Origin of the sequence: Variovorax sp. N23 (genome assembly GCF_025486315.1) — a bacterium.
Classification (GTDB): Bacteria; Pseudomonadota; Gammaproteobacteria; order Burkholderiales; family Burkholderiaceae_C; genus Variovorax.
Genome location: NZ_JAOOPY010000015.1, coordinates 55,902 through 113,572 on the forward strand (window position 1 = coordinate 55,902; position 57,671 = coordinate 113,572).

Consider the following 57,671-nt stretch of genomic DNA (forward strand, 5'->3'; position numbering starts at 1 on the left):
CAGCGTCACGGCGTAGGTCTCGAACAGGTCGGCCGCCATGCCGGCGCAGTCCCCGACGTTGTCGCCCACGTTGTCTGCGATCACCGCCGGGTTGCGCGGGTCATCCTCGGGGATGCCGGCTTCCACCTTGCCCACCAGGTCGGCGCCCACGTCGGCGCCCTTGGTGAAGATGCCGCCGCCCAGCCGCGCGAAGATCGAGATCAGCGACGAACCAAAGGCGAAGCCGATCAGCGGGTTGAGCAGCGACGACAGGCTCTTGTCCGGCGTGAGATTGCCGTTGCCGACTAGGAACCAGTAGAAGCCCGTCACACCCAGCAGCCCGAGGCCCACCACCAGCATGCCGGTGATGGCCCCGCCGCGGAAGGCGACGTCGAGTGCCGGGCCGATGCCTTGCGTTGCGGCCTGCGCGGTGCGCACGTTGGCCCGTACCGACACGTTCATCCCGATGAAGCCGCAGGCGCCGGACAGCACGGCGCCGAGCACGAAGCCGACGGCAGTCGTCACGTCGAGAAAGATGCCGATCAGGATCGCCAGCACCAGGCCGACGGCTGCGATGGTGACGTACTGCTTGGCGAGGTAGGCCGCGGCGCCTTGCTGGATCGCCGCGGCGATCTCCTGCATGCGCGCGTTACCGGGGTCTTTCGCGAGGATCCAACTGCGGGCCCAGACGCCATAGGCCACGGCCACGAGGCCGCAGACGATGGCGAGGACCAGAGGGGTGTTGCCGATCATGCTTGCATCTCCATTCGTTCGTTGTGACTTGTGGAGACGAAAGCCCAACCCGGTGCGCAACGCGTACGGGTCGAGGCTTCCGTCGCGTTGCTTCCTCGAAGCCTGCGCCGTGGGCGGACACAGGCCGATTGGCCAACGGGCGCAATTTACAGGCAAATGTCACAACCTGTGCCATTCATTGCAGGTGCGGAAAGTAAACTTCGGGTTTCTCCGCATCCCGCCCCAACTTTCAAACGACAGCGACAACACCATGGCCTTCGACAAAGTCTCCCCCGGCAAGAACCTCCCCGATGCCTTCAACGTGGTCATCGAGATCCCGATGAACTCGGACCCGATCAAGTACGAAGTGGACAAGGAGTCGGGCGCGCTCTTCGTCGACCGCTTCATGACGACGGCGATGTACTACCCCGCCAACTACGGCTACGTGCCGCAGACCCTGAGCGGCGACGGCGACCCGGTCGACGTGCTGGTGATCGCCCCGTACCCGCTGCTGCCCGGCGTGGTCGTGCCCTGCCGTCCGCTGGGTATCCTGATGATGGAAGACGAGGCCGGTGTCGACGGCAAGGTGCTGGCCGTGCCCACCACCAAGGTGCTGCCGATCTACAGCCACTGGAAGTCGATCGACGACGTGAACCCGATGCGCCTGAAGGCCATCAGCCACTTCTTCGAGCACTACAAGGACCTGGAAGAGGGAAAGTGGGTCAAGATCCTCGGCTGGGAAGGCCTCGACTCCGCCAAGAAGGAGATCAGCGACGGTCTCGCGAACTACGGCAAGAAGTAAGTCGGCGATCCGCCGATGTCGGCCGAAAGGCGCCACCGTCTTCGCGGACGTGGCGCCTTTTTCACGCGGGGCTACATACCGAGGTAGCGGCCGGGTCGGTGGTTGATGGCCAGCACGATGTTGAGCGCGACCGCACCGAGGATCGAGTAGAACACGCGCAGCGGTTCGATCGAGACCAGCGCCAGCAGCACGATGGCGCAGTCGACGCCCATCTGCACCTTGCCGGCGCGCCAGCCGAAGCGGTCCTGCAGCCACAGCGCGAGCACGCCGATGCCGCCCAGGCTGCACTTGTGGCGGAACAGGATGAGAAAGCCCGTGCCGGTGATGAGCCCGCCCACGAGCGCCGCGTACACCGGCTGGAGCGAGGCGAACGCCAGCAGCTGCGGCTGCAGCGTCGTCAGGGCCGACAGCAGCGCGACCGCGATGAAGGTCTTGACCGTGAACGCCACGCCCATCTTCCGCCAGGCGAGCCAGTAGAAGGGCAGGTTGAGCACGAAGAAGAGCGGGCCGAAGCCGATGCCCGTCGCGTAGTGCAGCAGGAAGGCCAGGCCCGCCGTGCCGCCGGTCAGCAGGCCGGCCGTGGTGAAGAAGGCGATGCCGACGGAGATCAGCAGGGTGCCGCTCGCCACGGCGAGCGCATCTTCGGCGCGGGTGTGTTTCTGGGGAAGGGACTCGTCGGTGTCGGTGGCGGCGCTCATGGGAGAAGTGTCGCTCGTGCGGCGCGCTGGCGCGCTGCGCCAACGCAAGGTCGCGCGTCAGCCCTGCGACTTGAAGGGGCTGCGTTCGTCCAGGTGCTGCATGTAGTTCTCGATGCCTTCGCCCTCGCGCTCGAGGAAGCGCTCGACGGCATCGGCGAAGGCCGGGTGCGCCAGCCAGTGGGCGCTGGTGGTCTTCACGGGCATCAAGGCGCGCGCCATCTTGTGCTCGCCCTGCGCGCCGCCCTCGAAGCGCCGCACGCCGTGCTCGATGCACCAGGCCAGCGGCTGGTAGTAGCAGGCGTCGAAGTGCAGGCAATCGACACGCTCGAGTGCGCCCCAGTAGCGGCCGTAGGCCGCGACCGGCGCGGCGCTGTCGGCGCCGTCGACCGACAGGGCGATCAGGCTGGCGGCGATGGGCTTGCCGTTGCGCTCGGCGACGAAGAGCAGCCAGGCTTTCGGCAGTGTGTCGGCCATGCGCTGGAAGAAGTCGCGGCTCAGGTAGGGCGCGTTGCCATGCTCGCGGTAGGTGCGTGCGTAGCAGCGGTAGAAGAAGTCCCAGTCGGCGGCCGAGATGTCGCTGCCGCGGGCCCAGCGGAAGGTCACGCCGGCATCGGCGACCTTGCGGCGCTCCTGGCGGATCTTCTTGCGCTTGTCGTGCGAGAGGCTGGCGAGGAAGGCCTCGAAATCGGCGTAGCCCGCGGTGCCGTCGTCGGGCGGGTTCGACCAGTGGAACTGCACCGTGTTGCGCAGCATCAGGCCGTGGTCGGCGCAGGCGGCGATGTCCTCGTCGGCACCGAAGAGCAGGTGCAGCGACGAGAGCTCGGCCTCCTTGCAGAACTGCAAGAGCCCCTGCACCAGCAGCGCGCGGCTGTCGGCGTCGCGCGCCAGCAGGCGCGTGCCGGGCACCGGCGTGAAGGGTACGGCGACGAGGGCCTTCGGGTAGTAGGCGAGCCCGTGCTGTTCGTAGGCGTTGGCCCAGGCCCAGTCGAACACGTACTCGCCGTAGGAGTGGTCCTTGATGTACAGGGGGCAGGCCGCGAGCAGCGTCTTGCCGCGCCACAGCGTGGCGAACTGCGGCGTCCAGCCGTGTTCCGGCGTAGCGCTGCCGCTGCGGTGCAGCGCGTCGAGGTACTCGTGGCGCATGAAGGGGCTGGGCGCGGCCTGCATCGCGAGCAGGGCGTTCCAGGCCTCGGCATCGATCTCGCCGGGGGCCGCGTGGAGTCGGAGGACGGGCTGGGCCATGGGATGCTTCTCAGTGCTTCCGCGCGCCGAGGTATTCGGCGATGTAGATGCCACCCAGCACGAGCGCCAGCGCCACGGCGTGGTACGCCGACAGTGGCTCGCCCAGCACCATCACGGCGAGCAGCGGGCCGAAGATCGGCACCAGGTTCATGAACATCCCGGCGCGGGCCGGGCCGATCAGCGCCACGCCCTGCATGAAGGTCAGCTGCGAGATGAAGGATGGCAGCAGCCCGATGAAGAGCACCAGCCCCCAGCCCTTGGCGCTCGGCAGGTAGGACTGCCCCATCGCGATCTCCACGGCGACGAAGGGAAGCGAAACGACGGCGGCGACGGCGGCCAGCGCCGCGAAGAACACGATGGCCGGCACCGCGGGGCGCTGCCGCAGGCCGAGCGCGAAGCCGGCGTACAGCACGCAGGCGATGACGATCCATACGTCGCCGATGTTGAACTTCAGCGCCGCCAGCCGAGCCAGTTCGCCCTGCGAGGCGACGACCGCGATGCCGCCCATGGTCAGCACCGCGCCGACCACCTGCAGCCCCGTGATGCGGGTGCGGTAGAGGAGCAGGCTGCCGATCAGGACGAGCACCGGAATGGTGCCCTGGATGATCGCGATGTTGATGGCGGTGGTGTGGTGCGCGGCGGCGTAGAACAGCGCGTTGAAGCCGGTGAAGCCGAGCGCGCCCATCAGCGTGATGGAGCGCCAGCGGGGCAGCAGGCTGCGCCAGTGCGTCGCGATCTGCGTGCGCGACGTCAACGCCAGCGCGACGCAGCAGACGCTCCAGCGCAGGCAGGTCAGCAGCATCGGCGGGACCTCGCCGACCGCCAGCCGTGCCGCCACGGCGTTCGCGCCCCAGGTCAGCATGGTGAAGACGAGCAGGACGTAGGCCTGGCTGTTGAACCAGTGGAGGCAGGAACCGAGGACGGAAGAGGGACTGGAAAAGCTGGCGCGCATCGCAGGGCGAGCGTACCAGCGCGCCCGGGTGCGCGCTCCGCCTGCGCGGCATCGCACAAAGGCGGTGCGCAGCCCCGGGTGCGCGCTGGGGTATTCGCATCGAGGGACGTGGTGGGCGCGGGTATTGGCGTTACGCTATCGACCAACCGATTCAACGAAACCGCAGGACGACAAGCCCATGAAACTCATCACCGTCATCGTCAAACCTTTCAAGCTCGACGACGTGCGCGAGGCCCTGGCGGAAGTCGGGGTGTCTGGCCTCACGGTGACCGAGGTCAAGGGCTTCGGCCGGCAGAAGGGCCACACCGAGCTCTACCGCGGCGCGGAGTACGTGGTCGACTTCCTGCCGAAGATGAAGATCGAGGTCGTGGTCAACGAAGGCGAGGTCGAGCGCTGCGTCGAGGCGATCGTGAGCGCCGCCCGCACCGGCAAGATCGGCGACGGCAAGATCTTCGTCACCGAGGTCGAGCGCGTGGTGCGCATCCGCACCGGCGAAGAGGGCGAATCGGCCGTCTGAGCCCTGGGCTCAGAGCACTTCGGCCAGGCGGTCGCCGCCCGCGTGTCGGCCGGCTTCGTCGATCAGCGCTTCGAGCAGCGGGGCGGTCTCGGTGCCGCTGCGGATCAGCCCCATCTGCCAGTCGCCCATGAGCCCCTCGCGCACGCAGTTCGCGAGAAAGGCGAGCAGGCCGTCGTAGTAGCCGGCGCTGTTGAGGATGCCGACCGGCTTGTCGTGGTAGCCGAGCTGGCGCCAGGTCCAGACCTCGAACAGTTCCTCGAAGGTGCCGATGCCGCCCGCCATGGCGAGGAAGGCGTCCGCCCGCTCGCCCATCATGGCCTTGCGTTCGTGCATCGTGTCGACGATGTGCAGCTCGTCGCAGAGCGTGTTGGCGACTTCCTTGTCCACCAGGGCCTTGGGGATGATGCCGACCACGCGGCCACCGGCCTGGCGCGTGGCCTCCGCCACCGTGCCCATCAGGCCGGTGCGGCCGCCGCCGTAGACCAGCTGGCCGCGGCGTTCGCCGATCCAGCGGCCGACGGCCTCGGCCACGTGGGTGAATTCGGGGCGCTCGCCGGGTCGGGAGCCGCAATAGACGCAAATCGAGAAAGCAGGAGTCATGGTCCGATCATGCCGTGGCTGCGTGACGCATGCCGTTCAAAGGGGGGTGACCGCAAAGCGTTGCCAGAGCGCGGCCAGCCAGACAGCGCTGCACAGCAGGATCGACAGCAGCACTGCCGCGCTGCCCAGGTCCTTGGCCGTCTTGGAAAAACTGTGCCATTCGGGGCCGATGCGGTCGATCGCCGCTTCGATGCCGCTGTTGAGCAGTTCGACGATGAGCACCAACACGACCAGCGCCGCCAGCAGGGCCGTTTCGACCCAGCTGCGCCCGACCCAGAAGGCCGCCGGCAGCATGACGACGGCGCAGGCCACCTCCTGGCGGAAGGCGGCTTCCTTCCAGCCGGCGCGGAAGCCGTCCAGCGAAATCAGCGCAGCGTGCCAGACGCGGGCGAGGCCGCGCCGTGCCTTTTGCGGGTTGGCGGGGGCCGGGGCGCTCATCGGCGGCTCATGGGGCGGGAGGTGATGAGCTGCGTGCCGGCCCAGGCGTCGTGCCAGAACTGCTGGCGGGGATGGAAACGCGCCAGCAGCGCCCACACCACCACCCAGCCGCCGATGAGCAGGGCGGACTCGGGGCCCGACAACCTGAACGGTGCGATGGCCGCGAGCGGCGGCAGGAACCAGACCCAGCTCAACAGGTAGCGCGCCAGGGCCCGGCCCTGCGTGACGGGGCGGCCGGCACGGTCGACGATGCGGATGTTCCAGGTCTTCATCGCCAGCGTCTGGCCCTTGGCCCAGAACCAGACGAAGTACACGCCGAACACCACGAACAGAAAGGCCTGGAGCAGATGCCGGCGCGAATCCATGGCGTCGCGCATCTGACCGAGCGTGCTGAACAGCCAGCCCGCCATGAAGACGACGGCAAAGAGAAGCATGCCTTCGTAGAGCCAGCAGGCCATGCGGCGCCACAGCCCGGGTGTCGACATCGGCGGCGCGCTGGCCGGCCCGCCGGAGAGCGCGGCGGCAGGGGAACTCGGATTCATCGACGCAAGAGTGTCAGGGCGCTGACGACGGCGGCTCGGTCATGCCGCTGCGCGGCGGTGCCCCAGGCGCTGGTGCAACGGGTATCGGTGGCAGCATGACAGGCGCCGGGGCCAGCGCTTCGGCGGGAATGGAAGGTGTCGCGATCATAGGCGCTGGCGCCATGGCTTCGGCCGGCGGCGCCAGCTGGATGCGCGCGCTGTGCTGCCCCTTGGCGGCATCGGCGGGGAGGGGGGCCAGTTTCCGGGCCGGGACCGGCCGGATCGTGCCGGCCGCACCCGGGGGGCGCGGCGCGGCGCTTTCGGCCAGGCGCCGCTTTTCTTCAGGCGTCAGGGCCTGGTAGGCCTCCCACTTGGCCTTGCGTTCGTCCGCCGGCACCTGCTTGACTTCGGCGAAGTTGAAGCGCGCCTGGTCGCGCTGCTGTCGGCTCAGGGCGGCCCATTCCGTCATGCGGCTGTGCAGCGTCGCCTTGTCCGCGGGCGACAGCTTGGCGTGGTCGCGCGACAGGGCCAGCCATTTGCGCTTGTGGCCTTCGCTCAGTGCATCCCAGTGGGCGGCCAATGGCTGCAATGCCTGTTGCTGCTTGGCACTCAGGTCCCGCCAGAGTGGCTTGGCCAAGGGCTTGGACGGGGCGGCGACCGGTGCCGGTGCGAGCGACGGGGCCTGTGCGCGGGCGTGCGCGACCCAACCCGTGGCGCCGACCAGCACCAGCGCACCGATCAGCCATGCGGTCGCGCGCGGCGATCGCGATGGGCGGGCGGCATCGGGGGCACGGTCGAACGTCATCGAGAGGGCGTGGCGCAGGGGGCTGACAGGAAAAATGGAAGAGAAGCGATCAGCGGCTCGGGTTGCGCTCGGTCTTCAGAAATTGCGCGAATCCCGGGTCGGTGTAGGCGGCGGGGGGCAGGTCGTCGGTGAGGAGCGCGGCGTCGACCTCCGCCAGTTCCTTGAAGCGTTGATCCTCCTGCCAAACGCTGATGCTGACGAGCCCGACCACCAGGGCCACCAGCGGAAGAATGGCGCCGAAGCGGTTCCACCAGACGCTGCCAAGAACCGCTGCGCCACCCTGGCCGACCACCACGGCCGCTGGACGGTCGTTCTGCTTGCGATGGGCCACCGCCTGCGCGCGTGCCACGCGCAGGCGCTCGCCGATGTCGTGCGGCATCGCATCGGTGCCGGCGGACAGATGTGCGGCCACACGGCGGCCGAACTGCGCCTCTGCGGCATCGTTGGCGGAGGAAATCGAGCGGTTCATAGTGAAATTCCCTTGGCTTTGAGCGCTTTGCTCAGCGCATGGACCGCGCGCGAGCAATGGGTCTTGACGCTGCCTTCCGAGCAGCCCATGGCGGCCGCGGTCTCGGCGACGTCCATTTCCTCCCAGTAACGCATCAGGAAAGCCTCGCGTTGACGGCCCGGCAAAGCCGCGATCTGCTCTTCGATTTCGTGGAAGACCTGGGCGCGTCGCGTGGTGTCTTCGGCGCTCTCCGTTTCCAGTGAGTTCGTGGGCGATACGAAGTTCTCGAGCAGGTCGAAATCGCCGCTGTCGTCGGCGGGCTCGAAGTCGCTCAGGTTGGAGAACAGCGCGCGGCGCGTCTTCTGACGACGGAACCAGTCGAGCGTGCAGTTCGAGAGGATGCGCTGGAACAGCATCGGCAGCTCGTTGGTCGGCTTGTCGCCGTAGTGCTCGGCCAGCTTCATCATGCTGTCCTGCACGATGTCGAGCGCCGCTTCCTCGTCCCGCACGTGGTAGACCGAGCGCTTGAAGGCGCGTCGCTCCACACTTTTCAGGAAATCGGACAGTTCTTTTTCGGTGGCCAAGGACAGGGGCGCATCAGGCGCCTGAGGGAGTGCTTTCCCCCGCGGGGAGGGGGTCGTTCTTGTCGCCTCGAATTATCGCATCGGCCCCTTCCGTGGTATGGCCGCCACGACCGACGAGGCGAGAGTGCCATAATCCGCGCTGCAATTCACACAGGCAAACGGGTCACGGTCCGGCGGAACATCAGTCCGCCCATGGCTTTGGCCTCAAGTTCCGACGCGGTCTCACAAGGGCTGGCAAGGGGCACCCAAGGTTTTTCGTTCCCGAAAACTCGAAAGGTTCATCATGGAAATCTCCAAGGCGGAGATCGCCTCCGCGGCTGCGGCTGCCGGCGGACAATCGCAAGAACTCATGGGCGCGGAGGTGCTGATCAAGGCACTCCAGGCCGAAGGCGTCGAGTACGTCTGGGGCTACCCCGGCGGCGCGGTGCTCTACATCTACGACGCGCTCTACAAGCAGAACACCATCCAGCATGTGCTGGTCCGCCACGAACAGGCGGCCGTGCATGCTGCGGACGGCTTTGCGCGCGCCACGGGCGAAGTCGGCGTGGCACTGGTCACGTCCGGTCCCGGCCTGACCAATGCGGTCACCGGCATCGCAACGGCCTACATGGACTCGATCCCGATGGTGATCATCTCGGGTCAGGTGCCGACGGCGGCCATCGGACTCGATGCATTCCAGGAATGCGACACGGTCGGCATCACGCGACCGATCGTCAAGCACAACTTCCTCGTCAAGGATCCCAAGGATCTGGCGATGACCATGAAGAAGGCCTTCCACATCGCGCGCACCGGCCGGCCCGGTCCGGTGGTGGTCGACGTGCCGAAGGACGTGTCGTTCAAGAAAATCACGTACACCGGCTATCCCGACAAGGTCGAGATGCGCTCGTACAACCCGGTGCGCAAGGGCCATGGCGGGCAGATCCGCAAGGCGCTGCAGCTGCTGCTCAACGCCAAGCGGCCGTACATCTACACCGGCGGCGGCGTGTTGCTGGGCAACGCGACGAACGAGCTGCGCGCGCTGGTCGACATGCTCGGCTACCCGGTCACGAACACGCTGATGGGCCTGGGCGCCTATCCGGCGAGCGACCGCAAGTTCCTGGGCATGCTGGGCATGCACGGCACGATCGAGGCCAACAACGCCATGCAGAACTGCGACGTGCTGTTGGCCGTGGGCGCGCGCTTCGACGACCGCGTGATCGGCAACCCCAAGCACTTCGCGCAGAACGAACGCAAGATCATCCATATCGACATCGACCCGTCGAGCATTTCCAAGCGGGTGAAGGTCGACATCCCGATCGTCGGCGACGTCAAGGACGTGCTGACCGAGCTGATCTCGATGGTCCGCGAAGCCTCGCAGAAGCCCGATGCCGGTGCGCTGGCCGACTGGTGGAAGACGATCGAAACCTGGCGCAGCAAGGACTGCCTGGCCTACGACCGCGGCAACCAGGACGTGATCAAGCCGCAGTACGTGGTCGAGACGCTCTGGAACATGACCAAGGACGCGGACGCATACATCACGTCGGACGTCGGCCAGCATCAGATGTGGGCCGCCCAGTACTACCGCTTCGACGAACCGCGCCGCTGGATCAACTCGGGTGGTCTGGGCACCATGGGCGTGGGCATCCCCTATGCCATGGGCATCAAGCTGGCCAAGCCGCAATCCGAGGTGTTCACCATCACCGGCGAAGGCTCGGTGCAGATGTGCATCCAGGAGCTGTCCACCTGCCTGCAGTACAACACGCCGATCAAGATCTGCGCGCTTAACAACCGCTACCTGGGCATGGTGCGCCAGTGGCAGGAGATCGAGTACTCCGGCCGCTACAGCCACAGCTACATGGACGCGCTGCCCAACTTCGTGAAGCTGGCCGAGGCCTATGGCCACGTCGGCATGCTGATCGAGCGGCCGCAGGACGTGGAGCCCGCGCTGCGCGAGGCGCGCAAGCTCAAGGACCGCACCGTCTTCATGGACTTCCGCACCGACCCGACCGAGAACGTGTTCCCGATGGTCAAGGCCGGCATGGGCATCACCGAGATGCTGCTGGGTTCCGAAGACCTCTAGCGCGAGCGACAGCGAAGCCACAAGTCCCCGTGTCCGAAGGACCGGGTTTCAACTTTTAATTGACGAATCTATTGTCCGCCGAGCCCGCGCATTACCGTGCGCGGGGGAGGGCGGCGAAAAGAGGAGTTCGCACACATGAAACACATCATCGCTGTCCTGCTGGAAAACGAGCCCGGCGCGCTGTCGCGCGTGGTGGGCCTGTTCTCGGCCCGTGGCTACAACATCGAATCCCTGACCGTGGCGCCGACCGAGGACCCGAGCCTCTCGCGCATGACCATCGTGACGGCCGGGTCCGACGACGTGATCGAGCAGATCACCAAGCACCTGAACCGGCTGATCGAAGTGGTCAAGGTCGTGGACCTGACCGAGGGTTCCTACACCGAGCGCGAGCTCATGATGGTGAAGGTGCGTGCGGTCGGCAAGGAGCGCGAAGAGATGATGCGCATGGCGGAGATTTTCCGCGGGCGCATCATCGACGTGACCGACAAGAGCTACACCATCGAGCTCACCGGCGACCACGGCAAGAACGACGCCTTCCTCGAGGCGATCGATCGCAGCGCCATTCTCGAAACCGTGCGTACCGGTGCCAGCGGCATCGGGCGCGGCGAGCGCATCCTGCGCGTCTAGTTTTTCAGTTCAACACCCACCAACGAGTCAACGAAGGAGCAATCATGAAGGTTTATTACGACAAGGACGCGGATCTGAGCCTGATCAAGGGCAAGACCGTCGCGATCATCGGCTACGGCTCGCAAGGCCACGCCCATGCACAGAACCTGAACGACAGCGGCGTGAAGGTCGTGGTCGGCCTGCGCAAGGGCGGCGCGTCCTGGCCGAAGGTCGAGAAGGCCGGCCTGAAGGTCGCCGAAGTCGCGGACGCCGTGAAGTCGGCCGACGTCGTCATGATCCTGCTGCCCGACGAGCAGATCGCCAACGTCTACAAGAACGACGTGGCGCCCAACATCAAGGAAGGCGCCTCGCTCGTCTTCGCACACGGGTTCAACGTGCACTACGGTTTCGTGCAGCCGCGCGCCGACCTCGACGTGTGGATGGTCGCCCCCAAGGCCCCGGGCCACACCGTGCGCAGCACCTACACGCAAGGCGGTGGCGTGCCCCACCTCGTGGCCGTGCACCAGGACAAGACCGGCAAGGCCCGTGACCTCGCCCTGAGCTACGCCACCGCCAACGGCGGCGGCAAGGCCGGCATCATCGAGACCAACTTCCGCGAAGAAACCGAGACCGACCTGTTCGGCGAACAGGCGGTGCTGTGCGGCGGCACGGTCGAGCTGATCAAGGCCGGTTTCGAAACGCTGGTGGAAGCCGGCTACGCGCCCGAGATGGCGTACTTCGAATGCCTGCACGAGCTCAAGTTGATCGTCGACCTGATCTATGAAGGCGGCATCGCCAACATGAACTACTCGATCTCGAACAACGCCGAGTACGGCGAGTACGTCACGGGCCCGCGCATCGTCACCGAAGAGACCAAGAAGGTCATGAAGCAGGTGCTCAAGGACATCCAGACCGGCGAATACGCCAAGAGCTTCGTGCTGGAAGCCGCTGCGGGCCAGCCGGCGCTGATCAGCCGTCGTCGCATCAATGCCGAGCACCAGATCGAAGTGGTCGGGGCGCAGCTGCGCAAGATGATGCCGTGGATCATGAAGAACAAGCTGGTCGACCAGACCAAGAACTGATCGCGCGCCATGCTGCCGAGGCCACCGTTCGCGGTGGCCTTTTTCTTTGCGGGCGCGCCAGAGGCCTGAACTAAACTGCCGACAAATGCACGACGACACCCTTCCCGACGAGATCCAGCCACGCAAGCGCCGCAAGGGCATCTACGTCCTCCCCAATCTCTTCACGCTGGCCGCCCTGTTCGGCGGCTTCTATTCGATCGTGATGGCGATGAACGCGCGCTTCGACCTCGCCGCGCTGGGCGTCTTCGCCGCCATGGTGCTCGACAGCCTGGACGGCCGGGTCGCCCGCATGACCAACACGCAGAGCGCGTTCGGCGAGCAGATGGATTCGCTGTCGGACATGGTGTCCTTCGGTGCGGCGCCCGCACTCATCGCCTACGAATGGTCGCTCAAGGGCCTCGGGCGCTGGGGCTGGATCGCCGCCTTCGTCTACTGCGCCTGCGCGGCCTTGCGTCTGGCGCGCTTCAACGTGAACACCGGCGTGGTCGACAAGCGCTGGTTCCAGGGCCTGCCATCGCCGGCGGCCGCAGCACTGGTGGCCGGTTTCATCTGGCTCATGACCGAATGGGGCAAGCGCGGCGGCGAGGTGCTGTACCTCTCGTGGTCCCAGATCACCTGGATCACCTTCGCCTTCACGCTGTACGCGGGGCTGTCGATGGTGACCAACGCGCCGTTCTACAGCTTCAAGGACATCCAGATGAAGAAGAGCGTCCCGTTCGCGGCGATCGTGCTCATCGCCCTGGGCATCGCCGTCATCAACATCCATCCGCCGACGGTGCTCTTCGGGCTGTTCGTGGCCTACGGCCTGAGCGGCTACGTGGTGTACGGCTGGCGCAAGGCCAAGGGGCAGCCGGCGAGCGTGATCAGTATTTCCACGGACGAGCCGGACGAGCGCGGCTTGCACAAGTGACCGCGGCCTGTGCTACATTCATTGCCCTCATGAACAAGATTTCGCTGGCCCTACTACTCATCCCCCACGGGCGGAGACGGTAGCGCACGCGCATCCCTCACCACGGCCCGTTCGCACCAGCAACGGGCCGTTTTGTTTGGGGTTGCTGGTGGTCCACCTACCACCGAAAGAATCGTCATGTTGAAGCAACCGCAAGCCAAGTACCGCGCATTCGCACCGATCGGCCTCAAGGACCGCACCTGGCCCGACGCCGTGCTGACGAAGGCCCCGACCTGGCTGTCGACGGACCTGCGTGACGGCAACCAGGCGCTCATCGAGCCGATGGACCTCGACCGCAAGCTGCGCATGTTCGACCTGCTCGTGCGCATCGGCTTCAAGGAAATCGAGGTCGGCTTCCCGGCCGCATCGCAGGTGGAATTCGACTTCCTGCGCAAGCTCATCGACGAAGACCGCATCCCCGACGACGTGACCATCCAGGTGATGACGCCGGCGCGCGAGGAACTCATCGCGCGCACCATCGAATCGCTGCGCGGCGCGCGCAAGGCGATCGTCCATGTCTACAACGCGGTGGCACCGGTCTGGCGCGAAGTGGTGTTCGGCATGACCGTGCCGGAGGTGATGGCGCTCATCGACCGCAGCGTCGGCCAGGTCAAGCGCCTGACTGATGCGCAACCCAAAACCGAGTGGGTGCTCCAGTATTCGCCCGAGGTGTTCTGCATGGCCGAACTCGAGGTGTCGTTGCAGGCCTGCGAGACGGCGATCACGGCCTGGGGCGCCGGGCGGCCCATCATCCTCAACCTGCCCACCACGGTGGAGATCAGCACGCCCAACGGGTTCGCCGACCAGATCGAGTGGATGTGCCGCCGCTTCGCCGACCGCCCCAACGTCGTCGTGTCGGTGCATCCGCACAACGACCGCGGCACCGGCACCGCCTCGGCCGAGTTCGCATTGATGGCCGGCGCCCATCGCGTCGAAGGCTGCCTCTTCGGCAACGGCGAGCGCACCGGCAACCTCGACATCGTGAACGTCGCGCTCAATCTCTACGTGCAGGGCGTCTCGCCGAACCTCGACTTCTCGGACATCGACGCGATCCGTGCCGAGGTGGAGCACTGCAACCAGTTGCCGGTGCATCCGCGCCATCCGTATGCGGGCGACCTGGTCTACACGTCGTTCTCGGGCTCGCACCAGGATGCGATCAAGAAGGCCTTCGCGATCCGCAAGGACGGCGATGTCTGGGCCATCCCGTATCTCCCGATCGACCCGAAGGACCTCGGCCGCAGCTACGAGGCCGTGATCCGCGTGAACAGCCAGTCGGGCAAGGGCGGCATGGCCTACCTGCTCGAGAGCGAATACGGCATCGAGATGCCGCGCCGCCTCCAGATCGAATTCATGCAAACGGTGCAGCGCGTGATGGACGTCGCCGGCAAGGAGTTGAGCGCGGCCGACCTCTACGCCCTGTTCGAGCGCGAGTACGGCCTGAAGACCGTGCAGGCCCTGCAGCACCGCGTGATCGAGGAGCAGGGCGAGGGCGCGGGCGCCTCGGTGGCTCTGCGCGGCGACCTGCCCTGGGGTGGCGAAATCCGCCGCATCGAAGGGCGCGGCAACGGCCCCATCGATGCCTTCATCCAGGCGCTGGCGGACAGTACCGGCCACGCGATCCGCGTGATCGACTACCACCAGCACGCCATCGGCGCGGGCGCCGACGCGCAGGCCGTGGCCTACCTCGAGATGCGGGTCGACGATCGGCACACGCTGTTCGGCGTGGGCATCGACCCCAACATCGTGTCGGCCTCGCTCAAGGCGATCGTCTCGGGGCTGGCGCGTGCCCGGTCGCGCAACGCATCCAGCGCACAATCCGACACCGTCGCGGCCTGAGCCGCTGCACCAGGAAGACAAGGACCTCCGATGACCGACAAGCTGATCATTTTCGACACCACCCTGCGTGACGGCGAGCAGTCGCCCGGCGCTTCCATGACCAAGGACGAGAAGCTGCGCATTGCCAGGCAGCTGGAGCGTCTGCGGGTGGATGTGATCGAGGCCGGTTTTCCGGCGAGCTCGAACGGCGATTTCGAGGCCGTGCAGTTGATCGCGAACACCATCAAGGAGTCGACCATCTGCGGTCTCTCGCGTGCCAACGACCGCGACATCTCGCGCGCCGCCGAGGCGCTCAAGGGGGCCGCCCGCGCTCGCATCCACACCTTCATTGCGACATCGCCGCTGCACATGGAGAAGAAGCTGCGCATGTCGCCCGACGAGGTCTTCGAGCAGGCGAAGCTGGCGGTGCGCTTCGCGCGCAATCAGGTGGCCGACGTCGAGTTCAGTCCGGAAGACGGCTACCGCAGCGACATGGACTTCCTGTGCCGCGTGCTCGAGGCGGTCATCGCCGAAGGCGCGACCACGATCAATGTGCCCGACACGGTGGGCTATGCGATTCCCGAGCTCTACGGCAATTTCATCAAGACGCTGCGCGAGCGCATCCCGAACAGCGACAAGGCGATCTGGTCGGTGCATTGCCACAACGACCTGGGCATGGCCGTGGCCAACTCGCTGGCCGGCGTGAAGATCGGTGGGGCGCGGCAGGTCGAGTGCACGATCAACGGCCTGGGTGAGCGGGCCGGCAACTGTTCGCTCGAAGAGGTCGTGATGGCCGTGAAGACCCGCAAGGACTACTTCGGGCTCGACCTGAGCATCGACACGCAGCACATCCTGGCCGCCAGCCGCATGGTCAGCCAGACCACCGGCTTCGTGGTGCAGCCGAACAAGGCGGTGGTGGGCGCCAACGCCTTCGCGCATGCCTCCGGCATCCATCAGGACGGCGTGCTCAAGGCGCGAGACACCTACGAAATCATGCGGGCCGAGGACGTGGGCTGGGCCAACAACAAGATCGTGCTGGGCAAGCTGAGCGGCCGAAACGCCTTCAAGCAGCGCTTGCAGGACCTGGGGGTGAGCATGCAGAGCGAGGCGGACATCAACACCGCCTTCGCCCGCTTCAAGGAACTCGCCGACAGAAAAAGCGAGATTTTCGATGAGGACATCCTGGCGCTTGTCAGCGACGAGCAGGCTGCGAGCGTTGGTGACTTGTTTGGATTTGTATCCTTGGCGCAGCACAGCGAAACCGGCGAGCGGCCCCAGGCCCGCGTCGTGTTCACCGTTCAGGGCAAAGAGGTCACCGGCGAGTCGGACGGCAACGGTCCGGTGGACGCATCTTTGAAGGCGATCGAGTCTCACGTGCGAAGTGGGGCCGAAATGGTGCTCTATTCGGTCAATGCAATCAGCGGATCGACCGAAAGTCAGGGCGAAGTCACGGTACGCTTGCAGAAGGCCGGTCGCGTCGTGAATGGCGTCGGCGCCGACCCCGATATCGTGGTGGCATCTGCCAAGGCTTATTTGAGTGCGCTCAACAAGTTACAGAGCCAAGCTGAGAGAGTGGCCGCACAAGGCTAGTTTCGGGCGATCCTTTTTGCTTCGAGTGAAGAAAGGGCCGCAAGTAACTGTTATTGCGCGCTTTTTTTGATTTCGATACACTGCGGACACCTTTTTCGCCGCTGGAGAGTTCTGAATGCCTGAGGCCCGTCCTTACCGAGTTTCTTCCCAGCGGTTCCGCCACGCCTTCCGTCTGATCGCTGTCGCGCTCTGCGCCGTGGCTTTCATCGCCCCGGCCGCCAATGCCGCCAGCGCCAAGCGGCCCGTGGCGGCGAAGAAGAGCCAGCCTGCCGCGGAGGCCAAGCGCAAGACCGCGCCGGTCGCGCAGCGCACGTCCAAGGCAAACCAGACCACTAAGAGCGTGCGCGGTGGCAGGAACGTGGTCGCCACCATTCGCAAGAGCGGCGGCAAGACTGTCGTTGCGGTACAACGCCGTTCGGTGGTCCGCGTGGAGCAACCGGCTCGCCTGTCCTACGGGCAAATGGCGGGTCTGCACAGCACCGATGACGCGCTCGACCTGAAGTCGAGTGCCGCGCTGGTCATCGACCAGGACACGCGCGAAGTGCTGTTCAGCAAGAACGACCACGCCGTGCTGCCCATTGCCTCGCTCACGAAGCTGATGACCGGCCTGCTGATCAGTGAAGCCCAGTTGCCGATGGACGAACTGCTGACCATCACCCAGGACGACGTCGACACCGAGAAGGGCAGCAGTTCGCGTCTGCGCATCGGTGCCACGCTGTCGCGCGGCGAACTGTTGCACCTGGCCCTTATGTCGAGCGAGAACCGCGCCGCACATGCCCTGGGCCGTACCTTTCCCGGCGGTCTGGCGACCTTCGTCAGCATGATGAACGCCAAGGCCAAGCTGCTCGGCATGAAGGACACGCGCTACGTCGAGCCGACCGGCCTGTCGAGCCACAACCAGTCGAGCGCGCAGGACCTGGCGCTGCTGGTGAATGCTGCCTCGGGCAATGCCACGGTGCGTGAGCTCTCGACATCGCCGGCCTACCAGGTCGAGGTCGGCAACCGGGTGCTGCAATACAACACCACCAACCGCCTCGTGAAGAGTCCGGATTGGCAGATCGGCCTGCAGAAGACCGGCTACATCTCCGAAGCCGGGCAGTGCCTGGTGATGCAGGCCCGCATCGCAGGCCGCAAGGTGATCATGGTGTTCCTGGACTCCGCCGGGAAATTCAGCCGAATCGCCGATGCGGAGCGCGTGCGCCGCTGGGTCGAGGCCTCGCACCTGATGTCGCCGACGCTGCAGGCCGCCTCGCAGCACGTCGCCGGAGACTGACCCTCGGCGGGCCGCGCGCTTCAGCCGGCGGCTGGGGCGCCTTGGTTGTACCCCAACGCGCTGGAGATCTCGCTGGCGGTGGCCTGCAGCTTGGGAAGCCAGCCCTCGTCCAGGCGATCGGCTGGCGCCGAGATCGACAGACCGGCCACCAGCTTGCTCTGGTCGTCGTAGATGCCGGCGGCCATGCAGCGCACGCCCAGTTCCAACTCTTCGTTGTCGCGCGCGATGCCGTACTGGCGTGCCTTGGAGAGTTCGCGCTCCAGTGCCGGCAGCTGCGTGATGCTGTTGCGCGTGTGGCCGGCGAGGCCGGTACGGGTCGCATAGCTGCGCACGCGCTGCGGGTCGTCCGCTGCGAGGAAAAGCTTGCCCGTCGAGGTGAGGTGCAAGGGGGCCCGCCCACCGATGGCGCGCACCACCTGCATGCCCGAGCGCTCGCTGTAGGCCCGTTCGATGTACACGATCTCGTCGCCCTGGCGCATGCTGAGGTTGACCGGTTGCTGCGTCAGCTTGTGCAGCTCACGCATGGGCGTCAGCGCGGCATCGCGTACGTTCAGGCGACCCTTGACGAGGTTGCCCAGTTCCAGCAGCCGCATGCCCAGCCGGTAGCTGCCGGCCTCGGGTCGGTCGACGAAGCGACCGACCGTCAGATCGTTCAGGATCCGATGCGTGGTGGAGGGGTGCAGCCCGGTCTTCTCGCTGATCTCCTTGAGGGAAATCGCTTCCTCGCGCGAGGCCAGCACGTCGATCAGCGCGAACATGCGCTCGATGACCTGGATGACCGGCGTGGCAGGGACGTCTGATTGTGGTTTTCTCATGAGCGCAACGCGGTGATGTCCGGGCTGCGATTTTACTTGGTGAAATCGGCGGTCCGCCAGCGCCCGTCGACCAGCACCTCGTGCGGCGTGTAGCGGGCCTTGTAGCTCATCTTGGGGCTGGCCTCGATCCAGTAGCCGAGGTAGACGTAGGGCAGGCCGAGCTCGCGTGCCTGAGCGATCTGCCACAGCACGCCGTGGTTGCCGTAGGCGGTGCCTTCCTCCGGCTCGTAGAAGGTGTAGACCGCCGAGATGCCGTCGTCGAGCACGTCGAGGATCGACACCATCTTGAGCGCACCCGCATTGCCGTCGGGCAGCGTTTCCCGGAACTCGACCAGGCGTGAATTCACCCGGCTCTGCAGCAGGAACTGGGTGTACTGGTCGATGCTGTCGTGGTCCATGCCGCCGCCGGCATGGCGGCCGTTCTGGTAGCGCAGGTACAACTGGTAGTGCTCGGGCATGAAGCACAGTTTGAGCACGCGCACCTGCAGGTTGGCGTGCTGTTTCATGGCGCGGCGCTGGCTGCGGTTGGGCTGGAAGTCGTTGACCCGCACGCGCAGCGGCACGCAGGCACTGCAGCCGTCGCAATAGGGGCGGTAGGTGAACATCCCGCTGCGTCGGAAGCCGTTGCGCACCAGGTCGGAGTAGGCGTCGTTGTGGATCAGGTGGCTCGGCGTCGCGACCTGCGACCGCGCCTGCCGGTCCGGCAGGTAGCTGCAGGGATAGGGCGCCGTTGCATAGAACTGCAACGTGTGGAGCGGGAGTTCCTTGAGGTGCGTCACGTCGTCGAAGGTCGCGCAGGCAGGAGTTCGGACCAGTATACGGGCTCGAAATGCCACGGGGGCGCGGGCTCTTCGCGCGCCCGTGCGACGTGCGCGACGAAACGTTCGCGCGGCATCTCGCTGGCGCCCAGGCTCGCGAGGTGCGCGGTGTTCTGCTGGCAGTCGATCAGTTGCACACCGTGGCGACGGCACAGGCACACGAGCGCAGCCAGCGCGATCTTCGACGCGTCGGTGCGGCGCGCGAACATCGATTCGCCGAAGACGGCCTGACCGATCGACACGCAATACAACCCGCCGACCAGTTCGCCGCCGATCCAGGTCTCGACGCTGTGCGCGTGGCCGGCGCGGTGCAGCGCGCCGTAGGCCTCGACCATGGGCGGCACGATCCAGGTGCCGGATTGCCCCTCGCGCGGGGCGGCCGAACAGGCGCGGATCACGGTGTCGAAGCCGTGGTCGATGCGGATCTCGCAGCGTGGGTCGGTGCGGAAGGCTTGCAGCACCTTGCGCAGCGAGCGGTGCAGCCGGAACGATGCCGGCGCCAGCGTCATGCGCGGGTCAGGGCTCCACCACAGGATCGGCTGATCGTCGCTGAACCACGGAAAGATCGCGTGGCCGTAGGCATCGAGCAGGGTCGGCACGTCGAGCGCGCCGCCAGCGGCCAGCAGGCCCGGCACCGGGTCGAGGTCGCCCCAAGCCTTGGCCGGGGCCGGCAGGGGATCGCCGGGCGCGAGCCAGGGCAGGTTCATGGCGAAGACTTTGGCGAGCGCTGGCCGACGGGGTGTCCGAGCGGCCGAAAACGAAGGTTGGAGGAATGTCCTGTGTTAACAGTCTGTCGATGATGTGGCAAGCGTTCTGACGTTTGAGGGTCCCGCCTTCTGGAGGACTTCTTCACGGAATGATCCGTTGCGGCAGATCCGATGCCGTCCAGGTGCCCGGCGGCGCCCGCATCACCGGCATGCCGCGCAAGAATAGCGGCACAAGAACGACTCAAGGTGGAAAAAGTGACCATGCGAAATGGAACCGTGTCGGCAGACCTGGTCAGACGGCGCGCCGCGACGCCTTGCAGGCGTCGGGCGTAAAGAGCCGGCCATGCTGCAGCGATTGCTCGCCGCGTCGTTGATCACGCCGCCTGCCATCTGGGGCAAGTTGCCTGCCCATGCCGATTTCATCGGCAGCGGCCTGAGCATGCGACATCGCGACGCGTGGTGCGCATGGTTCGAGGCCCAGGGCGAAGGCGTCGTCGCAGCCGATGCCAATGACGACACCCGGGCCTTGCCGACGGCCTTCGTCCTGTCTCCCGGCGCCTTGCCCTTTGCGCGACATCGCTTCGTCGTCGGTGTCGTGGCGGCTTCCTGCGACCGCTTCGGTCGGCCGTACCCGCTCGTGATCTATCACCAAGCCCATCCGCGGTGGGTGGCTCGCCATTTCGCGCGCCAGGCGCGGGAGCCGCACGACTGGTTCTTCTGGCTGGCACGCACGGTGACGCGGCACGGCAGTCTGCACGACGCTGCCGACATCCGTACGCTCGAACGGATGGTCAAGGCGCTCTGGCGCCTGCACGCGCCGACCTGGCTCGAGCTCGCCAGCGCCGGCCGGCACGGCGTGCCCACGCCGGCGCGCGGCCGCGTGCAGGCGTTGCTCGACCGCATGGCCGGCCCGGTGAGGCAGGACGACCCGGGGCGGCGCTTCTGGGGCGTGCGCCACCTGCCATGGATCGACTGGCCGCAGCGACTGAGCCATCAGCCCGGTGAATGTGCGTTCTGGCAGCAGGATTCGCGCGGCCGCTACGTGAACGCATCCGACCGGCTGGACACGCTGTGGGGCGGGCTGTCGTGAGCCCGCGGCGCGTGGCGACCGAGGCGGGCGGCGGCCTGCCGCTGGTACTGCGACTGGTCCGCAGCCGCGGGCTGCCGCGCGTCGGCGCCATCACCATTCCCGCGGAAGGCGGCGGCCTGGCGGCGGCGCTGCAACTGGGCGGCCCGCCGCTGAGTCCGGTCGACAGCGAGGATGCCAACCGATGCGTCATCGCGCGGATCGATGGTCAATGGGTGCTCAGCAACCAGAGCCGTGCGCTGGTCTGCGCGCTGAACGGCCAGCGCATCGGCACGGGCAAGCGGCCGGCACTGTTCGATGGCGACGTGCTCGAACTCGGGCTGCTGCGCTTCGAGGTCGATGCCATGCACGGCGCCGGCCACGGTACCGCCGAGCCCGCGCCGCCACCGTGGGTGCTTTTGGGAAAGCGCGATCCTCCCTCTCACGCTGCGGACGAGACCGTCGCCGAATTCGGCTTCCGGCATCGCGCCAGTCCGCCCGAGTCCACCTGGTAGCACCTGGTAGCGATGGCGTGTCGCCTCGGTCGCTGCAGCGTCGGCGGTCAACCCGTATAGTGGCCGCTCGACAACCTCCCGCGCTGCTCCACGGCCGACCCGGCCGGTGCGCGCGTCTAGCAGGAATCTCGCGTGGACCACGACACAACATCCCCCGATCCCCTTCGTTTCGGCAGCGGCCAGGCCGTCCGCCGGCTGGAGGACCAAGCCCTCCTGTCCGGCGCCGGCCGCTACACGGACGACGTGCAGCCCGCGGGGCTCACGCACCTGATCTTCGTGCGCTCGCCGTACCCGCATGCGCGCATCGTCTCGGTCGACCTGTCGGCTGCGCGCGAGATGCCCGGCGTCGTCGGCATCCTCAGCGGTGCCGATCTGGCCGCCGCGGGCGTTCAGCCGATGCCCGGCACCGCGGGCTTCAAGCGGCCGGACGGCGGGCCGGGCGTGTCGCCACCGCGGCGCGCGCTGGCGCACGAGCGCGTCCGCTTCGTGGGGGAGCCGGTGGCCGCCGTGGTGGCCGACACGATCGAGCAGGCGCGCAACGCGGCCGAGGCCGTGTTCGTCGACTACGAGGAGCTGCCGATGGTGGTCGACCTCGCCGCCGCGGCCGCACCGGGTGCCCCGCAGATCCTCGACGAGGCGCCCGGCAACATCGCCGCGGAGGCGCGCCACGGCAGCATCGACGCCACGACCGCGGCTTTCGCGAAGGCGAAGCACGTGGTCGCGCTCGACATCGTCAACCAGCGCGTGGTGGCGCTCACGATCGAGCCGCGCGTGGTGCTGGCCGACATCGAGCAGGGCACGGGCCGGCTCAGCATTCGCATGAGCACGCAGATGCCCTCGGGCGTGCGTACCTCGGTGTGCGACGCCATCGGCCTGCCGAAGGAACAGGTGCGCGTAGTGGTCGGCGACGTCGGCGGCGGTTTCGGCATGAAGACCGGCGCCTACCCGGAAGACATTGCCGTCGCCTACTGCGCGCATGTGCTCAAGCGCCCTGTGAAATGGGTGGCCGACCGCAGCGAGGAATTCGTCTCGTCGGCGCACGGCCGCGACGTTTCCTCGCATGCCGAACTCGCGCTCGATGCCAACGGCAAGATTCTCGCCCTGCGCATCCATTCGCTGGCCAACGTTGGCGCCTACGCGACCGGCACCGGCGTGGCCATCCAGCTGCTGATCGGCCCCTGGGTGCAGACCAGCGTCTACGACATCCAGACCGTCGACTTCCACTTCCAGGCGGTGCTCACCAACTGCGCGCCGACCGGCGCCTACCGCGGCGCCGGCCGGCCCGAAGCCATCTTCATGATGGAGCGCCTGATGGACGAGGCCGCGCGCCAGACGGGCATCGACCGCATCGAGCTGCGCCGCCGCAACTTCATCCGCCCCGAACAGATGCCCTACACCAACCCGATGAAGCAGGTGTACGACACCGGCCAGTTCGAGAAGGTGATGGACCAGGGCCTGGCGCTGGCCGACTGGTCCGGCTTCGAGGCCCGCGCCGCCGCATCGAAGGCTGCCGGCAAGCTGCGCGGCCTCGGCATCGCGACTTTCCTGGAATGGACCGGTGGCAACGTCTTCGAGGAGCGCGTCACCGTGGCCGTGAGGCCCGACGGCTTCATCGAGGTCTTCTCGGCGGTGAACGCGATGGGGCAGGGCATCGCGACCTCGCTCGCGCAGCTCGCCGTCGACGTGTTCGGCGTGCCGATCGAGAAGGTGCGTGTGATCCTGGGCGACACCGACCGCGGCGACGGCTTCGGCAGCGCCGGCTCGCGCTCGCTCTTCACCGGCGGCTCGGCCGTGCGGGTGGGCGCCGAGCGCACCGTCGACCAGGCGCGCCAGCTGGCGGCCAAGGAGTTCGAGGCCGCCTTTGAAGACGTGCGTTACGCCAACGGCAGTTTCACGGTGGCCGGCACCGACCTGAAGCTGGGCCTGTTCGAGCTGGCCGGCAAGCAGCCCGATGGCCAGATCTTCGTCGACTCGACCAGCACCGTGAGCGGCCCGACCTGGCCGAACGGCTGCCACATCTGCGAGGTGGAGATCGACGCGCCGACCGGCGAGGTGACGGTGGTGGCGTACAGCTCGGTCAACGACGTCGGCCGCGTGGTCAACCCGATGATCGTGCGCGGCCAGCTCGACGGCGGCGCGGTGCAGGGCATCGGCCAGGCGCTGTACGAGCGCGTGGTGTACGACAGCGAAACCGGCCAGCCGGTGACCGGCAGCCTGATGGACTACGCGGTGCCGCGCGCCGAGGTGTCGGAGGTGATGTTCCGCACCGAGATGGACGAATCCACGCCCTGCAAGAACAACCCGCTGGGCGTGAAGGGCGTGGGCGAGCTGGGCACCATCGGCGCGACACCGTCGATCGTCAACGCGGTGGCCGACGCGTTCGCGCGTGCCGGCCTGAGCGCGCAGGCGCCGAAGCTTCAGATGCCGCTGAGTTCGGCGCGCGTCTGGCAGGCACTCCAGACGGCCGACTGAGCGGACTCAGAAGTCCTCGAGCGGCAGGCCGACGTAGTTCTCGGCCAGCGCCGTCGAGGCGGCCGGCGAATGGACCAGGTAGTCGAGCTCGGCTTCCTGGATCTTCTGGCCGAACTCGCCGGTCTCCGGAAAGCGGTGCATCAGCGAGGTGAACCACCACGAGAAGCGCTCGGCCTTCCACACGCGGCGCAGGCACAGGTCGGAATAGCGGTCGAGTGCCGACGGCGAACGCTCGCGGTAGAAGATCTCCAGCGCGCGCGACAGGTAGCCCACGTCCGCTGCCGCCAGGTTGAGCCCCTTGGCGCCGGTCGGCGGCACGATGTGCGCCGCGTCGCCTGCCAGGAAGAGGCTGCCGAAGCGCAGCGGCTCGGCCACGAAGCTGCGCAGCGGCGCGATGCTCTTCTCCAGTGACGGCCCCGTCACCAGACGCTCGCGCGCTTCGGGGTCGAGGCGCGCGCGCAGCTCGTTCCAGAAGGCCTCGTCGCTCCAGCGCTCGACGCGCTCGTCGACCGGCACCTGCACGTAGTAGCGGCTGCGCGTCGTGCTGCGCATGCTGCACAGCGCAAAGCCGCGCGCCGTGTTGGCGTAGATCAGTTCGTCCGACACCGGCGGCACGTCGGCCAGCACACCGAGCCAGCCGAAGGGGTAGACCTTCTCGTAGAGCCGCAGCGCCGCCGGCGGCACACTGGCGCGGCTCACGCCGTGGAAGCCGTCGCAGCCGGCGATGAAGTCGCAGTCGATCTCTTGCGCGACGTCGCCTTGCACGAAGCCGACCCTTGGCTGCGCGCTGTCGAAGTCGTGCAGCGTGACGCCCTCGGCCTTGTAGAAGGTGCGCAGGCCGGCGGCCTCGCGTGCCGCCATCAGATCGCGCGTGACCTCGGTCTGGCCGTACACCGTCACACGACGGCCACCGGTCAGGCCGTGCATGTCGATACGGTGGCGCGCCCCCTGGAACAGCAGCTCGATGCCTTCGTGCGGCAGGCCTTCGGCCTGCGCGCGTGCGTCGACGCGGGCCCGTGCCAGCAGGTCCATCGTGACCTGCTCGAGCACGCCGGCGCGGATGCGCCCCAGCACGTAGTCGGGGCTCTGGCGTTCGACGATCACGTTGTCGATGCCGGCCTGGTGCAGCAATTGGCCCAGCAGCAGGCCGGCCGGGCCGGCGCCGATGATGGCGACTTGGGTGCGCATGGTATGTCTCCTGAAACTCGCGAATTCGCAGTGACAGCGTAGGGCGCGTGGCCGGCGGGCCGTGGTCGCGCAGAGCGCCAGTGCGCGATGCGCCGAGCGGCTGTGCGATGATCGCGCAGCAACCGGCCGCTTCCCCATGACCATCGCCAAACCCGACTTCATCGAAGGCATCGCCAAGGGCATGGCGGTGCTCGAGAGCTTCGATACCGAGCGGCAGCGCCTCAACGCGACGCAAGCCGCCGAGCGCGCCGGCCTCACACGCGCTGCGGCGCGGCGCCACCTGCTCACGCTGGCGCATCTGGGCTACCTCGAGACCGATGGCAGCGCGTTCTGGATGTCGCCCAAGGTGCTGCGCTTCTCGGGCAGTTACCTGGCATCGTCGCGCCTTCCGCGTGCACTGCAACCCACGCTCAACCGCCTGGCCGCGCAGACACAGGAGTCCTTCTCGGCCGTCGTGCTCGATGGCGAAGAGGCGGTGATCGTCGCGCGCAGCGTGGCCTTCGGCGCGCCCACGCGCGTGCTGGCCTACGGCCTGCACCTCGGCGCGCGGCTGCCCGCGCACGCCACCTCGACCGGCCGCATGCTGCTTGCCGCGATGAGCAGCGCGGAACTCGCGCAATGGCTCAAGGGTCGCACGCTGGCGCGGCTCACCTCGCACACCGTGACGCAGACCACCGTGCTGCGCCAGCGCCTGGCGCAGGTGCGCAAGGACGACCATTGCATCGCCAGCGAAGAACACGAGCTCGGTGTGCAGGCGCTCGCCGTGCCGCTGCGGGACATGCGTGGGCGTACCGTCGCGGCGCTCAACGTCGTGCTTTCCGGGGCGCACCGCAGCGACGACGCCCTGCGCCGCGATCTGCTCCCGCTGATGTACGACGCGGCGCGCGAGGTGCGCGCCCTGCTTTGAGATCGGAATCCCCATGCGACTGCTGCTGCTCGAAGACGACGTGATGATCGGCGAAGCCGTGCTCGACCTGCTGCGGGCCGAGCAGTACGCCGTCGACTGGGTCAAGGACGGCGAGGCCGCCGAGAGCGCGCTACGCACCCAGCAGTACGACCTGGTGCTGCTCGATCTGGGCGTGCCGCGGCGCGACGGCCTCGAGGTGCTGCGAGGCCTGCGCGCGCGCAAGCAGCGCATGCCGGTGCTGATCGCCACCGCCCGCGATTCGGTACAGCAGCGCATCGAAGGGCTCGACGCGGGTGCCGACGACTACGTGCTCAAGCCCTACGACCTCGACGAACTGCTGGCACGCATCCGTGCCTTGCTGCGCCGCGCCTCGGGCCGCGCCGAGCCGGTGTACGAGCACCTGGGCGTGAGCATCAACCCCGGCACGCGCGAAGCGTCGGTCAATGGTCAGCCGGTGATTCTTTCGGCGCGCGAGTGGGCGGTGCTCGAGCCGCTCATCGCCCGGCCCGGCCTGGTGCTGTCGCGTGCGCAGATCGAGGAAAAGCTCTACAGCTGGAAGGACGAGATCAGCAGCAACGCGGTCGAGGTCTACGTCCACGGCCTGCGCAAGAAGCTGGGGGCCGACTTCATCCGCAACGTGCGGGGCGTGGGCTACATGGTGCCGAAGGCATGACGCGCCCCGCACCGTCGTTCTTCGGCTCGCTGCGCGCGCGCCTGCTGCTGTTCCTGCTGGCCGCCATCGTGCTCGCCGCGGGCGCGCAGGCCTTCGTCGCGTACCGCACGGTGCTCAAGGAAGCCGACGAGATCTTCGACTACCACATGCAGCAGATGGCAATGTCGCTGCGCTCGGGCCTGCCGCCGAGTTCGGCGGTCGGGGGCATCGGCGGGGCCGAGCAGAACTTCGAGTTCGTCGTGCAGGTGTGGACGGCCGACGGCGTGCGCATCTTCGAGTCGGCCGAGCAGGCCGCGCTGCCGCAGATCGCGGTGCTGGGCTTCGCCGACGTGCGCGCGCGCGGCACCACCTACCGCGTGTTCTCGATGCAGACGCGCAGCCTCGTCATCCAGGTCGCGCAGGACATGGCGGTGCGCCGGCAGATGGCGCGGGCGCTGGCGGTGCGCACGATCATGCCGGTGGCCCTGATGGCGCCCATCCTCATGCTGGTCGTCTGGTGGGTCGTCAGCCGGTCGCTCGCGCCGGTGGCGCGGGTGCGGCGCCAGGTGGCCGCGCGCCAGGCCGACGACCTGTCGCCGGTCGGTGAGGAGGGCCTGCCCGACGAGGTGCGCCCGCTGGTGCAGGAACTCAACCTGCTGTTCGAGCGCGTGCGCCACGCCTTCGACGCGCAGAAGCACTTTGTCGCCGACGCCGCGCATGAACTTCGCTCGCCGCTGGCGGCTCTCAAGCTGCAGGTGCAGGGCCTGCAGCGCGCGAACGACGACGCCACACGCGCGCTGGCGACGGGCCGGCTGGCCGCCGGCATCGATCGCGCCACCCAGCTGGTCGAGCAGCTGCTTGCGCTGGCGCGGCACGAGGCCAGCGTGGCCGGCGGTGCCGCGGCCGAGCCGGTCGATCTGCCTGCGCTCGCGCGGCTCGCCATCTCCGACGTGGTGGCGGCGGCGCAGGCACGGCGCATCGACATCGGGCTCGACCAGGCCGATGCGGCCGTCGTGCCGGGCCACCCCGAGGCGCTGCGCATGCTGCTGCGCAACCTGCTCGACAACGCCGTGAAGTACACGCCCGAAGGCGGGCGCGTCGACCTGCGCATCGCGGCCGACGACAACGGCGTCGAGGTGCAGGTCGACGACAGCGGCCCCGGCCTGCCGGCGGAAGAACGCGAACGCGTGCTCGACCGCTTCTACCGCGCCGGCCAGGCGCGGACCGCGCAGGCGCCCGGCAGCGGGCTGGGCCTGGCGATCGTCAAGTCGATCGCCGACCTGCACGGCGCCACCGTCGCGCTGGGCGCATCGGAGCGGCTCGGCGGCCTGCGCGTCGTCGTGCGTTTTCCCCGCCGCCGCTGAGCCGCACGCCGCGGGCGGCGCGGCGCCCCTGGTTTAAGCACGGCCTAAGTCTGGGCGCGCACATTCCTTTCCATCGTGTTTCATCCCACACCCTCGAAAGGAATCTCCATGAACACCCGACTGACTTCGACCAAAGGCCTCGTGCTGGCGCTGGCGTCCGCCGGCGTGATCGGCGCGGTGGGCGCAGGCGCCTACACCAGCGCGCGCGCCGTGGCGCCGGCCCCGGTCGCGACGGCCGCTGCCGCGCCGCTGGTGACGATGCCCGACTTCTCGACCATCACTTCGCGCGACGGCCCGGCGGTGGTGAACATCAGCGTCACCGGCACGACCAAGACCTCCTTCGACGGCGCCGCCGGCATGGACCCGGACGACCCGATGGCCGAATTCTTCCGCCGCTTCGGCGGGCAGATCGGCCCGCGCGGCCCGCAGCGTGAAGTGCCCACGCGCGGCCAGGGCTCGGGCTTCATCGTGAGCGCCGACGGCACCATCCTCACCAACGCCCACGTCGTGAAGGACGCGAAGGAAGTCACCGTCAAGCTGACCGACCGCCGCGAGTTCCGCGCCAAGGTGCTGGGCTCCGACGAGAAGACCGACATCGCGGTGCTCAAGATCGACGCGAAGGACCTGCCGACCGTGTCCCTGGGCAGCACCAAGGACCTGAAGGTCGGCGAATGGGTGCTCGCCATCGGCTCGCCCTTCGGCTTCGAGAACACCGTGACGGCCGGCGTGGTGAGCGCCAAGGGCCGCTCGCTGCCCGACGACAGCTACGTGCCCTTCATCCAGACCGACGTGGCGATCAACCCCGGCAACTCGGGCGGCCCGCTGCTCAACACGCGCGGCGAGGTGGTCGGCATCAACTCGCAGATCTACACGCGCAGCGGCGGCTACCAGGGCGTGTCTTTCGCGATCCCGATCGACGTGGCCGTGCAGATCAAGGACCAGATCGTCGCCACCGGCAAGGCCAGCCATGCACGCCTGGGTGTCGCAGTGCAGGAGGTGAACCAGGCCTTCGCCGACTCCTTCAAGCTCGACAAGCCCGAAGGCGCGCTGGTGTCGAACGTCGAGAAGGGCAGCCCCGGCGAGAAGGCGGGCCTGCGCTCGGGCGATGTGATCCGCGCGGTGGACGGCCAGCCCATCGTGTCTTCGGGGGACCTGCCGGCCGTCATCGGCCAGCGCAAGCCGGGCAGCCAGGTCACGCTGGACGTATGGCGCCAGGGCGCGCGCGAGCAGCTCACCGCCAAGCTCGGCGATGCGTCGGACAAGAGCAGCGTCGTCGCCAAGAATGACGACGCCGTCGGCAAGGGCAAGCTGGGCCTCGCCTTGCGCCCGCTGCAACCGCAGGAGAAGCGCGAAGCGGAAGTCGACAGCGGCTTGCTGATCGAAGACGCCGGCGGCCCGTCGGCCATGGCCGGTGTGCAGCCGGGCGACGTGCTGCTGGCCATCAACGGCACGCCGGCGCAGAGCGTCGAGCAGGTGCGTGAGGTGGCGGCCAAGGCCGGCAAATCGGTGGCGCTGCTGATCCAGCGCGGCGGCGACCGGATCTTCGTGCCGGTGCGCATCGGCTGAGCTGCGCTGCCGAATCGCCGGCGCCGGCAGAACCCGCCTTTCTTTCAGAAAGGCGGGTTTTTTCATGGGCGCGCCATGCGTTAACCATGACACGAAACAGCAGACTATTTCCCTGAAATTTGTCAATGTCACTTTTCGGGTGGGGCATCGCGTGACAAATGTGCGGAGAATGAAATAATCGTGAGCCCAACGTCGCCGCCGAATCAGGCGCGGCACAGGGGTGTGACGCGGCCCTGGGAGGGGGCGTGCCGCAGGGGCTCCGTGACAGTGAATAAGAAGATCCATGAAAGACTTTTCACTCGCCGACGTGCGCCTGTTCATCAAGGCCGTCGAATTGGGCGGATTGACGCTCGCCGCCGACGTGCTGGATATACCGAAGGCCTCGGCCTCGCGGCAATTGCAGCGCCTGGAGGCCAGCGTCGGCCATGTTCTGCTTCACCGGGGCTCGGCCCGCTTTGCGTTGACGGAAGAGGGCCGTCAGTTCTTCGAGACGGCGGTCGACATGCTCCGTGCGGTCGACCGGGCCCTGTCGAATCTCTATGCGGACGGGCGGGCCCTGACCGGCCGCCTTCGCATTGCCGCGCCGGCCTACGCGGGGCGGCAATTCCTGGCGGCGCATCTGCCGGCCTTCATGGCCGTGCATCCACAGCTTCAGCTGTCGATCGAGGTCGGCAGCGGCCACGTCGACCTGTTCCGGGACGAGGCGGACGTGATGTTGCGCCTGGGCCGCGAGGGCTGCGAGGAACTGGTGGCACGGCGGCTCGCCACGGTGCCGATGCTGCTGTGCGCCTCCGCGTCGTACCTGGCCCGCGGCGCTGCCATCACCACCCTGTCCGACCTGGCGGGGCACGCCTTTCTTTGCGGCGGGGCGCAGCGCCGGGTGGGCGAGATGACCGTGCCCACGGCGAACCATCCGCGCCACGTTGCCGCTGCGACGGCCGTGCATTCCAACGATCCGGAGTTGCTGCTGGAGCTGGCGTGCGCCGGGCAAGGCATCGCCCTGTTGCCGTGCGCCCTGGCCGAGCCGGCCCTCGAGCGCGGCGACCTGACGGCCGTGCTGCCTGCCGTTCCCCTTGCCGGTGAAGAGCTTCATCTGGTGTATCTCCCGGGTCGGCGCAATTCCCGAAAGATCAAGGCCTTCGTCGAGCACCTGTTGGCGGCCACGCGCACGCAGGCGCCGCTGGGCATCGGCCATCCCTCCTGACGATTGCCGGACGACCCGCCTCGCACCTAATTATCAATCAATTGATTCCTGCGTGTTGATTCGCTGGGGCTGCAAATCCGCCGATGCGGTTGTCGGAAATGGAACTGCCGGTCTCGGCAGAAAAGTGTGAATTATTTCCGCAGTTGTACCCGGCTGGCCTGAGTACATTTCTTCACATTCAAAAACAAGAATTTCTTTCGACACCGACGCAGGGGGCGGGTCGAGTCAATTTCACAGGCCCGCAAGAGGCCAGGAATTGACGGCTGAATAAAAACAGAAGTATTCGAGGGATTCCATTCTTTTTTAGAGCTGCTGCCGCGCTGCAGCCCGTGGGGGCGCGCGCGTCTGCGAGCGAGCGGTGGCCCGAGCCGCCACGTGTCTTTTGAACCTGGAGCATCCAATGCCAACGACAACATCGACTCAAGCTTCCCTTTTCAGCCGTGCCCCAGCGCCCTGGCACCGCGCCGTGCGCCGTGGCGTCGGCCTCCTGCTGGTGGCGGCCTGCGCTTTCCCGGCGATGGCGCAGCCTGCCGTGGCCGGCGCCAAACCGGCCGCAGCGGCACCGTCCGCCGTCACGGTCGAGCTCCAGCAGCACAAGGTGGTGAGGGCCGCCGACGGCAAGGAGCAGTGGCTCGACGCCACGTCGGTCTTGCCCGGCGATGTGCTCGAGTACACGGTCACCTACACCAACAAGACCGGCAAGCCGGTGTCGGGCCTGGTGGCCGACCTGCCGATTCCGGAGGGGCTCGAGTACCTGCCGCGCAGTGCCCAACCCGGCGCGGCCGGGGTGAAGGCGGCGGCGAAGGACGGCGCATTCGCCGCCGAGCCGTTGATGCGCAAGGCCCGGGACGGCAAGGCCGAACCCGTGCCCTACGGCGAGTACCGCGCCCTGCGCTGGACGCTGGGCCTCTTGCCGGCGGGCGGCGCGGCCACCGTCAGCGCGCGCGCCAAGGTCGAAGTCGTGGTGCCACCGGCGCCCAGGCCCGTGAGCGCCACGCCGCAGGCACCGCCCTCGGTCGGCGGACCTTCCGCCCCGGGCGCGCTGCGCTGACCCCGGCCTCGCTTGGCTCTTCCTCTTCTTCATGCGACCGATGACACGCGACCCGGCCCATGCCTTCCCGACAGGGAGCGCGTCGGCCGGGTTTTTCATGTTCCCTTTCTTTTGACAACCGAGGAGAAAACCAAGTGAGTCCCACCCTGCCAACCCAGCGCACCGGCGTCAGGCCGCGTGCTTCATGGGCCGGCGCCGCCGCGTTGACGCTGGGCTTCCTGTTCGGAAGCCCGTCCGTCTTCGCGGCCGCGCCGCCCGCCAACACCATCATCGGGAATCAGGCCTCGGCCTCCTATTCGGACGCCAGCGGCAACACGCAGCTCGCCACCTCGAACCTGGTGCAGACCACGGTGCAGCAGGTCGGCTCCTTCACGCTCGATGCGTTCGGCACGGTCACGACCACGGTGGTGAACACGAAGATCGGCGCGGCCGGCTCCATCGTCTATGCGCCACACGTGTTGACCAACACCGGCAACGGCTCGGACACCTTCACACTCGCGGTCGCGGAAGACGCCACCACACGCTTCTCGAAGATCGAGGTCTACGCCGATGCCAATGGCGACGGCATGCCCGACGGCACCACGCCGCTGTGCTCGGTCGTGCCCGGGGCCTCGTGCGACGTGCCGGCCCAGACGGTGGCCGGCAACAACGGCACCTTCCAGTTCGTCGTCGCGTATTCGATCCCCCGCACGGCCACCGCGCCGACGACGCCGTATGCGCTCGCGACCGTGACCGCCACGGCCGGCACACCGGCCCTGTACGCACCGGCGAATCTCGTCGCCGCGGACAAGGACCAGGTCAATCTGACCACGGTCGCCGCCTTCAACGCCACCAAGAGCATCGGCGTCCCGGCCGTCGCCGGGCCCGGCGGCGCGGCTTGGCCGACGGCCACCACCGGCGGCCCGCGTTCGTCCTCCGGGGCGTGCACGACGACCTGGTCGGTCGGCCTCGCGTCCAGCGCGACCTGCCAGTACACGGTCTACACGCTGACCTTCAACAACACCGGCGGTGGTGCGGGCAGGTTCGCGCTGTCGGACACCCTGCCCGCCGGCTTCACCTACGTCGCGGGTTCCGCGGTGTGGAGCAGCGCGCCGGGCGTGGCGCTGGGTGACGGCGCCGGCGGCGATCCGGCCGGCATCGACTTCGCGGCCAGCGGCAACACGCTGAACGCGGTGGTCGCCTCGCTGGGCCAGAACGTGACGCAGACGATCAGCTTCGTGGTGTTGGTCAACAACACCGCGGCGATCGGCACGTCGACCACGACCAACACCGGCAAGTACAACCCGACGGATTCGCCGGCGGCCACCTCGACGGCGATCGGCACCGTGGGCTCGAGCACCAACCCGGCGGCCTACACGGTCACGGCCAGCTACGGCATCGCGGTGGGGACCAACCCGTCGACGGCCGCCACCGCCATCGACACCGTGCCCGGCACGCCCAACGGCACCGCCGCCGACCTGACGACGCAGCCGTCGGTGGTCGCGGGCGGCAGCGTGAAGTTCGGGCAGACGGTGTTCAACACCGGCAACGCGACCGACACCGTCAACCTGACGATCGCCAACGGCAGCTTCCCGGCCGGAACGACCTTCCTGTTCTTCGCGGCCGACGGCGTCACGCCGCTGCTCGACACCACCGGCGACGGCGTCCCCGACACCGGCCCGATCGCGGCGGCAGGCAGCGTCAACATCGTGGTGCAGGCCAACGTGCCGGCGAGCGCGGTGGTGGGCACGGGGCCGTTCGATGCGGTCGTCACCGGCCGCTCCGCCGGGGACACGACCCTGCTCGACACCACGCGCGACATCGTCACCGTCGTCATCGGCTCGCTGGTCGACCTGACCAACAGCGCGGCCGGCACCGGCTCGGGCGCCGTCGCCGGCGGCGACCTGGGCCCCGGCCCGAGCCCGCAGCCGACCACCACCAACACGACCGCGGCCGGCACCGGCACGATCTTCACGCTGTTCGTGAAGAACAACGACACGGCCGCCAACGCGTACAGCCTCGCGGCCAGCCAGTCGACCAGCTTCCCGGGCACGCTGCCGGCCGGCTGGACCGTGAAGTTCGTGGCCGCCGGCGGCACCTGCACAGGCGCGGCGCTCACCAGCGTGAGCGTGGCCGCCGGTGCGCAGCAGCAGGTCGACGCCTGCGTCACGCCGCCTGCGACGCAGACGCCGGTGACCGCCCAGAAGATCTACTTCCAGGTGCAGTCGACCGCGGTCGCCTCGACCGGTGTTCTGGTGACCGACACCAAGCTCGACGCCGTGACCGTGGTCGCCGCTGCGACGCTGAGCGCCACCCTGACGCCCAACAACGCCGGCCAGGTGGCCCCCGGCGGTACCGTGGTCTACGCCCACACGCTGACCAACACCGGCAACCAGAGCTGCGGCGCGTACACGCTGACGGCCACGGTGCCGGCCGCCGATGCCACGCTGGGCTGGACCACCTCGATCTACCTCGACGTCAACGGCGACGGCCAGATCGATGCGGGCGACACGCTGGTGACCGGCCCGCTGGCCGGCCCGCTGGCGGTGGGCGGCACGCAGAAGCTGCTGGTGCGCGTGTTCGCGCCGGGCGGCGCCAGCGCCGGCGCGACCGACCTGACGACCGTCACGGCCACCTTCACCGATCCGGCGCCCAACTGCGGCGCGCCGACCGCGACCGACCTGAGCACCGTGATCACCGGCCAGATCCGCGTCGTCAAGACGCAGGCCGCCGACATCGCCTGCGACGGCACGGCCGACGGCGCGTTCGCGGCCACGCCGCTGTCGCTCAAGCCGGGCGAGTGCATCGTCTACCAGGTCAAGGCCACCAACGAAGGCAGCTCGCCGGTCACCAACATCGCCATCAACGATGCGGTGCCCGCGTACACCAGCCTGACCGGTGCCACGCAGCCGGCCAACCAGTGCGTGGCCACGGGCATCACCGGCACCGCTCCGGTCTACGCCCAGAGCGCCACCGCCGTGAGCTGCGGCAGCACGGGCAACACCGTGTCACCGAGCGGCAGCGCCACGCTGACCTTCGCCGTGCGGATCAACAACTGACGAGCGATTGAGTCGCCGGCGGACCTCGGGGTCCGCCGGCTTTGCGCGAAGCGCCGCGCCCCGGTGCGCGCTTCGCTTTTTTCCATTGGCGCCGGGTCGTGTCACCGCCCGGCGCCAGCGGAAAAAAGTCCCTGTGTTCACGGCGCTCCGGGGGGAGGGCCGACGGAAGGTTTCTCGGCGTGCAATCTCACTCAGACTCCACGAGCCCGTGCGCGCGCCCGCTGCCGCTGCGCCTCGGCGCCGTGCTGGCGCTCGGCCTGGCGGCGCTGTTCGGCATGGCCCCGGCCGCGGCCGCGCCGGCCCCGGGCGGCACCGTGATCCGCAACGTGGCGAAGGCCACCTATGTGCCCGCCGGCTTCGCGCAGACCGAGACGGCGAGCTCCAACGGCGTCGTCGCCAACGTGTTGCCGGTCGAGGCGCTGGTGCTCACGCAGGACCAGTCCGTGAACCGCCCGCCGGCCACCGTCGTCACGCTGAACCACCTGCTGACCAACACCGGCAACGTGCCGTCGCGCTACAGCTTCGCCTTCGCCAACAACGGCAGCGGCTGCGCGGCCGACACGCTCGACCTGTCGGCGCTGCGGCTGGTGCGCGACCTCAACAACAACGGCGTGGTCGATGCCGCCGATCCGGTGCTGCCGCTGGGGGTGGCGGATGCGTTGGCGCTGCAGCCGGGCGAGACCGCGTCGCTGCTGGTGCAGGGCACCATCCCCGCGACGGCCGCCGGCAGCGCCTGCGTCGTGCTCGGTGCCACCACGGCGCTGCAGAACCGCCAGGCGAGCAACCGCGATGTCGTCACCGTCGGCGATGCGGCCGTCATCGCCCTCGTCAAGTCGGCGAGCTACCCCGGCCATGTCGTGCCGGGCCAGACGCGCATCGACTTCGCCGTGACCGGCACCAACATCGGCGCGCGCGACGCGGTGCCCGGCAACACGGCTGCGCCGGCGGGCACGCCGGTGCTGGTGAACGGTGTGCCGACCGCCCTGGTGCTGGTGCGCGACGCGGTGCCGGCCGGCACGCAGTACCTGGTGGGCACGCTGCAGAGCACGGCGGCCGGGGCGGTGCGCCTGTTCCGACTGCCGGGCGATGCGCCTTTCAGCTACCGCACCACCGACGATGCAGCGGCCGTCGAGGTGGCCATCGGCGTGCCGACGGCCGTAGTGCGCAACGCCTCGATCGCGATGCAGTTCGCGGTGCAGGTCCGGGCCGACCAGAGCGGCGACATCCGCAACACCGCGCAGAGCTACTACGGCGACGGCACGGGGTCGGCGGTGTCGCAATCGAACACCGTGCTCATCAGCACCAGCCAGAGCCGCCTCGGCGTGGCCAAGTCGGCGTCGGCGCCCAAGCTCAACCGCGGTGCCGACGGCCAGCTCGACGGTACGGCCACGGTGCGCTTCAGCGTGAACGTGCGCAACTACGGCGCGGTGTGGCTCTACGGCGTGCAGGCGGCCGACCTGCTCGAAGGCGCGGGCGCGACGCAGTTCGGCAGCTACACCGCGGCCGCGGTGCCGGGCGCCAACCAGTACACGGTGGTCGCCGGTTCGCTGCGCATCGCGAGCGACCAGGGCAACGGCGCGAGCGGCACCGTCGCCGTGGTCAACGGCGCGTTCACCGGCACGGCCTCGGCGCCGAACCTGCTCGCGCCCGGTGCGGTGCTGCCGGTGGGCGCGCGCTTCACCGTGCAGTTCGACGTGCGGGTCCATCTCACGGGCCGCACCGGCACGCTCTACAACAGCGTGCGTGCGCAGGGCGCGCTCACGCCGGACGGCGCGGCCGTGGCCTTCGACGAGTCGGTCGACGGCGCCGATCCCGACCCGGACGGCGACGGCAACCCGAACAACAACGCGGCGCCCACGCCGGTGTCGTTGCAACTGCCGGCCCTCTCGCTGGTCAAGAACGCCTCGCTGCCGCGGCGGGTGGGGCAGGGCGTCTACGAGATCGACTACCGGCTGCTGGTGACCAACACCGGCGCGGCCGCGGCGCCAAACGTGCGCGTGATCGACAACCTCAACTGCACCTTCGACATGGACAAGGCCGACGGCCAGGTCGCGTCGTGGGAACTCTCGGCCGCACCGACGGTGCGCAGCGGCCTGCTCACGCCGGCCGGCAGCTTCACCGGGCGGGCCGCCTGCAACCGCGGCGCACTGGCGAGCGCCGACGCCTTCGACCTGCCGACCGAAGTCGTGCTCAGTCTGACCGACGGCAGCCGTGCGCTCTCGCCCGGCCAGAGCGAGGAGATCCGCTTCAGCGTGCGCATCACCGAGAAGCCGGCCGCCGTCGGCACCCGCCTGGCCGTGACGAACAAGGCCTGGGCGGCGGCCTTCGAGCAGAACACCATCAACCTCACGCCGGCGATGCTGGTCGCCGCCAGCGCCCACAGCGTGCAGTCGCTGCTGGCCGACCCGCAGGGCACGGTCTACAACGCGGTCACGCGCGCGCCGGTGGCCGGCGCCGTGGTCACCTTCACGCGCACGGCCTGCAGCGCAGGGGCGGTCACGCCGCTGACGGCGGCCGACATCTTCGGCGCTTCGTCGGGGGCCTACACGGTCAATGCCGACGGCAGCATCTCGATGACCACGGGCGCGGACGGCAGCTACCAGTTCTTCCTGCAGTCGCCGCCGGTCACGGGCCTGTGCACCTACACGCTGGGCGTGGTGCCGCCCGCAGGCGCCGGCTATGTGTTCCCGTCGCAGCTCATTCCGGTGACGCCCGGCACCTTCGCGGCCTGCAGCCCCATCGCGCCCAACGCCGCGCCGCCGCAGGGTGCCGATCCGACGACGCACTACGTCCGCGTCAACGCGGGCTTCGACGCTGCGGGCGCCGCCTGCGACGTGACGCACAACCACATCCCGCTCGACCCGGGCAACATCCTCGGCCTGGTGCTGCGCAAGGACGGCAGCAAGCGGCAGGCGGAGTTCGGCGACTTCGTCGACTACGCGCTCACGGTGACCAACAAGACCGGTGTGCCGATCACCGGTGTCACCTTCGACGACCACCTGCCGCCCGGTTTCGCGTATGTGGCGAACAGCGCGCGGCTCGACGGCGCGGCCACCGGCAACCCGGTCGGTGGCGCCGGGCCGGCGCTGGTCTTCAGCTACCCGACGCTCACGCTTGGCGTCGATCAGTCGGCCATGGTGCGCTACCGCGTGCGCATCGGCGTCGGCGCGCCCACCAGCGGCGACGCCGTGAACCGGGCGCGTGCGAGCGCGGGCTCGGTGCGGTCCAACCTGGCGAACTGGACGGTGCGCGTGAGCGGCGGGGTGTTCTCCGACGAGGCCTTCCTGTTCGGCAAGGTCTTCATGGATTGCCGGCGCGACGGTCGGCAGGAAGGCATCGACGAGATCGGCATTCCGGGCGTGCGCCTTTACATGGAGGACGGCACCCACGCCATCACCGACATCGAAGGCAAGTGGAGCCTCTATGGCCTGAAGCCGGTCACGCATGTGATGCGCGTCGACCCCACCACGCTGCCGGCCGGTGCGCGGGTGGAGGTGCTCGACAACCGCAATTCGGGCAGCCCCGAGAGCCGCTTCGTCGACCTCAAGAAGGGCGAGTTCCACAAGGCCAATTTCATCGTCACGAACTGCGACGACCCCACCGTGGCCGCCGACGTGGCGGCGCGGCGCGCGGCCATCGCGGCGCTGCCCGACACCGAAGCCGAAGCCCAGGTGCGGCTGCGCCTGGACCCGGAGAACACCCTCGTGGCCGTGAACCGTTCGGTGGCCCAGCCGGCCAGCGGCCAGGCGCTCGCTGGCGGGAGCATGGGCAGCATGGGCAGCACGACCACCACCTCGGCACCGCTGATCGCCATGCCCCTGGCGGCGGCCAACGCCAGCAGCTTCGTCGGTGCCGCGACCGGCGGCCTGAGCGGCACGCTGGGCAGCGCCGCTGCGCAGCCCGGCACACCCGGCACGCCGGCAGGCAGCCTGTTCGCCGCGCTCAACGGTCTGCCGGCCACCGCGCAGTCCACGCTTGCGCCGCGCAGTGCGCCGCTGCTGCCGCAGGCCGCGCCCAGCCCGATCGAGCTCGAGGCGCTGCTGCCGCAGCTGGGCGACAACACGCTCGGCTTCATCGACCTGAAGGACGGCGACACCGTGCCCGCCCCATCGATCAACGTGCGGGTCAAGGGCGCGGCGGGCGTGGCGCTGCGGCTGTCGGTCGACGGCCAGGCGCTGGACGAACGCCGCGTCGGCAAGAAGACGCAACTGCCGTCGAAGGCCATCGGGGCGTGGGAGTACATCGGCGTGGCGCTGCAGCCCGGCCGCAACCGCCTGACGCTCGAAGCGGTCGACGACTTCGGCAACGTCCGCGGCAGCGCGCAGCAGATCAGCGTCGTCGCGCCCGACAAGCTCGGCGCCATCGACATCGCGCTGCCCGAGGTGGCGCGCGCCGACCTGCGCACGCCGGTCGTCGTCAAGGTGCGGCTGGCCGATGCGGCCGGCGTGCCGGTCACGGCGCGCACGCAGCTCACGCTCGAGGCCGACCGCGGCCGCTGGCTCGACGAGGACCTGAACCCGGCCGAGCCCGGCACGCAGGTCTTCATGGACGGCGGGGCGACCGAATTCCGCCTGCTGCCGCCGGGCGAGCCGGGCGACGTGCGCATCCGCGTGAGCGCCGGCACCTTCGTGAAGGAGGTGCGCCTCGCGCTGCTGCCCGAGATGCGCCCGATGCTGGCCGTCGGCATCGTCGAAGGCGTGCTCGACTTCACCAAGCGGGGTGGTGTGCCGCTCGGCGCCGCGCCTGCCGGAGCCGCCTTCGAGAGCGAGCTGACGGGCCTCACTGACAGCCACGACAAGCACCGCGCCGCCGGCCGTGCCGCCTTCTTCCTGAAGGGCACCGTCAAGGGCGAGTACCTGCTGACGGCGGCTTACGACTCCGACAAGGCGCGCGACGACCGGTTGTTCCGCGACATCCGGCCCGACGAGTTCTATCCCGTCTATGGCGACTCGTCGGTCAAGGGCTTCGACGCGCAGAGCACGCAGAAGCTGTACGTGCGCATCGACAAGAACCGCTCCTACCTGCTGTACGGCGACTTCACGACCAGCAGCAGCACCGAGGTGCGCAACCTGAGCCAGAGCAACCGTGCGCTCACCGGCTTGAAGCATGTCTATGAAGACGCCAGCGTTCGCACCACCACGTATGCCTCGCGCACCGCGCAAACGCAGCAGGTCGAGGAGTTCCGCGCGGTCGGCACCTCGGGCCCGTACTACCTGAGCGCCGGTGGCGGCGAGTTCGTCGAGAACAGCGAGCAGGTCGAGATCGTGGTGCGCGACCGCGGCCAGCCGAACCTCGTGCTGCAACGCACGGCGGTCGCGCGCTACGTCGACTACACGATCGAGCCGCTGACGCGCCGGGTGCTTTTCACGCACGCCATCGCGTCGGTCGACGCCAACCTGAATCCGCAGTCGATCCGCGTCACCTACGAGGTCGACAGCGGCGGGCCGAAGTTCACCGTGGCCGGCACCGACGTGCAGGTCAAGGTCGGCGAGCGGCTGCAGCTCGGTGTGGTCGCCAGCACCGACGAGAACCCCGAGAACCGCCGCAAGCTCGGCGCGCTCACCGCCGTGGCGCGCCTCGGCGACAACACCACGGTGGCCGCCGAAGTCGTGCGCACCGAGTCCGACGAGAAGGGCGGCGGCCACGGTGCGCGGGCCGAGCTGCGCCACCAGACCGAGCAGCTCGCCGTGGTGGCGCTCGCCAGCAAGACCAGCGAGGGCTTCGACAACCCCGGCGCCAGCTTCTCGGCCGGCCGCACCGAGGCTGCCACCCGTGCCGAATACAGGGTCGACCCGAGCACCGCCGTGCGCGGCGACCTGCTCTACAGCCAGGACGCGCTGCTCGACGGCGACCGCAAGAGCGCCACCCTGAGCCTGCAGAAGAAGCTGGGCGATGGGCTGGCGGCGGAGGTCGGCGTGCGCCACGGCCAGAGCAGCACGGGCATGGGCACCAGTTCGGGCTTCGACTACGGCCAGATCTCGACCTACAACGGCCAGCTCGGCAGCAGCGTGAACGCCAGCAACGTCACCGCGCTGGGGGCCGCCGCCACGGCCAACGCCGACAGCGAGAGCCTGACGACGGTGCGTGCGCGCCTGTCGGCCCCGATGCCCGGCCTGCCGCAGGCGCAGGTCTTCGTCGAAGGCGAGCAGGACGTGCGCGCGTCCGACCGCCACGCGCTGGCCATCGGCGGCAACGTCGCGGTCACCGACAAGACGCGCGTCTACGGGCGCTACGAATTGGTCTCCGGGTTGCAGGTGCTCGACGCCGCGCAGTCGAACAACGTCGGCGTGCTGGGCATCGAGAGCAACTACATGGAGGGCGGTCGCGTGTACAACGAGTACCGGCTGGCCGACACCCTCGACGGGCGCGCTGCGCAGGCCGCCACCGGCGTGCGCAACACGGTCAAGCTCAGCGACCGGCTGCGCCTCACCGGCGGGCTGGAGCACACGCGCCAGATGGGCGGCTACGACAACAGCGCCAACAGCGGCAACGGCTACGCCGATGGCCTGGGCCAGTCCACCGCCCATCACCGGCGGCGTCGAATACCTGACAGATCGGGTCAAGGCCAGCGGCATCGTCGAAGGCCGCAAGGGCGACGACGCCGACACGCGGCTCTTCAGTGCCGGCTTCGGCTACAAGCTCGACCCGTCGTGGAGCCTGCTGCTGCGCAGCGTGGTGAGCGACAGCGAAGGGCAGGGCAGCAACGCCGGCAACGAACGGCATCTGCAGCGCCACCAGCTCGGCGTGGCCTACCGGCCGGTCGACACCGACCGCTGGAATGCGCTGGCCCGCTACGAGCACCGGTCGGAGCGCGTGGTCGGCGCCGGCAGCACGGCGGGGGCGCTGTCGGGCGGCAGCGTGTTCGGCGCGGACTACGGCAATGCGTCGCTGCCCGGCAGCACCAGCGCCGACATCGTCTCGGCCCATCTCAACGTCAACCCGGAACGCGGCCGCGTCGTCACCGCGCGCTACGCCGCCAAGGTCTCGCGCGCCGACGACGGTGAACTCGCCAGCCGCTACTGGGCGCATCTGCTGCAGGCCCGCTACACGCAGGACCTGAACCGCGACTGGGACGTCGGCCTGCAGGCCGGCCTGCTGTACGGCAAGGGCGGCGCGCTGCAACGCACGGCCGGCGTGGAGCTGGGCTACCAGCTCGCGAAGGACCTCTGGATTTCCGCCGGCTACAACGTGGTGGGCCTGCGCGACCGCGAGCTCACGGCCAACGAGTACACCAGCAAGGGCGCCTACATCCGCCTGCGTTTCAAGTTCGACGAGACCGGGCTGGGCTTCGCGCCGGCCGGTGCGGCGGACGCCACGCGCAAGAACTTCTCCCCGCTACCGCAAACGACCATGCCCGCTCGCGACACCCCGCCCGCAACGACCCTCGACCGGGAGGCCCCATGACGCGAGGCGCATCGTTGCTGAGGCCGCGCGGCGCGGCCTCCGTCGCCGCCCGCGCAGCACGCGCCGTGGTGGTGCTCGCGCTGTCCGTTCTGTCGTGGGCGCTGCCTGCGCATGCCGTGCAGCGCAGCATCCTCAATCCGTCCTTCGAGACACCGACCGTCACAGGCGGGGCCTGCTACGCCTTCGTCAGCCAGTCGCTGGCGGGCGGCTGGCTCACGACCGAGACGGTCACGAGCAGCACGGGCCTGTGCACCGTGGCCACTGGTTCTGGCGGCCTCTTCGAATACTGGGCCAACGGTTTCGGCGGCGTGTTCGCGGACAACGGCGCCAACCATATCGAACTCAATGCCTTCAACCCGGGGCGGGTCAGCCAGAACCTGTGCCTGGTGACGGGCGATCAGGTGGCCTGGCAGTTCTCGCACCGGGCGCGGGACGCCGGCCTCGGCGCGGGAAGCCAGGACGTGGCGCTGTTCAGCGTGGACAGCAGCGCCAACAGCGTGCGCACGGCGCGCACCAACACCGTCGGCGGCATCTCCACGCTGGCCGGCGATTGCCCGGCGAACAGCGGCGGCGTGACCGGCAACAGCTGCACGGTGAGCACGGTGGGCAACTGGGGCCGCTACAGCGGCAGCTTCACCTGGGCCGGCAGCTCGGGCGCGCACGACATCGGCTTCGCGGCGATCTCGAACTCCACCAACAACCCGGGCGCGGGCAATTTCCTGGACAACATCCAGTTCACGCTCAAGCCGATGGTCGAGTTCGACAGCGCCTCGGCCAGCAGCTACGTGGTGGCGGAGTCGGCCGGCACGGTGACGCTGAAGCTGCGCGTGGCGGGCATCGTGCCGGCAGGCGGCGTGCAGGTGCCCTTCACCGTCAGCGGCACGGCCACCAGCGGCTCGGACTACACCGCGCTGGGCACGGCCAGCCTCACGGTGCCGGCGGGCAACTACGGCGCGGGCACCGTGGTCAATGCCAGCCCGACGCTCACGCTCATCGACGACGCATCGGTGGAGGAGACCGAGACGGTGGTCTTCACCCTCGGCGCGTCGACACCCTCCAGCCCCTATGTGCTGTCGTCGACCAGCACCTGCGGCGGCGCCGCCGTGGCCGCGACCACCGTGACCATCCTCGACAACGATGTCGCTGTCACCCTGACCAAGGCCATCGTGGGCGTGCCGGTCGACGGCGGCGTGTTCAACCTCCAGATCACCGGCGGCGCGCCCTCGGGCGGCACCAACCCGGCGAACGACGTCGGCCACGGTGGCACCACCGGTGCCGTGCGGGTGGCCACCGGCGCCACCGTCACGCTGGCGGAGACGGCCGGCACCGCGACGCTGCTGTCCAACTACATCCCGGCGCTGGCGTGCACCGACGGCAATGGCGCCGCCGTGACGGTGAGCGGCAGCGGCACCAGCCGCACCGTCGCCACGCCGATCACCGGCACCACCACGGCCACCGCACCCACGGCCGCCGCGCGCACCCTGAGCTGCACCTACACCAACACCATGCGGCCCAAGGTCACGGTCGAGAAGGTGTCGGTGGGCAGCACCGGCACCTTCAACTTCTCGCTCGCCGGCGTCACCACCCCCACCGACTCGGTGACGACCGCGGCATCGGGCACGGCCGTGGCGTCGACGCAGGCCCACGTCGGCACCGTCGGGACGGCCGCGACCCTCACCGAGGTGGCGGCGTCGGCCGCGGGCTACACGACCACCGCACGTTGCGTGGATGGCGGCAGTGCCGTCACCGGCAACACGACGCCGGTCACGGGCACCGGCACCGCGATCACCATTCCCGCGGCCAACATGAAGGCCGCGGCGGACTACACCTGCACCTTCACGAACACCGCCGTCTCGGCGCTCAAGCTGGTCAAGACGGGCAGCACGCCGAGCTTTGCCGTGGGCGTGCCGGCCAGCTACACCCTGACGCTGAACAACACGGGCGTGTTCCCCACACAGGCCGACACCGTGATCACCGACACCGTCCCGGCCACGCTCACGTTGGGCACGATGCCCGCGGGTTGCAGCGCGGCCGGCCAGGTCGTCAGCTGCACCGTGCCGACAGGCCTGCCGGCCGCCACGGGCACTGCGTCGTTCGTGATTCCGGTGACGCCGCTGGCCGCGGCCGTGCCGAGCGTGAGCAATACAGCGACGGCCAACGGCGGCGGCGACCCGGCGTGCGTCGGCAGCGGCAACTGCACCAGCACGCTGGCCACGCCCGTGCGGGCGCAGCCGCGCGTCACGGTGCGCAAGACCACCAGCAACGGCACGGGCAGCAACGTCTTCGGCTACACCCTCACCGGCGTCAGCAATCCCGCCGACACGATCACGCTCAGCGGTGCGACGACCGTGGCGTCGACGGTGGTGCACACCGGCACGGTCGGCGTCGAGGCGACCCTCGCGGAGTCGAGCGTGCCTGCCGGCTGGCCCGCCAACCCGGCCGCCGTCAGTTGCCTGGACTCGGCCGCCGCCACCAGCGGCAATGTGACGACCAACCTGGCGACGCTGTCGGGCGACACCGCCACGCTACCGGCGAGCGTGATGAAGGGCGGTGCGGTCATCACCTGCACCTTCACCAACACGGCGACGCCGATCGTCGCGCTGGGCAAGACGGCGCCGGCCACGGTGGCACCGGGCGGCGCCATCGCATATGGACTGAGCCTGGCGAACACGGGCGCGGTCGCGACGGGCACAGCGGTGGTGGTGCGCGAGCAGTTGCCGCCGGGGGTGATCGCCACGTCGGTCACGCTCGGCGCGGGCGTGACCGCGGTCAACTGCGGCACCTTGCCCAGCGCCGCCGGTGCGGCACTCACCTGCACGATGACCATCACGGCGGGCATCCCGGCCATGACCGGCGTGCGTGGCTTCACGCTGAATGCGACGGCGCCCACCGCGCCGGCGCTGGCGGCTTCGGGCACCGTGCTGACGAACGCCGCCAACACGCGCGTGATCGGTGCCGGCACGCCCGCGACGGCGCCGGGCGCGGCCTGCGCGTTCGACGCGACGGTGAGCTGCGCGAGCGCGAGCACCACGATCGTCGTCGGCGCCGGCGCCATCGGGCAGTCGGGCGTGCGCACCGTCACCGACAACCAGTTGGCCGACGGCGGCGCGCAGGACGTGCTCGAGGCCCTGGTGCGCGATGCGGCGCAGAACCCGGTGGCCGGTGCGACGGTGAGCTTCGCCGCGACCGCCAACGTGGCGTTCGGCGGCGGCGCCGTGGGCGCGGCCGGCAGCTGCACCACCGGCGCCGACGGCACCTGCCAGGTCACCGCCACCAGCACCCTGGTCGGCCTCAAGAGCAGCGCCGTCGGCATCGCGGCGGGCACGGTCGGCGGCGCCTTCACCGCAGGCGGCGGCACCTACCACGCCAGTCCGGCGACCTACAGCTTCGTGCTCGGGCCGCCGAGCGCCGCGATGTCGGGCCTGCGCGTGGTGACCGACAACGCGCTGGCCAACGGCGCCGCACAGGACGTGCTGCAGGTGCTCGTCCGCGATGCCGGCGGCAATCCCGTCGGCGCCGGCACGGTCGTGAGCTTCGGCGCCACGCCGGACGTGGCGTTCAACGGCGGTGCCGTGGGCGCCGCCGGCACCTGCACCACCGCGGCCACCGGTCTCTGCCAGGTGACGGCCACCAGTGCGGTGGCCGCCGTCTACGGCGCGACGCCGGTCACCGTCGGCGGTGCGGCCCTGGCCGGCACCTTCACCGCGAGCGGCAACAGCTACCTGCCGAGTCCGCAGCCCTACCGGTTCGGGGCCATGCCCACGGTGACGATCCGCAAGACCTCGCTCAACGCCATCGGAACCTTCGACTTCACCGGCACCAACGGCGTCGGGGCCCTGAGCATCTCGACCCTGGTGGATGGCTCGCCAGCGGCAGGTGCCACCCGGACGCTGACGGCGCCGAACACCGCCATGACGCTCACCGAGGCGGTGCCCCCGGCCGGCTTCAGCCTGACCGCGGCCTCGTGCACCGGCATGGGCGCCGGCGGCACCGCCACCCTCAGCGGCCGCGTGCTCAGCCTCAATGCGGCAGCAACGCCGCCGGGCAGCAACCTGGTCTGCACTTTCACCAACACCGGCTCGACCTCGGTACCGCCGCCGATCCCGCCGACGATCATGTGCACCACCGATGCCGCGGTCTTCAACACCGGCTACGGTCCCAGCGGCCCGCTCACCTCGGGGCGCGACACGGTGTGGGAGTCCGGCGAAGGCACGGCGACGGGCGGCCCCGCCAGCGTGGCCACCTGGCAGCGGGCCTACATCGGCAACCAGGCACCGGCCAACTGGATCAATTCGCCCTTCGGGAACGCCAACTGGAACTCGAACTACACGATCGCCGGGCAAGGTCCCAACAACGTGGACGTGTACCACCGCTTCACCTTCAACCTGGCGCCCTCGGTCACGCCCTCGAGCTTCTCGCTGAAGCTGGACTTCTATTCCGACAACTCGGTGGCCGAGGTGTTCGTCAACGGCGTCTTGCAGACCGTCCCCGGCGTGCCGCAGAACCCCGGGAATCCGTACTTCCACGTCGGCTTCGTGGCCGGTGCCGCGGCCAGCGCCACGCTGGCCAGCAACTGGCACACCGGCACCAACACGGTGGTCGTCCACATCAAGAGCGGTCCCGGTGCCGAGGGTTTCCTCGCACAGACCACGACCTCGGCCGTGTGCGCGCCGCCGACGGTGACGCTGTCGAAGACCACCACCGGCAGCGCGGGCGGGCCCTTCGGTTTCTCCCTGACGAACACCGCCCAGTCCAGCGGCAGCGCCACCACCGCGGCAGCCGGCACGCCGGTGCAGGTCGACGGCGACACGGCCACGGCGGGTCTGCAGGCATTCACCGCGACGGCCGTCGGCACGGCGGTGACCCTCACGGAGGCGGCCGTGCCGGGGTGGAATCTGGCGAGCGCGAGTTGCACCGACGCCGGGGTGCCGGTCGGCAGCCTGGGAACGGGTGCCGCCGCGCGGACGTACACGATCCCGGCGGCGAGCGTGCAGTACGGCAAGTCGCTGCAGTGCGTCTTCACGAATTCGGCGTCGGCGACCGTCACGACCCGCAAGATTTCCATCGGCAACGTGGGCAGCTTCGGCTTCACCGGCGACAACGGGCTCGCGGCCCAGAGCATCGTGACGGCCACGGCCGGCACGGCGGCCGCGGCGGGCATCCAGACCCTGGCCGCCCCTGCCACGGTGACGACCCTCACCGAAGATCCGCCGCCGCCGAACTATGCGCTGACGGGGGTGGCCTGCACCGGCCTGGGCGCCGGCGGGTCCGTCACGCCGGACCTGCCGAACCGCAAGGTCACGCTGGATGCCGCCGCCACCGCCGCAGGCAGCAACATCGTCTGCACCTTCACCAACACCTACACGCGGCCCTACCCGAAGGTGCAGATCGTCAAGACCACCGTCGGCGGTACCGGCAGCAACGTGTTCGGCTTCGCGCTGAGCGGCCTGTCGGCGCCAACGGACACGATCACGGTGGTGGGCACCGGCACGGCCAGCGGCAGCACGACGCTGATCGGCACGGCCGGGCTGGAGGCGTCGATCAAGGAGACCGTCCCGACGGGCTGGCCGGCCAACCCGGTCAGCGCCAGCTGCGTCGACGCTGCCAGTGCGACGCCCACCGCCGCCTTCGGCACGCTGGTCGCCAACCAGCTGACCCTCCCGGCGGCGAACATGGTGGCCGGCGCAGACATCACCTGCACCTTCACCAACAGTTTCGGCTTCAGCGTCGGCGGGCGCGTCTTCAACGACAACGGCGTGGGGGCGGGACAGCGAACGACGGGCGCTTCAACGGCGGCGAGGCGGGCATCGCGGGTGTCACCGTGCGGCTGACGAATTGCGCGGCGACGGTGCTGGCCACCGCCGTGACCGACGGGGCCGGCAACTACGCGCTCGCCGTGCCGTTCGCGACGGCCGCGGCGGCACCGCTCTGCGTGGAGGAGACGAACCCCGCCGCCCCCTCGGCCTGGATCTCGACCGGCGCCTCGGCGGGCGGCACGGCGCTGCCGTCGGGGACGGCCACCACGGTGGCGGGCACCGCCTACACCTACACCCGCAGCGGCACGCCCGACCGCATCGCCTTCGCCTGGAACGGCAGCGGCCATGCCGGCCTCGACTTCGGCGACGTGCCACCGAACACCTTCGCCGCCGACGGCGCCAGGACCGGCCTGCCGGGCAGCACCGTGAGTTACCCGCACACCTTCATGGCGCAGACCCGGGGCGTGGTGCGCTTCGGCATCCCCGACGAGGTCGCCACGCCGACGCTGGCGGGCTGGAGCGGCACGGTCTTCGCGGACCCCGGGTGTACCGGGGCGCTGCAGGCGGGCGCCCAGAAGCTCTACCCGCCCTCGATGCCCGTCTATGTCTCGGCGGGCGAGAGCGTGTGCATCGTGATGCAGGAATTCATTCCCGCCACCGCGATGAACGGCTACAGCGACGACGCCACCGTGCAGGCCCGCTTCGACTTCGCCAGCGCAGCACCGGGGCTGAATGCCACCTACACGGTGCACGACATCACCACCGTCTCCGACAGCGTGCTCGCGCTGAAGAAGGAGGTGCGCAACGTCACGCAGGGCGGCAGCTTCGGCATCAACAACCAGGCGAAGTCGGGCGAAACCCTGGAATACCGCATCACCTACACGAACAACGGCGTGTCGCCCATCGGCACCCTGAGCGTGAACGACACCACGCCCAGCTACACCCGCTTCGGCAGTGCGCAGGCCGACAGCACGCCGGCCACGCTGACCGCCTGCCAGAAAACCACGCCGGCGAACCCGGCGCCGGGGCCGACGGTGGCATGCGCCACGGCGCAGCCCGCAGGCGGCACGGGGGCGCTGAGCTGGCACTTCACGGGGGTGCTTTCGCCCGGCGCTTCGGGCGCGGTGCTGTTCACCGTGGTGGTGGATTGAGGGAGCGTGAACCGGGAAACGTCTGCGCGGCCGTCGGTCGACGGCGCACGGCGCTTCTCTCCGGCATGCGCCGCTAGCCGATGGTGGCGAGCAGCAGGGCCTGCATCATGAATCGGCGGTTGTCGGACTCGGCGGCGGCATCCGGCACGACGGCATCGGCCGGCGCGAGATCCCGGGCCAGCGCCAGCGCAGGGTGGCTGCCGTCGGCAAGGCCGCGGTAGACCGGCACGCCCGCATGGGTTGCCAATTCGGCCGCGGTGGCCGGCGCCGTGGTGCCGACGTCGATGGCGTCGTACATGCGCCCCAGCATGCGGGCGATGCGGGCGCACTCGCCGACCGTCGGCGGTGGCTCGCCGAGGCTGACCCGCGCCACGCGCACCCCGAGGTCGGCCGCGGCGTCGTGCAGCACCGACACGGTGGCGCCGCTCGCCGGCTGAAGCACGGCCAGGTTCTTGCCCTGAAGCAGCGGCGGCGCCGGATGGCCGGCGACCGAAGCCGCCTTGAGTCGGCTGGCGAGATCGAGCAGCTCTTTCGCGCCGGCTGCGTTCAGCAAGGTGTCGGACGCGAGGGCGCGCAGGGCGGGAGACGGTGGATGCGAAGTCACGGCTGCGAGGGTACGGATGCCTGCGGCCGCCGGGTTGACGCCCGTCAAGGCGGCGTCATCGCGGATGGTGTCGGTGCGGCGCCGGAGGTTTAGGACACGATTCGGACATAAAACTTCAACCACTGTTACCGACTCGGCGGCCCCGTTGTCGGTCGTGTTGCATTGTCTTCGTACGCTCCTCCCATCGACCCGCACCGGAGCCCACCATGCACGCAGACACCCCCCGCCGCACCGCCGCAGACCAACCCGCCCAGCGCATCGCCACGATGCTGCAACTGCTGCAGGACGCGCTGCCGTTGCAGAAGCGCCTGGTGCACGCCGGCGACGTGGTCTGCCAGGTCGGCCAGCCCTTCCAATGCCTCTATGTCGTCAATGCCGGCTTCTTCAAGATGGTCAACCTGTCGGACGAGGGGCGCGAGCAGGTCGTCGGCCTGCACTTCCGTGGCGACTGGCTCGGGCTGGACGGCATCGCCACCGGCCGCTACGGCTGCGACGCCGTGGCCATGGACACCGGCGAGGTCTGGGCGATCCCGTACGACACGCTGATCGAAGCCAGCATCCGGACGCCGGCACTGCTGGGCGCGCTGCACCAGGCCATGAGCCGCGAACTGGCGCGCGACCATGACTCGATGGCGTCGCTGTGCACGCTGCCGGCCGATGCCCGCGTCGCGGGCTTCCTGCGGTACTGGGCCGATGCCGTGTCGCAGCGCGGCCTGCGCGCCGACGAGATCACGCTGCGCATGACGCGCGCCGAGATCGGTAACTACCTGGGCATGACCCTCGAGACGGTCAGCCGGGCGCTGTCGCGCATGGCGCGCGGCGACGTGATCCGCTTCAAGGAAAAGGGCCGGCGCGACATCCAGATCCCGAAGGTCGAGGCGCTGACCACCTTCATGCAGCAGGCCAGAACACCGTCGGCAGCGCTCGCGCTGCACTGAAAGTCGGCGGCCGTTGCGCCGTGTTTCAGGTGGTGGCGCGGCCGTGGGTGCGGCCCGACTTGCCTGGCTGGTAGAGCGCGCCTTCGGACGCCTGCGCCGGCCGCTCGCCGGATTGCGGGCCGGCTGGCCGCGCGGCCTTCCTGTCGCCCAGCGGCGGCATCCACGGTGTCTCTGCCGTCCCCACGCACGGCCCCGCGCAGAGCTTCAGGTCGCCGCCGCCCTCGGTCGCGGCACGCAGGATGGCGTCGGCCACCTCCATCGGATCGAGCATCGGCGTGGGCCGCATCGGCGCCACCCCGAGGTAGTTGGCGGCGTGCTCCGCGTGGGGCGTGTTCATCGCCGCTGGCTGGATCAGCGTGACGCTCACCGGGCGTTGGTCGACGCCCTCGATCTCGACCCGCAGCGTGTCGGTGAAGCTCTTGACCGCCAGCTTCGAGCAGGCGTACATGCCCTGCAGCGGCATCGGCGCTTCGCAGGCCTCGCTGCCCACGTTGATCAACGCGCCGCCCTGGCGCTTCAGGTAGGGAAGCGCCGCCAGCGAACCGTTCACGACGCCCCAGAAGTTCGTCTCGAAGAGCCGGCGGCTGTCGTCTTCGGTCACGGTGTCGAGCCGTCCGTAGATGGACACGCCGGCATTGTTGATCCAGGTGTCGATGCGGCCGAAGGCCTGGATGGCCGCCTGCGCGGCGGCTTCGAGCTGCTCGCGCGATGCGACGTCCGCCGGCACGGCGATCGACAGGCCGCCCGCATCGTCGATGTCGCGGGAGGCCTGGTACAGAACATCGCCGCTGCGTGCAACGAGCACCACCCGGGCGCCCCATGCGGCCGCCAGCCGGGCGGTGCACAGGCCGATACCGCTGGAGGCACCGGTGATGACGACGACCTGCTGGTCGAGCGGTAGAAGAGACGAAGCGCTCATGCAGCAGAGAGGGAGTTGACGTTTGTCAACTTTTTACCACCCTTCGGTGTCCCTGTTGGGAACAGCGGCGTATGCCGGGGAAAAAGCCGCGAACTCGTCCTACGTCGGCTTCAACGGCTTTGCAACGGGTGCTCAGGCCCTGCCGGCACCCGCGTCAGGTCGGCCAGCCAGACCTCCGCCTCGGAGTCGCTCGGTGCCCGCCAGTCCCCGCGCGGCGAGAGCGAACCGCCCGAACCCACCTTCGGACCGTTGGGCACGCAGGAGCGCTTGAACTGGCTGGTCTTGAAGAAGCGCCAGAGGAAGGTGCGCAGGTGGCCCACGATGGCGGCGAGGGTGTATTCGTTGCGTTCGCCCTGCAAGGCGTCGGGCCAGCTGCCGCGTGCGCGATCGCGCCAGGCGCTGTAGGCCAGGAAGGCCACCTTCGATGGCCGGAACCCGTGGCGGGTGATGTAGTAGAGGTGAAAGTCCTGCAGCTCGTAGGGGCCGATGGTGTCTTCCGTCCGTTGGCCGGGCTGTTCGGCCGATGCGTCGCTCGACGGCACCAGCTCCGGGCTGACCTCGGTCGCGACGATGGCGCGCAGCACGTCGCTGCCGTCGGCGCTCAGGATGGCGGCATCGGCCACCCAGCGCACCAGGTGCTTGATCAGCGTCTTGGGCACGCTGGCGTTCACGTTGTAGTGCGACATGTGGTCGCCCACGCCGTAGGTGCACCAGCCCAGCGCCAGCTCGCTCAGGTCGCCGGTGCCCACCACGATCGCGCCGTGGTGGTTGGCCAGGCGGAACAGGTGGCTGGTGCGCTCGCCGGCCTGCACGTTCTCGAAGGTGATGTCGTACTGCGGCATGCCGTCGGCAAAGGGGTGGCCCAGGTCGGCCAGCATCTGCCGGCAGCTCGGGCGGATGTCGATCTCCTTCGCCTGGCAGCCGATGGCCGCCATCAGCGCATGCGCCTGCTTCAGGGTGCGGCCGCTGGTCGCGAAGCCGGGCATCGTGTAGCCGAGGATGTCGGTGCGCGGGCGGCCCAGGCGGTCCATGGCCTGCGCGCACACCAGCAGCGCGTGCGTCGAGTCGAGCCCGCCCGACACGCCGATGACGACCTTCTGGATGTTGCTGGCCTCCAGCCGCTGCACCAGCGACTGCACCTGGATGTTGAAGACCTCCTGGCAGCGCTCGTCGCGCGTGGCGGCATCGGCCGGCACGTAGGGGAAGCGCTCCACGTTCCGGCGCAGCGCGCCGGGTTGTTGCGGCAGGCCGGGCAGGTCGAACTCGACCGTGCGCCAGTCGCGCAGGGCAACGGCGTGGCGCTGCGCCGAGACGCCGAAGGAGTTCTGCCGCATGCGCTCGTGCGCCAGGCGCTCGAGGTCGGCGTCGGCGGTGATCAGGTGGGAGCGGTTGCTGAAGCGCTCGCTCTCGGCCAGCAGCTCACCGTTCTCGTAGATCAGCGCCTGGCCGTCCCAGGCCAGGTCGGTGGTCGATTCGCCGATGCCGGCCGACGAGTACAGGTAGGCCGCCAGGCAGCGGGCCGATTGCAGGCTCACCAGCTTGTGCCGGTAGTCCGCCTTGCCCACCGTGATGTTCGAGGCCGACAGGTTGACCAGCACCGTGGCGCCGGCCAGCGCCGCGTAGCTCGAGGGCGGGATCGGCACCCACACGTCTTCGCAGATCTCGACGTGCAGGGTCATTAGCGGCAGGTTGCGCGCCTTGAAGATCAGGTCGGTGCCGAAGGGAACGCGCTGGCCGCACAGGGTGATCTCGCGGGAGACGGCGCTGTCGGCGGCCGCGAACTGCCGGCCTTCGTAGAACTCGCCGTAGTTCGGCAGGTAGGTCTTGGGCAGCACGCCGAGCAGCGCCCCGTCGGCGACCACCGCCGCGCAGTTGAAGAGCCGATGGTCGGCCCGCACCGGCAGGCCGACCACGGCGACCGTCGGCAGGCCGCGCGAGGTCTCGATGACCTCGGCCAGCGCCGCCTCGCAGCCTTCGAGCAGTGCGGTCTGATGGAACAGGTCGTCGCAGGTGTAGGCAGAGATGCCCAGCTCCGGGAAGGCCACCAGCATGGCGCCTTCGGCCGCGGCCTCCCGGATCATGCGCACGGTCTCGCGGCCGTTGAACACCGGGTCGGCGACGCGATTGCGCGGCACTGCCACGGCGAGCCGGGCGAAGCCGTGGGTGTAGGGGTTGTCGAAGGAAAGGTCGGCGGTCGATGCGGAGCTCATGGCCGCCATCGTATGCGTCATTGCGGTGGCGGGTCACGCGCGGGGTCGTCCGCGGTGTGCAAGGCGGCCGTGCGGTACAGGTCGACCGCCCACCACGTCGGCAGGAGCGTGCGCACCTCGGGGCGGGCGAAGCGATCGTCCAGCAGGTAGAGCACACCGGCATCGCGCTCGGTGCGGATCACGCGGCCGGCCGCCTGCACCACCTTGCGCAGGCCGGGGTAGAGGTAGGTGTAGTCGTAGCCCCGCGCGTCGCCGAAGCGGGCGTCGAGGCGCTCGCGCATCACCTCGTTCATCGCATCGTGCTGCGGCAGGCCGAGGCTGGCGATGAAGGCGCCGATCAGCCGGTCGCCCGGCAGATCGATGCCCTCGCCGAAGGCGCCGCCCAGCACCGCGAAACCCACGCCCCGGCCGCCGGCGCGAAAGCGCGCCACGAAGGCCTCGCGCTCGGCCTCGCGCATGCCGGTCGACTGGGTCCAGCTCGGCACCTCGGGGTGCTCGCGCACGAAGCGCGCATGCGCCTGCTCGAGGAAGTCGAAGCTGCTGAAGAAGGCGAGGTAGTTGCCGGGCCGACGCCGGTAGGTCTGGCCGATCAGCGCCGTGACCTGCGGCAGGGAATGCGGACGGTCGCGGTAGCGCGTCGAGACATCGGTGACGATGCGCACGTCGAGCTGGTGCGCGTGGAACGGTGATGCCACGTCGACCTCGGCCGTGTCCTGCGGCAGCCCCAGCATGTCGCGGTAGAAGGCGAAGGGCGCGAGCGTGCCGGAGAAGCACGCCGTGGTCATCGACGCCGCGAAGCGCGCCCGCAGGAAGGGCGCCGGCACCAGGTTGCGGATCGCCAGGCGCCCCGCCGTGTCGGTGGTCGGCCGCATGCTCTCGAAGACGGAGTGATCGGCCAAGGCATCGGCCAGCCGCGAGAAGTGCAGGGCGTCGAAGAAGAAGCGCTGCAGCGGGCCGTGCGCGGTCTCGGGCGCCTCTGCGAAATGCTCGGCCAGCACGGCGACCGCGTCCTGCAGCGCCGGGTGCAGGCGCTCGGGCACCGCGCCGTGCGCGAGGTAGGTGTCGGCCTGGTCGCGTTGCAGCGCGCGCCACTCGCGGCGCAGTCGGTCGAGGGCCGGGCGCACGCCGGCAGGCGCCACGCCGCGGGCCTGGTCGAGCGCGGCCGGGTCGAGCGGGGCCGAGTACATGCCGCGCGCGCGTTCGAGCAGGTTGTGCGCCTCGTCGACCAGCACCGCCACCTGCCATTCCTCCTGCTTCGCCAGCGCATAGAGGAAGGCGCTGCTGTCGAACCAGTAGTTGTAGTCGGCCACCACCACGTCGCTCCAGCGCACCATCTCCTGGGCGAGGAAGTAGGGGCACACGGTGTGGGCGAGCGCGACGCGGCGCAGCGTCGCGGTGTCCAGCCGTGGCTGGCCGACCGCCTCGGCGCGCGCCGCGGGCAGGCGGTCGTAGAAGCCGCGCGCGAGCGGGCAGGCGTCGCCGTGGCAGGCGCGCCCGGGGTGCTCGCAGACCTTGTCGCGCGCGGTGAGTTCGAGCACGCGCAATGAGGCCGCCGCCCGCGCACTCAGGCCGATGCCTTCCAGTGCGATCGCGCGGCCCGAGGTCTTGGCGGTGAGAAAGAAGAGCTTGTCGGTGCCTTGCTGGACCCAGCCGCGCAGCAGCGGAAAGGTGGTGGCGACCGTCTTGCCTATGCCCGTGGGTGCCTGCGCGATCAGGCAGCGCCGTGTCGATGCGGCGCGGTACACGCCCTCGGCCAGTTCGCGCTGACCGGCGCGAAAGCCGGCGTGCGGGAAGTCGAGCGCGTCGAGCTGCCTGGCCAGCACGGCGCGGTGCTCGGCTTCCTGGCGTGCCCACCCCATGTAGCGGCGGCAGAGGGTCTCGAAGTGCGCGCGCAGCGCGTCGGCGTCGCAGTGTTCCTCGAGCACCGTCTCTTCGCCGCTGGCGATGTCGAGGTAGACCAGCGCCACATCGACGGCGGGCAACGCCCGCGCGCGGCAGAGCATCCAGCCATAGGTCTTCGCCTGGGCCCAGTGCAGCGCGCGGTGGTGGGTGCGGATGGCGGCGAACTCGCCGCGGAAGGTCTTGATCTCCTCCACGCGCAGCCGTTCGGCGTCGAAGCCGTCCGCCCGGCCACGCACGCGCAGGCCTTCGAATTCGAGGGACAACGAGACCTCGCGCTCGTAGTCCGCGTCGCGCCGCGCCTGCACCAGCAGATGCCCGGCCACGCCTTCCTGCGCGCTCGGCGCCGGGACGAAGCGGAAGTCCAGGTCACCGGCCTTGGCGCCGAAGGCGCAGAGCGCGCGCACAGACACCGGCTGCAGCGGGGCGGCGTCGGTGTCGGCGGGTGCATCGGAGGTCACTGGATGAATATACAGCCCGATGGGCCAACCGGCCACCGCGCCCGCCGAGCCGTACGGACTGCGCCCTGGGGACCGCGCTCAGCGTGCCGCGTGCAGCACACGCACCATCGCGCGTTCCAGTGCCTCGCGGGTGTACGGCTTCTGCAGCAGCTCGCGCCCCGCCGATGTGTCGGCCAGTTCCTGCGAAAAGCCCGACATCAGCAGCATCGGCAGCTGCGGCCGCCGGTGCTCGACGTGCTGGGCGAGTTCGGTGCCGCGCAGGCCGGAGCCGAGGGAGATGTCGCTCAGCAGCAGGTCGAAGGCGGTGTCGGCGTCGAGCACCTCGATCGCGGCTTCTGCGTTGGCGCAGGGCGTGACCGTGCAGCCCATCGCTGCGAGGAACTGCTGCGCGACCTGCCTGACTTCGGCATCGTCTTCGACCAGCAGCACCCGCAGCCCGGGGGGCAACCGGCCGCCCGCGTCGGTCTCGGGTCCGTCGATGTCGTCCTCGTCGCCCAGTTGCGGCAGATAGAGCGTGATGGCCGTGCCGACGCCCAGCGTGCTGCGCAGGCCGATCGCGCCGCGCGACTGCTTGGCGAAGCCGTAGACCGTCGACAGGCCGAGGCCGGTGCCGCGGCCGACTTCCTTGGTGGTGAAGAAGGGCTCGAAGGCATGTTCCTGCACCGCTTCGGACATCCCGGTGCCGGTGTCGGCGACGGTGATCGCGACGTAGCCGCTCTTCGGGCGTTCGGTGGCTTCGGCGAGCAGTTCGGGTGGCAGTGCCGGCACGCTGCGGCAGGTGAAGGCCAGCGTGCCGCCCTGGGGCATGGCATCGCGCGCGTTGATGGCGATGTTGAGCAGGGCGGATTCGAGCTGCACCGGGTCGGCCAGGCACAGCGCCTCGTCGGTGTCCAGCGCGATCGCGATGCGCTGGTCCAGCGTGCGGCGAAGCATGTCGCCCAGCGAGTGCAGCAGGGCGGCGGCGTCGATCACCGTCGGCTGCAGCACCTGGCGGCGCGAGAAGGCGAGCAGCTTGCCGGTGAGTTCGGCGCCGCGGCGCGCGGCGCGCGTGGCCGCACCGAGGAGCTGCTGCGCCATCGGCTCGGCGACGTAGCCGGGCATCTCTTCCAGCACCTGCAGGTTGCCGGAGATCACCGTCAGCAGGTTGTTGAAGTCGTGCGCGATGCCGCCCGTGAGCTGGCCCACGGTTTCCAGTCGTTGGGCATGGTTGAGAGCCTCTTCGCTTTTCTCACGCTGCAGCAGTGTCGCCAGCAGGCTGGCGAGCGAATCGAGGA

Annotated in this window: 41 protein-coding genes and 1 pseudogene (2 of these 42 cut by a window edge); 23 read left to right on the forward strand and 19 right to left on the reverse strand. The window is 69.3% G+C overall.

What is annotated here, in order from left to right; genetic code table 11:
• Positions 1–732, reverse strand: the start of a protein-coding gene (locus N8A90_RS20100) for a sodium-translocating pyrophosphatase (RefSeq protein ID WP_262076801.1). The gene continues 1,338 nt to the left of window position 1, outside the view; 732 of the gene's 2,070 nt are visible here — the first part of the coding sequence; its start codon is at positions 730–732; its stop codon lies off the left edge, out of view.
• Between the two features lie 250 nt (positions 733–982).
• On the opposite strand from N8A90_RS20100, the gene ppa reads away from it, so the two are divergent.
• Entirely contained in the window at positions 983–1,513 is a 531-nt protein-coding gene (gene ppa, locus N8A90_RS20105; RefSeq protein WP_262076802.1) for an inorganic diphosphatase, read from the forward strand.
• A gap of 71 nt (positions 1,514–1,584) precedes the next feature.
• On the opposite strand, the gene N8A90_RS20110 is transcribed toward ppa, so the two are convergent.
• From N8A90_RS20110 to N8A90_RS20120, 3 genes are read right to left on the reverse strand one after another with little or no spacing between them, the layout of a single operon-like run.
• Positions 1,585–2,211 (reverse strand): YitT family protein, encoded by a 627-nt coding sequence (locus N8A90_RS20110; RefSeq protein WP_262076803.1) that lies wholly within the window; start codon positions 2,209–2,211, stop codon positions 1,585–1,587.
• Between the two features lie 57 nt (positions 2,212–2,268).
• A complete protein-coding gene (locus N8A90_RS20115) occupies positions 2,269–3,453 on the reverse strand; it encodes a GNAT family N-acetyltransferase (RefSeq protein WP_262076804.1) in 1,185 nt (394 codons plus the stop codon).
• Between the two features lie 10 nt (positions 3,454–3,463).
• Entirely contained in the window at positions 3,464–4,405 is a 942-nt protein-coding gene (locus tag N8A90_RS20120; protein WP_262076805.1) for a DMT family transporter, read from the reverse strand.
• Between the two features lie 178 nt (positions 4,406–4,583).
• Between N8A90_RS20120 and N8A90_RS20125 the strand changes: the two genes are divergently transcribed.
• A complete protein-coding gene (locus N8A90_RS20125; RefSeq protein ID WP_262076806.1) occupies positions 4,584–4,922 on the forward strand; it encodes a P-II family nitrogen regulator in 339 nt (112 codons plus the stop codon).
• Positions 4,923–4,931: 9 nt separating this feature from the next.
• Here the strand turns inward: N8A90_RS20125 and N8A90_RS20130 are convergent, their stop codons facing one another.
• The 6 genes from N8A90_RS20130 to N8A90_RS20155 are packed head-to-tail and all read right to left on the reverse strand — an operon-like array spanning position 4,932 to position 8,318.
• On the reverse strand, positions 4,932–5,522 hold the full coding sequence (locus N8A90_RS20130; protein ID WP_262076807.1) for a TIGR00730 family Rossman fold protein: 591 nt from the start codon (positions 5,520–5,522) through the stop codon (positions 4,932–4,934).
• Between the two features lie 36 nt (positions 5,523–5,558).
• Positions 5,559–5,960: a diacylglycerol kinase gene (locus N8A90_RS20135; protein WP_262076808.1), complete on the reverse strand. Its 402-nt coding sequence runs from the start codon at positions 5,958–5,960 to the stop codon at positions 5,559–5,561.
• Complete coding sequence (locus N8A90_RS20140) at positions 5,957–6,502, reverse strand: RDD family protein (RefSeq protein WP_410087715.1); 546 nt, start codon at positions 6,500–6,502, stop codon at positions 5,957–5,959. Before N8A90_RS20140 ends, N8A90_RS20135 begins: the two co-directional genes overlap by 4 nt.
• Before the next feature lie 13 nt (positions 6,503–6,515).
• Positions 6,516–7,286 carry a DUF3106 domain-containing protein gene (locus N8A90_RS20145; protein WP_262076809.1) on the reverse strand — a complete coding sequence of 257 codons (771 nt, stop codon included), beginning with the start codon at positions 7,284–7,286 and terminating at the stop codon, positions 6,516–6,518.
• Between the two features lie 49 nt (positions 7,287–7,335).
• The gene (locus N8A90_RS20150; RefSeq protein ID WP_262076810.1) at positions 7,336–7,755 is read right to left on the reverse strand and encodes a DUF3619 family protein; all 420 of its coding nucleotides are present in this window, start codon (positions 7,753–7,755) and stop codon (positions 7,336–7,338) included.
• A complete protein-coding gene (locus N8A90_RS20155) occupies positions 7,752–8,318 on the reverse strand; it encodes an RNA polymerase sigma factor (RefSeq protein WP_262076811.1) in 567 nt (188 codons plus the stop codon). The genes N8A90_RS20150 and N8A90_RS20155 overlap by 4 nt, the downstream gene beginning before the upstream one ends.
• 283 nt (positions 8,319–8,601) lie before the next feature.
• Between N8A90_RS20155 and N8A90_RS20160 the strand changes: the two genes are divergently transcribed.
• From N8A90_RS20160 to N8A90_RS20190, 7 genes and pseudogenes are all read left to right on the forward strand, one after another.
• Complete coding sequence (locus N8A90_RS20160; protein ID WP_262076812.1) at positions 8,602–10,377, forward strand: acetolactate synthase 3 catalytic subunit; 1,776 nt, start codon at positions 8,602–8,604, stop codon at positions 10,375–10,377.
• 135 nt (positions 10,378–10,512) lie between these two features.
• Entirely contained in the window at positions 10,513–11,004 is a 492-nt protein-coding gene (gene ilvN, locus N8A90_RS20165) for an acetolactate synthase small subunit (protein WP_262076813.1), read from the forward strand.
• A gap of 29 nt (positions 11,005–11,033) precedes the next feature.
• A pseudogene (gene ilvC / locus N8A90_RS20170) lies at positions 11,034–12,065 on the forward strand (ketol-acid reductoisomerase); the annotation flags it as partial.
• A gap of 85 nt (positions 12,066–12,150) precedes the next feature.
• The gene (pssA, locus tag N8A90_RS20175) at positions 12,151–12,975 is read left to right on the forward strand and encodes a CDP-diacylglycerol--serine O-phosphatidyltransferase (RefSeq protein WP_262076814.1); all 825 of its coding nucleotides are present in this window, start codon (positions 12,151–12,153) and stop codon (positions 12,973–12,975) included.
• A gap of 177 nt (positions 12,976–13,152) precedes the next feature.
• Entirely contained in the window at positions 13,153–14,850 is a 1,698-nt protein-coding gene (gene leuA / locus N8A90_RS20180; protein ID WP_262076815.1) for a 2-isopropylmalate synthase, read from the forward strand.
• A 30-nt stretch (positions 14,851–14,880) separates the two neighbouring features.
• Positions 14,881–16,419, forward strand: coding sequence for a 2-isopropylmalate synthase (locus N8A90_RS20185; protein WP_262076817.1), 1,539 nt, complete (start codon positions 14,881–14,883; stop codon positions 16,417–16,419).
• A gap of 115 nt (positions 16,420–16,534) precedes the next feature.
• Entirely contained in the window at positions 16,535–17,692 is a 1,158-nt protein-coding gene (locus tag N8A90_RS20190; protein ID WP_262076819.1) for a serine hydrolase, read from the forward strand.
• A gap of 20 nt (positions 17,693–17,712) precedes the next feature.
• Here the strand turns inward: N8A90_RS20190 and N8A90_RS20195 are convergent, their stop codons facing one another.
• The 3 genes from N8A90_RS20195 to aat are packed head-to-tail and all read right to left on the reverse strand — an operon-like array spanning position 17,713 to position 20,032.
• Positions 17,713–18,507 carry an IclR family transcriptional regulator gene (locus N8A90_RS20195; RefSeq protein WP_262076820.1) on the reverse strand — a complete coding sequence of 265 codons (795 nt, stop codon included), beginning with the start codon at positions 18,505–18,507 and terminating at the stop codon, positions 17,713–17,715.
• Positions 18,508–18,539: 32 nt separating this feature from the next.
• A complete protein-coding gene (locus tag N8A90_RS20200) occupies positions 18,540–19,286 on the reverse strand; it encodes an arginyltransferase (protein ID WP_262076821.1) in 747 nt (248 codons plus the stop codon).
• Positions 19,283–20,032 (reverse strand): leucyl/phenylalanyl-tRNA--protein transferase, encoded by a 750-nt coding sequence (aat, locus tag N8A90_RS20205; protein WP_262076822.1) that lies wholly within the window; start codon positions 20,030–20,032, stop codon positions 19,283–19,285. Before aat ends, N8A90_RS20200 begins: the two co-directional genes overlap by 4 nt.
• Before the next feature lie 343 nt (positions 20,033–20,375).
• On the opposite strand from aat, the gene tagF reads away from it, so the two are divergent.
• The 3 genes from tagF to N8A90_RS20220 all read left to right on the forward strand — a co-directional run bounded on the left by tagF (position 20,376) and on the right by N8A90_RS20220 (position 24,085).
• Positions 20,376–21,122, forward strand: coding sequence for a type VI secretion system-associated protein TagF (gene tagF, locus N8A90_RS20210; RefSeq protein WP_262076823.1), 747 nt, complete (start codon positions 20,376–20,378; stop codon positions 21,120–21,122).
• On the forward strand, positions 21,119–21,613 hold the full coding sequence (locus N8A90_RS20215) for an FHA domain-containing protein (protein ID WP_262076824.1): 495 nt from the start codon (positions 21,119–21,121) through the stop codon (positions 21,611–21,613). The genes tagF and N8A90_RS20215 overlap by 4 nt, the downstream gene beginning before the upstream one ends.
• Positions 21,614–21,745: 132 nt before the next feature.
• Entirely contained in the window at positions 21,746–24,085 is a 2,340-nt protein-coding gene (locus N8A90_RS20220) for a xanthine dehydrogenase family protein molybdopterin-binding subunit (protein ID WP_262076826.1), read from the forward strand.
• A gap of 6 nt (positions 24,086–24,091) precedes the next feature.
• Here N8A90_RS20220 and pobA read toward each other — a convergent pair whose 3' ends face one another.
• The gene (gene pobA, locus N8A90_RS20225; RefSeq protein ID WP_262076827.1) at positions 24,092–25,273 is read right to left on the reverse strand and encodes a 4-hydroxybenzoate 3-monooxygenase; all 1,182 of its coding nucleotides are present in this window, start codon (positions 25,271–25,273) and stop codon (positions 24,092–24,094) included.
• Positions 25,274–25,409: 136 nt separating this feature from the next.
• On the opposite strand from pobA, the gene N8A90_RS20230 reads away from it, so the two are divergent.
• The 10 genes from N8A90_RS20230 (at position 25,410) to N8A90_RS20275 (ending at position 49,366) form a co-directional block, all read left to right on the forward strand.
• Positions 25,410–26,180, forward strand: coding sequence for an IclR family transcriptional regulator C-terminal domain-containing protein (locus N8A90_RS20230; protein ID WP_262076828.1), 771 nt, complete (start codon positions 25,410–25,412; stop codon positions 26,178–26,180).
• A 13-nt stretch (positions 26,181–26,193) separates the two neighbouring features.
• A complete protein-coding gene (locus N8A90_RS20235) occupies positions 26,194–26,853 on the forward strand; it encodes a response regulator (protein ID WP_262076830.1) in 660 nt (219 codons plus the stop codon).
• Positions 26,850–28,196, forward strand: coding sequence for an ATP-binding protein (locus tag N8A90_RS20240; RefSeq protein WP_262076831.1), 1,347 nt, complete (start codon positions 26,850–26,852; stop codon positions 28,194–28,196). Before N8A90_RS20235 ends, N8A90_RS20240 begins: the two co-directional genes overlap by 4 nt.
• 108 nt (positions 28,197–28,304) lie before the next feature.
• Positions 28,305–29,762, forward strand: coding sequence for a DegQ family serine endoprotease (locus N8A90_RS20245; protein WP_262076832.1), 1,458 nt, complete (start codon positions 28,305–28,307; stop codon positions 29,760–29,762).
• Positions 29,763–30,069: 307 nt separating this feature from the next.
• On the forward strand, positions 30,070–30,966 hold the full coding sequence (locus N8A90_RS20250; RefSeq protein WP_262076834.1) for a LysR family transcriptional regulator: 897 nt from the start codon (positions 30,070–30,072) through the stop codon (positions 30,964–30,966).
• A 400-nt stretch (positions 30,967–31,366) separates the two neighbouring features.
• Positions 31,367–32,017: a hypothetical protein gene (locus N8A90_RS20255; RefSeq protein ID WP_262076835.1), complete on the forward strand. Its 651-nt coding sequence runs from the start codon at positions 31,367–31,369 to the stop codon at positions 32,015–32,017.
• A gap of 134 nt (positions 32,018–32,151) precedes the next feature.
• Positions 32,152–35,055, forward strand: coding sequence for a beta strand repeat-containing protein (locus N8A90_RS20260; RefSeq protein WP_262076836.1), 2,904 nt, complete (start codon positions 32,152–32,154; stop codon positions 35,053–35,055).
• A 179-nt stretch (positions 35,056–35,234) separates the two neighbouring features.
• Positions 35,235–42,059, forward strand: coding sequence for a hypothetical protein (locus tag N8A90_RS20265; protein ID WP_262076837.1), 6,825 nt, complete (start codon positions 35,235–35,237; stop codon positions 42,057–42,059).
• 396 nt (positions 42,060–42,455) lie between these two features.
• The gene (locus N8A90_RS20270) at positions 42,456–48,290 is read left to right on the forward strand and encodes a beta strand repeat-containing protein (protein WP_262076838.1); all 5,835 of its coding nucleotides are present in this window, start codon (positions 42,456–42,458) and stop codon (positions 48,288–48,290) included.
• Positions 48,281–49,366, forward strand: coding sequence for a hypothetical protein (locus N8A90_RS20275; protein WP_262076840.1), 1,086 nt, complete (start codon positions 48,281–48,283; stop codon positions 49,364–49,366). Before N8A90_RS20270 ends, N8A90_RS20275 begins: the two co-directional genes overlap by 10 nt.
• A 73-nt stretch (positions 49,367–49,439) precedes the next feature.
• Here the strand turns inward: N8A90_RS20275 and N8A90_RS20280 are convergent, their stop codons facing one another.
• Positions 49,440–49,970 carry an ornithine carbamoyltransferase gene (locus N8A90_RS20280; protein ID WP_262076841.1) on the reverse strand — a complete coding sequence of 177 codons (531 nt, stop codon included), beginning with the start codon at positions 49,968–49,970 and terminating at the stop codon, positions 49,440–49,442.
• Between the two features lie 206 nt (positions 49,971–50,176).
• On the opposite strand from N8A90_RS20280, the gene N8A90_RS20285 reads away from it, so the two are divergent.
• Positions 50,177–50,908 carry a Crp/Fnr family transcriptional regulator gene (locus N8A90_RS20285; RefSeq protein ID WP_262076843.1) on the forward strand — a complete coding sequence of 244 codons (732 nt, stop codon included), beginning with the start codon at positions 50,177–50,179 and terminating at the stop codon, positions 50,906–50,908.
• Between the two features lie 25 nt (positions 50,909–50,933).
• Here the strand turns inward: N8A90_RS20285 and N8A90_RS20290 are convergent, their stop codons facing one another.
• The 4 genes from N8A90_RS20290 to N8A90_RS20305 form a co-directional block, all read right to left on the reverse strand.
• Positions 50,934–51,827 carry an SDR family oxidoreductase gene (locus N8A90_RS20290; RefSeq protein ID WP_262076844.1) on the reverse strand — a complete coding sequence of 298 codons (894 nt, stop codon included), beginning with the start codon at positions 51,825–51,827 and terminating at the stop codon, positions 50,934–50,936.
• Between the two features lie 110 nt (positions 51,828–51,937).
• Entirely contained in the window at positions 51,938–54,037 is a 2,100-nt protein-coding gene (locus N8A90_RS20295) for an NAD(+) synthase (RefSeq protein ID WP_262076845.1), read from the reverse strand.
• A 17-nt stretch (positions 54,038–54,054) separates the two neighbouring features.
• Positions 54,055–56,397 carry an ATP-dependent DNA helicase gene (locus N8A90_RS20300; protein WP_262076847.1) on the reverse strand — a complete coding sequence of 781 codons (2,343 nt, stop codon included), beginning with the start codon at positions 56,395–56,397 and terminating at the stop codon, positions 54,055–54,057.
• Positions 56,398–56,475: 78 nt separating this feature from the next.
• On the reverse strand, positions 56,476–57,671 hold the 3' portion of the coding sequence (locus tag N8A90_RS20305) for a PAS domain S-box protein (protein WP_262076849.1). The gene runs 820 nt beyond the window's last position; the window shows 1,196 of its 2,016 coding nt (coding positions 821–2,016); the start codon falls outside the window, past its right edge — the gene reads right to left on this strand; it ends in the stop codon at positions 56,476–56,478.

Excerpts from the sequence above, each read along its gene's own strand:
- ppa (WP_262076802.1), top strand. The coding sequence starts at position 983 with ATGGCCTTCGACAAAGTCTCCCCCGGCAAGAACCTCCCCGATGCCTTC.
- N8A90_RS20110 (WP_262076803.1), bottom strand. The coding sequence starts at position 2,211 with ATGAGCGCCGCCACCGACACCGACGAGTCCCTTCCCCAGAAACACACC.
- N8A90_RS20115 (WP_262076804.1), bottom strand. The coding sequence starts at position 3,453 with ATGGCCCAGCCCGTCCTCCGACTCCACGCGGCCCCCGGCGAGATCGAT.
- N8A90_RS20120 (WP_262076805.1), bottom strand. The coding sequence starts at position 4,405 with ATGCGCGCCAGCTTTTCCAGTCCCTCTTCCGTCCTCGGTTCCTGCCTC.
- N8A90_RS20125 (WP_262076806.1), top strand. The coding sequence starts at position 4,584 with ATGAAACTCATCACCGTCATCGTCAAACCTTTCAAGCTCGACGACGTG.
- N8A90_RS20130 (WP_262076807.1), bottom strand. The coding sequence starts at position 5,522 with ATGACTCCTGCTTTCTCGATTTGCGTCTATTGCGGCTCCCGACCCGGC.
- N8A90_RS20135 (WP_262076808.1), bottom strand. The coding sequence starts at position 5,960 with ATGAGCGCCCCGGCCCCCGCCAACCCGCAAAAGGCACGGCGCGGCCTC.
- N8A90_RS20140 (WP_410087715.1), bottom strand. The coding sequence starts at position 6,502 with ATGAATCCGAGTTCCCCTGCCGCCGCGCTCTCCGGCGGGCCGGCCAGC.
- N8A90_RS20145 (WP_262076809.1), bottom strand. The coding sequence starts at position 7,286 with ATGACGTTCGACCGTGCCCCCGATGCCGCCCGCCCATCGCGATCGCCG.
- N8A90_RS20150 (WP_262076810.1), bottom strand. The coding sequence starts at position 7,755 with ATGAACCGCTCGATTTCCTCCGCCAACGATGCCGCAGAGGCGCAGTTC.
- N8A90_RS20160 (WP_262076812.1), top strand. The coding sequence starts at position 8,602 with ATGGAAATCTCCAAGGCGGAGATCGCCTCCGCGGCTGCGGCTGCCGGC.
- ilvN (WP_262076813.1), top strand. The coding sequence starts at position 10,513 with ATGAAACACATCATCGCTGTCCTGCTGGAAAACGAGCCCGGCGCGCTG.
- pssA (WP_262076814.1), top strand. The coding sequence starts at position 12,151 with ATGCACGACGACACCCTTCCCGACGAGATCCAGCCACGCAAGCGCCGC.
- leuA (WP_262076815.1), top strand. The coding sequence starts at position 13,153 with ATGTTGAAGCAACCGCAAGCCAAGTACCGCGCATTCGCACCGATCGGC.
- N8A90_RS20185 (WP_262076817.1), top strand. The coding sequence starts at position 14,881 with ATGACCGACAAGCTGATCATTTTCGACACCACCCTGCGTGACGGCGAG.
- N8A90_RS20190 (WP_262076819.1), top strand. The coding sequence starts at position 16,535 with ATGCCTGAGGCCCGTCCTTACCGAGTTTCTTCCCAGCGGTTCCGCCAC.
- N8A90_RS20195 (WP_262076820.1), bottom strand. The coding sequence starts at position 18,507 with ATGAGAAAACCACAATCAGACGTCCCTGCCACGCCGGTCATCCAGGTC.
- aat (WP_262076822.1), bottom strand. The coding sequence starts at position 20,032 with ATGAACCTGCCCTGGCTCGCGCCCGGCGATCCCCTGCCGGCCCCGGCC.
- tagF (WP_262076823.1), top strand. The coding sequence starts at position 20,376 with ATGCTGCAGCGATTGCTCGCCGCGTCGTTGATCACGCCGCCTGCCATC.
- pobA (WP_262076827.1), bottom strand. The coding sequence starts at position 25,273 with ATGCGCACCCAAGTCGCCATCATCGGCGCCGGCCCGGCCGGCCTGCTG.
- N8A90_RS20230 (WP_262076828.1), top strand. The coding sequence starts at position 25,410 with ATGACCATCGCCAAACCCGACTTCATCGAAGGCATCGCCAAGGGCATG.
- N8A90_RS20235 (WP_262076830.1), top strand. The coding sequence starts at position 26,194 with ATGCGACTGCTGCTGCTCGAAGACGACGTGATGATCGGCGAAGCCGTG.
- N8A90_RS20240 (WP_262076831.1), top strand. The coding sequence starts at position 26,850 with ATGACGCGCCCCGCACCGTCGTTCTTCGGCTCGCTGCGCGCGCGCCTG.
- N8A90_RS20245 (WP_262076832.1), top strand. The coding sequence starts at position 28,305 with ATGAACACCCGACTGACTTCGACCAAAGGCCTCGTGCTGGCGCTGGCG.
- N8A90_RS20255 (WP_262076835.1), top strand. The coding sequence starts at position 31,367 with ATGCCAACGACAACATCGACTCAAGCTTCCCTTTTCAGCCGTGCCCCA.
- N8A90_RS20270 (WP_262076838.1), top strand. The coding sequence starts at position 42,456 with ATGACGCGAGGCGCATCGTTGCTGAGGCCGCGCGGCGCGGCCTCCGTC.
- N8A90_RS20285 (WP_262076843.1), top strand. The coding sequence starts at position 50,177 with ATGCACGCAGACACCCCCCGCCGCACCGCCGCAGACCAACCCGCCCAG.
- N8A90_RS20290 (WP_262076844.1), bottom strand. The coding sequence starts at position 51,827 with ATGAGCGCTTCGTCTCTTCTACCGCTCGACCAGCAGGTCGTCGTCATC.
- N8A90_RS20295 (WP_262076845.1), bottom strand. The coding sequence starts at position 54,037 with ATGAGCTCCGCATCGACCGCCGACCTTTCCTTCGACAACCCCTACACC.